Below are 55,552 nucleotides of genomic sequence, written 5' to 3'. Positions count from 1 at the left end.
CTCGTGCCGACGATGCTGACGCGGCTGCTCGACGCCGGCTGGACGCCGCCCGAGTCGCTGCGGTTCGTCCTGCTCGGCGGCGCGCCCGCGTCGCGAGAGCTGATCGATCGCTGCTGCGATCGAGGGGTGCCGGTCCACCCGACGTACGGCATGACCGAGACGGCGTCCCAGATCGCGACGGCGCGACCCGAAGACGCGTTCTCGAATCCGGGGACGGTGGGCCGGCCGCTGGTCTGCACCGACGTCTCGATCGTCGACGAGTCGGGCGAACTCGTCGACCCGGGCGAGAGAGGAGTGGTCGTCGTCTCGGGACCGACCGTGACGCCGGGTTACCTCGATCCCGATCGGACCGCGGCGGCGTTCGGCGAGCGCGGCCTCCGCACCGGGGACGTCGGCTACCGCGACGAAACCGGCCGGCTCTGGATCACGGGTCGCGTCGACGATCGCATCGTGACCGGCGGCGAGAACGTCGATCCCGACGAGGTGGTAGCTGTCCTCCGAGAGCACCAAGGGGTCGCCGAGGCGGCCGTCGTCGGCCTCCCCGACGAGGAGTGGGGCCAGCGGGTCGCCGCGCTCGTCGCGCCCGACGCCGACGGACCATCGACGCCGGACGGACGATCGGCGTCGGCGACGGAGGCGCGATCGACCGACTCGATCGACGTCGAGGCGGTGCTGGCCCACTGCGACGATCGACTCGCCGGCTTCAAACGCCCGAAGACGATCGGCGTCGTCGGTGCCCTTCCCCGGACGCCCTCGGGAACCGTCGATCGGGACGCCGTTCGTGAGCGGCTACTCGCGGAGGGGGTCGACGTGACCGAGTCCGACTGAGCGCGGTCGTCGATGGCGCCGACGGGTCGTCGTCGCCCCACCCGGAACCGAAGTTAAGGCGCTCGCGCCCCTACAGCGAGTCGTGTGTACGCTGACTCTCGCCTGGCGGGCGTTCGACGAGGCGCCGATCGCCGTGGCCGCGAACCGTGACGAGCGACTCGATCGGGAGTCGATACCCCCCGGCGTCTACCGCGAGGACCCGTTCGTGATCGCGCCGCAGGACGCCGAAGCCGGCGGAACCTGGATCGGCTACAACGAGTTCGGGGTTTTCGCGGGCGTCACGAACCGCTGGACCGACGCCGATCTCGCCGGAGATCGGTCGCGAGGGTTGCTCGTCGCCGACGTTCTCGAAGCCGAATCCGCGGCCGAGGCGGCGACGATCGTCGAGGAGACCACCGACGAATACGAGTACGAGGGGTTCTACCTCGTCGTCGCCGACGCGTCGGACGCGTTCTGCTTCCGGTGGGAGGGCGACCTGCGTCGAACGACGTTCGAGCCCGGCGTCCACGTCGTCGTCAACGTCGCGGTCGACGACGACGCCGAAATCCCGTCGATCCGGCGGGACGCCGCCCGCCAGCAGGCTGCGAATGCCCGTGCGGTGCGGGCGGAACTCGCAGCCCGACCGAACGAAACCGCGACGGAGTGGCTCGATCGCGCGGGCGAGGTGCTGGGCGACCACGAGTACGGCGTTTGTATCCACGGCGACGGGTTCGGCACCCGATCGTCGTCGCTGCTCGCGATCGGCGCGGAGCCGCGGTATCGCTACGCACCGGGACCGCCGTGCGTGACCGACTACGAGCGAGTCGACCTCGGGGACGGCGCGAGCGAGGTCGGCTGAGACGGATCCCTCGCCGACGAAAGGCACATTTAAGCGGATCGATCCACCTCGTATAGACATGGACGGATTCCTGCCTGCCGCGACGTACATGGAGAGGTGGTCGCCGTGAGCGTCTCTGCGATCGAAGCGGAACTCTCCGAGGACGAGCGCGCCGGACTCGAGCTCGTCCGCGAGACCGGCGGCATTCACCAGAGCGACTTCTGGAAGGACCTCGACGTTTCGTCGCGCAAGGGAAGTCGAATCGTCGAGTCGCTCGTCGAGAAGGGCCTCGTCGATCGCGAGGAAACGATCTACGACGGGCACAACACCTACTACATCACGCCGACCGCCCGCGACCTCGATTTCAGATTGCTGATGGCGGGCGACATGCTCTCGCCGTTCATCGGCGAAGAGGAAGTCGATCCGAACAGCGACGCCTTCTCGCAGTGGATCATGAACCTCGCGTATCAGGAGTGAGTTCGCGGTCGGATCGATTTTTCGGACGCCGCCGGCTCGTCGATCGACGTCGTCAGTCGTACGGATAGAATCGCTCGATGAGGACGAACGGGTCGCGCTCTCGATTGTAGTAGGGAACGTCGCCGTCGATCACCTCGATCAGTCGCCGGTGAACCTCGCGGGCGGCGCGACCCTCGTCCGGATCGAGGTGGTGTAGCCCCCGCATGTCGGTCCAGAACCCGCCGTCGAGCCAGAGGAGCGTCTCGTCGCTCGACTGGTAGACGACCGCTCCCTGCTCGGCGAGGCCGTCGATCGCCAGTTGGCGACCGGTAAGCTGGGCCCGCGCGAGCACGGCGATGAGCTGCCGTCGCGAGACCGGCGCGTGCAACGCGACGTCGTCGATCGTCTCGCCGAAGTAGCCTTCGACGAGATCGCAGGCCCGCGAGAACTCGTCGAACTCGACCTCGTGACCTCGCGTGATTTTCATGACGTACGCTCGACTGGTTCGGTGTGCTGAACGTTCGCACGATCACTATAAAAAGATACCTCCGAATCCGCCGGTACGACGGGCGGACGAGCCGCGTCGCGATCAGGCGAGCGCGCTCGCGGCGCGAATTAGACGCGCTTCGCCGAACGCGGGGCCGACGAGCTGCAGGCCGACCGGGAGGCCGTCGGTCTCGCCGGCCGGAACCGAGATCGCGGGGAGATCCGCGAGGTTGACCGGGACCGTATTCGCGTCGGCGAGGTACATCTGGAGCGGGTCGTCGAGACTCTCGCCGAGCTCGAACGGCGGCACCGGCATGGTCGGCGACGCGAGGACGTCCGCCTCGGAGAGCGCCTCGTCGAAATCCTGCTTGACCCATGCGCGGGCGTCCTGGGCTTTCTTGTAGTACTTGTCGTGATACCCCGCCGAGAGGGCGTACGTCCCGAGCAGGATGCGGCGTTTGACCTCGTCGCCGAACCCCTCCTTGCGGGTCCGTGCAAAGGTCTCGTTCCAGTTGCCGTCGGCGTCGGCCGAGTGGCCGTACCGGACGCCGTCGAACCGGGCAAGGTTCGATGAGGCTTCCGACATCGCGATCACGTAGTAGGCCTCGACGGCATGTTCGACCGACGGAAGCGTGACCTCGTGGTACTCCGCGCCCCGATCCTCGAGATCGGCGATCGCATCCCAGAACGTTTCCACGACGCCTTCGTGGGCGCCGTCGAGCAGTTCCGTGGGAACGCCGATCGAGAGCCCCTCGACGTCGCCGGTGGCGGCGTCGGCGTAGTTCGCGTCGTCACCCGCCTCGCGGGTGGTTCCATCTCGGTCGTCGCTGCCGGCGATGACGTCGAGGAGCGCCGCCGCGTCCTCGACGGTGTTCGCGAACGGGCCGATCTGCTCCAAGCTGTTTCCGTAGGCGACGAGCCCATATCGCGAGACCAGCCCGTAGGTGGGCTTGATCCCGACGATGCCACAGAAGGCGGCCGGACAGCGGATCGATCCGCCGGTGTCGGAACCGAGCGCGAGATCGGCTTCGCCGGCCGCGATGGCCGCCGCGGAGCCGCCGGAGGAGCCCCCTGGGACCCGTCCGGGCGCGGCCGGGTTCTCTACGGGTCCGAAGTACGACGTCTCATTCGTCGTCCCCATTCCGAACTCGTCCATGTTCGCCTTACCGACGATCGTCGCGCCGGCGTCCTTCAGCCGCGAGACGACCGTCGCGTCGTACGGCGGGACGTACTCCTCGAGCATCCTGGAGCCGCAGGTGGTACGGACACCCGCCGTCGAGATGTTGTCCTTGACCGCGACGGTCGTCCCGGCCAGCGGGCCGTCGCCGTCGCCCTCGATCCGTTCCTCGGTGATGAAGATGTTCGCTGACATGATCAGGAAACGTTCGGTCCTTTGAAATATTCGTCCTCGGTCTCGGACGCGTTTCGGAGCGCTTCCTCGCTGTCGAGCGAGTCGCGCTCCTCGTCCGGACGCATCACGTTCGAAAGCGTCGCCTCGCGATCGACCTCCGGCACCTCGTCCAGCGTCTCGAAGTACTCGAGGATGTCCGCGAACTGGCCCGTGAACTGCTCGACCTCGTCGTCGTCGAGGTCGACGCGAGCGAGCTCCGCGACGTGGCGAACCTCCTCGGGACTGACGGCGTCGTCGCTCATATGCAACCCCACCGGTCTCCGGAGAGTAAGGGTTTCGATACCGCCGGCGCAACCGTCGGCGTTCGATCTCGACGCGGTCCGGAGGGCAGTCGCCCGTTCATCGGTCCGTACTATCGAAGAATTTAAGTGATAGAACTCCGTTAGCGTTGCGAACGCTAGAACGGTTCTCCACCGATCGTTCCTACTGGTTCCCAATACAATGACAGACTCCACCATCCGAACCCGGACGGGTGAGCGACGCCAGCGCGAGTCCGAGGGTCCGGCTGAGGCCGACGAACAGGAGCGAGAGCAGTGTCCGGAGTGCGACGGTCGCCTAGTCTCCGACGACGAGCACGCCGAGACCGTCTGCGAGGACTGCGGACTGGTCGTCGAGGAAGGCGAGATCGATCGCGGGCCGGAGTGGCGCGCGTTCGACGCCGCCGAGAAAGACGAGAAGAGCCGCGTGGGCGCCCCGACGACGAACATGATGCACGACCAGGGGCTCTCGACCAACATCGGTTGGCAGGACAAGGACGCCTACGGGAAGGCCCTCTCGAACCGTCAACGCCAGAAGATGCAGCGCCTGCGCACCTGGAACGAGCGCTTTCGCACCCGCGACTCCAAGGAGCGCAACCTCAAGCAGGCGCTCGGCGAAATCGATCGGATGGCAAGCGCGCTCGGCCTCCCCGAGAACGTCCGCGAGACCGCCTCGGTCATCTACCGCCGCGCGCTCGAAGAGGACCTCCTCCCCGGCCGATCGATCGAGGGTGTCGCCACGGCCTCGCTGTACGCCGCCGCCCGACAGGCGGGGACGCCGCGCAGCCTCGACGAGATCACGGCCGTCAGCCGCGTCGAGAAAGACGAAGTCGCCCGCACGTACCGCTACGTGGTCCGGGAACTCGGCCTCGAAGTCCAGCCCGCTGACCCTGAGAGTTACGTCCCCCGCTTCGCGAGCGACCTCGAGCTCTCCGACGAGACCGAACGGCGCGCGCGCAACCTCCTGAAGACGGCCAAGGAGAAGGGCGTCCACAGCGGCAAGTCACCGGTCGGCCTCGCGGCCGCGTCGGTCTACGCCGCGGCGCTGCTGACCAACGAGAAGGTCACCCAGAACGACGTCAGCGAGGTCGCCAGCATCTCCGAAGTGACCATTCGAAATCGGTATCACGAATTGCTCGAGGCCGAAGACGGTACCCGCGTCTGATCTCCGTCCGAGAGCGCGGCACGGCCCAGTTCCCCCCGTCGGGTCAAGATCGGCTTGACGCCAGTTATCCCCGCGCTAACTGATCGACCGTCGTGATAATTACCTCATAATGAATATCGGAGGATTCGTCGTCGACGGTATGCAGTGCGATAACTGTGACTCCGAAGACGAGATCGCGTACACCCTTACGACGTACGTCGACGGCGGCTCCGAGGAGGCCGTCGATCTGCATTTCTGTTCGACGGACTGTCTCCGCGTCTGGACTTGAACCCGGCGCCTGGTTCGGGGCGGCTCGCGGTCGGCGCGGAGATCGATCGACTCGACCGCGCCCCGTGTCAGCTCCCCAACCGCTATCCCGATCGCCGCACAACCTCGGGAACGCATGCACGAAGGTTCGGGCGCTCCGGGGACCGACGCGTCGCTGCTGTCGACCGTCGAGGTCGATTCGAACCACCGGGTGGTCAACGGCGTTCGGCTCCACACCGTCACTGCGGGGGCCGAGGACGGTCCGCTCGTCGTGTTGCTCCACGGCTTCCCCGAGTTCTGGTACGGCTGGCGCCACCAGATCGAACCGCTCGTGGACGCCGGCTATCGCGTCCTCGTCCCCGACCAGCGGGGGTACAACCTGAGCGAGAAACCGAGAACCGTTCGGGCGTACCGCCGGCGCGACCTCGCGCGCGACGTCGTCGATCTCGTCGCCGCCGAAGATCGCGAGTCAGCGCACGTCGTCGGCCACGACTGGGGCGGCGGCGTCTGCTGGGACCTCGCGCTCCGGTACCCGGACGTCGTCGATCGCGTCGGGGTCGTCAACATGCCCCACCCGACGGCCTATCGCCACCAGCTTCGATCGAATCCCGAACAGCTTCTTCGAAGCTGGTACGCGGTCTCGTTTCAGATCCCCCGCGTGCCCGAACTCGTCCTCCAGGCGAGCGATTTCGCCCTGCTCGAACGCGGACTGCGCGAGACGTCCGCACAGGGAACGTTCTCCGACGAGGCGCTGGCTCGCTACCGGCGCGCCTGGAACCGGGAGGGGGCGCTCACCGGCATGCTCAACTGGTATCGGGCCAGCGCCCGGTACCCGCCGGAGTACGGCCGCGATCGCGTCACGGCGCCGACGATCGTCGTCTGGGGCGAAGACGACGAGGCGCTCGTCCCCGCGCTCGCGACCGCGAGCCGCCGGTACTGCGACGACGGCCGCCTCGAACTCCTCCCCGAGACGAGCCACTGGGTCCCGAGCGAACGGCCGGACGAACTGACGGACCTCCTGCTCGATCACCTGGCCGACGCGGACTAGCCCTCCGGTTGACGGCGACCGACGGGCGACGATCGTCGCCCACCTGGGCATTCCCGCGGCGTAGGAATCGGCCGAATGTATTCGTAGCCACCGAGGCGTAGGTTCGATCGGAATACGCTCGCATGGCTCAAGCGACACTCACGATTACGATGCCCGAGGAGGTCTGGGTACACCAGATCTCGACGGCCTACCCGGACGCGACGTTCAGAGTCCTCGCGGCCGTTCCGGGCTCGGAGTCCGGCTTCGCGCTCGTTCGGATCGCCGGCCCCGAGGTGGCCGACGTGCTCAACGACATGAGCGAGCACCCGCAGCTCACCGAACTGACGCTCGTCCAGCGGAGCGAGAACGAGGCGACGGTCCACTTCGAGACGACGGAACCGCTCCTGCAGTTCTCCCCGCGGGAGCCGGGGATGCCGATCGAACTCCCGGTCGAGATTCGGGACGGGGAGGCGACGATCGACGTGACCGGGTCGCGCGAGCGGATCGCCGAACTGGCCGACCAGTTGGAACGGTTCGGCCTGCGGTACCGGATCGAGCACGTCAAGGAACGGCTCCACGAGAGTCAGTTACTCTCGGAGCGCCAACTCGAAATTGTGGCCGCCGCCGTCGAGCAGGGGTACTACGATACGCCGCGTCGGTGTTCGCTGACGGAGCTGGCGGAACACCTCGAGATCGCGAAGTCGACCTGCAGCGAGACGCTCCACCGGGCCGAAGAGGCGATCATCAAGCGGTTCGTCGAGGATCTGCCGGGACTCGAGGACGAATCGCTCGAGGGGCGATTCGCCGCGAACTGATCAATCGACCCAGGTCGCTGACTCAGAGGCCAGCTTGTTTCTAGCTATCCGTATGCTGGACTCTCGGTGATGAATTGCGACCTATATGTATAACCGAACATGTTCGCGCCGATTCTCGCGAAGTGGAAACCGGGTCCATATTTCAACTAGATCTGGTCGTGAGTCTCGGGTTAGAGGAATAGATGGACATATTAAAGTACACCCCGGCAAGTTACTGCTCTACGAAACCGCCGTGTACAGAGGTGTTCTGACCTGATGAGTACGGACGACGAATCATTCCACCCGCTCGGAAGCGAGTGGGAAGACGAACTCGAGTCGATGCTCGACGATACCGAGTACGATACCGAACTCGGTATGCAAATGGCCCAGGACGCGATGCGCGTCACCAAGGGCGAGCTATCCGAAGCCGAATTCCACGAGATGTATCACGAGGACGTGATGGAGGAATTCGGCGAGGACAGCCGCCCGACCGCCGAAGCCTTCGAGACCGCCCAGAAGGAGGCCAAGGGCACGGTCTCCCGGATGCTCGAGAAGTTCGGGGGTGACGGCGAAGAGAGCCGCCGCGAGGCGATGAAGAAGATGGGAGCCGGCGCGGCGGCCGTCGGGCTCGGCGCCTGGGGCACGGCCGAAAACAGTCGCGAAGCCAACGTCGCAGCCGCGGAGGCGCCCGAAGAAGGGGGGCACGACGGCCTCCAGTGGGGGATGACGATCGACCTCGAACGCTGTGACGGCTGTCTCTCCTGCGTCAACGCCTGTTCCGAGGAAAACCAGCTGGATCAGGGGGTGAACTGGATGTACGTCATGGCCTTCGAAGACGGGACCGCCAATAGCCCGTCCACCCCGCCGGACGTGAGAGGCGGGGTGCCCCAGAACATGCTCGTACGGCCGTGTCAGCACTGCACCGACGCGCCGTGTGAGAAGGTGTGTCCGACGACGGCTCGACACACCCGCGATAAAGACGGCCTCGTACTGACCGACTACGACGTCTGTATCGGTTGCCGCTACTGCCAGGTCGCCTGCCCGTACGGCGTCAACTACTTCCAGTGGGACGAACCCGACGTCGCGTACGAGGACATTCCGGAAGAGTCGGAACGCATTCCGGACGACTCGGACCCACGCAACGCTACGATCGCCGAGTACGAACACGGCGAGCGCTGGGTCGACGCTCGCGCTCCCCGCGGCGTCATGAGCAAGTGTACGATGTGCCCGTCCCACCAGGACGGGGATCGCGGCGACGAGATGGTCGGCACGACCGCCTGCGAGCAGGCCTGCCCGCCGAACGCGATCCAGTTCGGCGACGTCCATAACAAGCGGAGCGATCCCTCCCAGCACCGCGAGCACCCGAGCAAGAGCCGGGCCATCATCGACATCCACAACGCCGTGCCGTCGCCAGACACAGTCGATGAGACCCTCAGCGAGGACGACGACCTCCAGTCCGCGATCGAGGCGCTCGAGATCGATCGCGAGTTGGTCAGCGTCATGAAGGCGATCGACATCGTCAGCGAACGGCTCGGCCCCGGCGACGCGGAGAACAACACCATCCTCGAGAAGGAACAGACGATCCTCGAGTCCCTCGACGCGCTCGAGGAGTACGTCGACCTCGAGAGCGAGGATACGCTCTCCGAACTGCGACTCGGCGGGGGCAGCGCGAACGACGCCAACGGTCGGCTGCGGGAGTACGCCGGCAACCCGAGCTCGAAGTTCAAGCTGCTCGAGGATATGGGGACCAATCCGAACATCACGTACATCGGTGACGAACCCGGCGCGCACGCCCACCAGGTCGACGGTCCGGTCGCCTACGATGACCTCGACCTGACGGACAATCGCAAGGAAGTCCTCGACAAGGGGACCGTCGGCGACGCGGGGGTGCGGATTAAATGAGCACCAAGACCCCGTCCGAAGCGGACATCCTCCGGCCGATCAACAACATCAGCAAGCAGTACATCGCCCTGTTCGCCGCCTGTGCGCTGGCGCTCGGCGCGTTCCTCGTCGCCTGGGCCTACCAGCTCCAGAAGGGACTCATCGTTACCGGTCTCGGCGACTGGGGCTCCGGCGGCGGCGTCACGTGGGGGCTGTACATCGGGGCGTTCATCTGGTGGGTCGGCATCGCCCACGGCGGGATTATCCTGTCAGCGTCCGTCAGACTGCTGGGGATGGACCGGTACATGCCGGTCGCCCGCCTCGCCGAACTGCTGACGATCGCCGGCCTCTCCGCGGCGGGCTTTTACATTCTCGTCCACATGGGCCGTCCGGATCGGATGGTCACGAGCGTCCTCGGCCACTACCACATCACGGTCAACAACTCGCCGCTGGTGTGGGACGTCACCGTCATCACGGCCTACTTCGTGCTGACGGCGACCTACCTCGCTCTCACGCTCCGATACGACATCACGCGACTGCGCGACCAGCTTCCGGACCGCTTCGAGCCGATCTACAAGCTCATGACCCTCGGCTACTCCGAGAAGGAAGATCCGATCATCGAGCGGATGGTCTGGTGGCTCGCGCTCGCGGTCATCATCATGGCCCCGCTGTTGCTCCACGGCGGCGTGATTCCGTGGCTGTTCTCCCTGCTCCCGGCGATGCCCGCCTGGGAGGGCGGCATCCAGGGGCCGACGTTCCTCTCGATCGCGCTCATGTCCGCGATCAGCGGCGTCACCCTCGTCGCGTACGGCTTCCGGCGCGCTTACGGTTGGGAACACATCATCACCGACGACATCTTCCGCGGCCTGCTCCTCTGGCTCGGATTCTTCTGCATGCTGTTCCTCTGGTTCCAGCTGCAGTTCGGCGTGAACGGGCTGTTCAAGGCGCCGCTCGCCCGCGCCCACGCGAGCGAAGCGAAGGTCGCCAACCCCATCTACCGGATCGCGATCGGCACGATCGGCCTCTCGCTCGCGTACATCTTCGCGACGATCATCCGGCCGGCACTGTTCAGCAAGAAGCGCGCGCTCGTCGTCAGCGTGGGCGTGCTCGCCGCGACCTTCACGGAGAAGCTCCTGTTCGTCATCGAGGGCTTCCTGCACCCCGCCTTCATGATTTACGAGGCGACTCCCGGCGAGTACTTCCCGAGCGCGATCGAGTGGCTGTCGCTGGCCGGTACGATCGGCCTGGTCATCCTCGTCTTCCTGACCGTCTCCAAGGTCGTTCCCGTGGTGGAGCTCCACGCGATCGAACACTTGAACGGCGAACACGACCACGAACACGAATCGGTGCACGAAACCGCCGCTGAGCAGGAGGTGAAAGTATGACGCTGACGCCCGAGCTTCTGAATGGCCTCTCGTGGGTCCTCTACCACGGCTACGAGGGGACCGAAGGACTCACCGGCTTCCCGAACATCGGGACGTACCTCATCTTCGCCGTCATCCTGGTTCCGGTCTACGCCATGGTCACCGCGTGGTTCCTCGGCGAACCGCGCGACACGAAGACCGGGCTGATGGGCGTCTCGTACCTCGTCGGGATCACGACCCAGATGTGGGTCGGAATGTTCATCTTGACGATGATCATCGGCGCCCTCTTCTACGGCGGTCTCCCCGAACCGTTCAGTGCGGTCGGTCCGCCGTAGATTCGATTCGATCGCCTTCGGACTACGCTTCGGTTCACCGTTTTTCGTCTCTTCGACGCTCACCGCCGACCCGATCAGCCCCGGTGCAGTCGATCGCGCCTTAACAACCCCCCTGAGCACGCAGGGCGGACCATCAACCGCGACGGCAACCATACCTTCGGTATGCATTCCGCGCTCGCTGCCGTGCTCTATCACGGCTACGAGGGGACTGAAGGACTCACCGGTTATCCGAACACGGGGACCTGGCTCATCTTCGGCGTCATCCTCGTGCCGATCTACATCATGGTCGCGGCGTGGTTTCTCGGCTCTCCCCGCGATACGAAAACCGGCCTGCTCGGGGTCACCTACCTCGTCGGCATCGCGACCCAGATGTGGGTCGGCATGCTGATCTTCACGCTATTGCTCGGTATCATCTTCTACGGCGGTCTGCCGCGGGTCTTTTCCTTCCTTCCGATCGTCCCCTGACTCGATCGACGTCCCGAACCCGATCGGCGATCCCTCGTTGACCGACGGTCCTCGCTCGACGGACACCCTCTTTACCGGCCGTCGAGCCGCGAAGGCCCTCCCGTCGATCGCTCGTTCGATCGCCGAACCATCACACGTATCCCGGTTCGGTCCCTTACGACCAGTAACACACACGACGCACTATGAGTATTACAGAACACGAACTCAAGATCAAACTCGAGGACGTCAAAGACCCGGACATCGGGGAGGACATAATCTCGCTCGGGCTGGTCAACGACGTCGCCATCGACGACGAGACGGCGCGAATCTCGCTCGCGCTGAACGCGCCGTATGCCCCCTCCGAGATGGAACTCGGCAACCGGATCCGAGAGGTCTGCGACGAAGTCGGCCTCGAAGCCGACCTGCGCGCCCACGTCGGCCAGGAACACGGGTTCGACGAGGAGGTCCTGCCCCGCGTCCGCAACGTGATCGCTGTCGCATCCGGGAAAGGCGGCGTCGGCAAGACGACGGTCGCGGCCAACCTCGCCGCCGGCCTCGAGAAGCGCGGCGCCATGGTTGGCATCCTCGACGCCGACATTCACGGTCCGAACGTGCCCCGGATTCTGCCGGTCGAGAGCGATCCCGGCGTGACCCCGAGCGAGGACATCGTCCCGCCCCGATCGGACGGCGTTCGCGTCATCAGCATGGGCTTCATGATGGAAGAAGAGGACGACCCGGCCATCCTTCGGGGCCCGATGGTCAACAAGTTCATGCTGAAGTTCCTGGAAGGCGTCGAGTGGGGCCGCCTCGACTACCTCATCGTCGATCTGCCGCCGGGGACCGGCGACGCCACGTTGAACCTTCTGCAGTCGATGCCGGTGACGGGCGCCGTCGTCGTAACGACGCCCCAGGAGATGGCGCTGGACGACACCCGCAAGGGCATTCAGATGTTCAACAAGCACGACACGCCCGTCCTCGGCGTTGTCGAGAACATGAGTTCGTTCATCTGTCCGTCCTGTGGCGACCAACACGGCCTGTTCGGCACCGGCGGCGCGGACACCATCGTCGACAAGTACGAAGTCCCGCTGCTCGGCCGGGTCCCGATCCACCCCGACTTCGGGGCCGACGGCACCAACGGTGCACTCGTCAAGGACGAGGACAGTCAGGTCCAGGAGACGCTCGCGGACCTCGTCGCCGAAATCAGCGATCGCGTCGGCGAGACCAACCGCCGAACGGTCGCCGAGCACATGGGCGGCGACCCGGACAACAAGCTGCCCACCGAGACCGAGGACTGACGCCGCGGCGTCCGAGAGATCAGTTTTCGAGCAGCGATTCGACGTACCTCGTGACGTGGTCGTCCATCCGGCGCTTGTAGCCGGCCTGGCGCGCCAGCCGATCGAGTTCGCGGGCCACGAGGCTGCCGTACTGGACCGCTTTTTTGTCACGGTACGCGACCGACTCGGGCAGGTAGTCGCTCGCGACCAGCCGGAGGCCGCGCTTTCGCGTCTCCTCGTGCGCGAGGAGGTCGTCGGGGAGGCGAAGCGCCGCCTCGACCACGGCGTCGTGGAGCAGCGGCGTCACCGGGTCGAGGTTCGCGGCTTCGACCGCGAGGACGTCCCGCGGCAGCTGCGAGGGGAGGCTGGCGATCTGCTCCCGAACCGCGCCCCGGACCGTGTCGGCCGTTACGCGGTGGTCGAGCCGCACGACCTTCTCGTACCCGCCGAACAGTTCGTCGGCGCCCTGGCCGAGCGCGACCGCGTCGAACCCGTCCGCGGCGACCCGCTCGCCGACCAGATAGAGGGGGAGCGCGATCTGGACGTCCATCGCGTTGGTGCGATCGATCGCCCGCGCCACTTCCGGGACCGCGCGCTCGAGGTCGGCCGGTTCGAGCTCGACCACGGTCAGATCGCGCCCCATCGCGGCCGCCGCGGTGCGGGCCGCGTCGACGTCGTGGCTGTCCGGAAAGCCGACGACGTACAGCGGCGCGTCGAGGAGTTCGGCGACCAGCGCCGAGTCGACGCCGCCGGAGAACGCGACGGCGATCGCGGCGTCGCTCGCTCGCGCGTCGGCCGCCGCGGCCTCGATCGCGTCGGCGAGCCGATCCAGCGCCGCCCCCCGATCGGAGTCCGGTTCGGGGTCGGGGAGCGCCCACGCGGCGGTCGGTTCGGCCGCTCCGGGTTCCAGAACCGCGCCGGCGGGGAACGGCGTCGGATCGTCGAGCGAGGCGGGGTCGAACGACCACGCCGGACTCCTCGTCGAGTCGGTCGTCTCGTCGTCCGGATCGGCAGTCCCGTCGATCGGCCCGCTCCGCCCGCGATCGACGAACAGCGGAACCCGTCCGAGTACGTCGCGAACGAGGCGGCCGTCGACGCTCCCGGCGAAACCGCTCGTGCCCGGCAGCGGGTCGCCGGTCTCGATCGCCTCGCGGACGGCCTCCCGATCGGCGCCGCGGAGCGTCATCCGAACAACCCCAGGACGGCGCTCCTGATTCGGCGCGTGACGCCACCGCCGAACTGTCGGAAGCTGATGTGCCACGGCGTGCGCTTGCCCTCGACCGAGGTCTTGCCCTCGCGAATCGCGTCGAGGATCGCGTCCGCCGATCGCTCCTCGGCGTCGACGCGGGTGACGGCCTGGCCGACCATCTCGCTGATGTGAGCGTCGCTGCCGGCGGTCATCGGCAGACCGCGGCTCCTGGCGAACCGCTCGGCTTGCCGGTTCGCTCGGCCGGTGAACAGCCGCGAATTGTAGATCTCGATCGCGTCGCCCATCGCGAGTTCCTCGCGCGTGATCCGGGCCATGACGCCGTGGCGCGCCTCTTGGAAGGGGTGCGGGATGACCGCGAGGCCACCCTGCTCGTGGATGGCGTCGATCGTCGATCGGTAGGAGAGTCCGGGCGGGACGGCTTCTTCGACGCCGAGTCCGAGGATGTGGCCGGCCTTGCTCGAAATTTCGATCCCCGGAATGGCGACCAGTCCGTAGTCGGGCGCGCGCTCGACGGCTTCGAGGCTCGCGTCGATCTCGTCGTGGTCCGTCACGGCGATCGCGTCCAGGCCGATCGCTTCGGCCTGCTCCAGGATGAGTTCGACCGGATCGCGGCCGTCGTAGGAGAGCGACGAGTGCGTGTGGAGTTCGACCGACAGCACAGGTGATCGTTTTGTGCGGCTGATCAAAAGCGCCCCGATCGTGGGCGGGTGCCAGCGGCTTCACGTCGTATCGGCAGCCGAGCCGCGATCGACGATCGCGGGACCGTATTGTGGAGGCAGTAACGATGAGCGATCGCCTCCACAAACGGACGTTTCCAGCGCGAAGCGGGACTCGATTAACGCAGTCGACTAATACACGAACGTGCACATAGAAACCCCTTTACCGCCCGGCTTTCACCACTTAGGTGAATGAGTCTTGCCGATTCGGACCGCGAACTCGTCGTCGAGGAGTTGGGGCGAGAGCCCACTCCGGCGGAGGCGACGCTGTTCGAGAACCTCTGGAGCGAACACTGCGCGTACCGCTCCTCGCGACCCCTGCTGTCGGCGTTCGAGAGCGAGGGCGACCAGGTCGTCGTCGGGCCGGGCGACGACGCCGCGGTCGTCGCGCTGCCGGGCGAGGACAACGAAGAGAGCGCGACGTACATCACGATGGGTATCGAGAGCCACAACCATCCCTCCTACGTCGATCCGTTCGACGGCGCCGCGACGGGCGTCGGCGGCATCGTTCGGGACACGCTCTCGATGGGAGCCTACCCGATCGCGCTCGCCGACTCGCTGTACTTCGGCGAGTTCGACCGCGAGCACTCGAAGTACCTCTTCGAGGGCGTCGTCGAGGGGATCAGCCACTACGGCAACTGCATCGGCGTCCCGACGGTGGCGGGCAGCGTCGACTTCCACCCCGACTACGAGGGCAACCCGCTGGTCAACGTCGCCTGCGTCGGGCTGACGAACGAGGAGCGACTCGTCACCGCCGAAGCCCAGGAGCCCGGCAACAAGCTCGTGCTCGTCGGCAACGCCACCGGCCGCGACGGGCTCGGCGGCGCCAGTTTCGCCAGCGAGGACCTCGCGGAGGACGCCGAGACCGAAGACCGGCCCGCGGTTCAGGTCGGCGACCCCTACGCAGAAAAACTTCTCATCGAGGCCAACGAGGTGCTCGTCGACGAGGGACTGATCCAGTCGGCCCGCGACCTCGGGGCCGCCGGTCTCGGCGGCGCGTCCAGCGAACTGGTCGCAAAGGGCGGTCTCGGCGCGCGCATCGAGCTCGATCGGGTCCACCAGCGCGAACCCAACATGTCGCCGCTGGAAATCCTGCTCGCCGAATCCCAGGAACGGATGTGCTACGAGGTCGAACCCGACGACGTCGATCGCGTCCGCGAGATCGCCGAGCGGTTCGACCTCGGCTGTTCGGTCATCGGCGAGGTCACGGACGGGAATTACGTTTGCACTTTCGAAGGCGAACCCGTGGTCGACGTCGACGCGCACTTCCTCGGCGAAGGCGCGCCGATGAACGACCTCGAGAGGGTGGGACCCGAACAGCCAGCGACTGACCTCCCGGAGGTCGATCTCGAGGAGGCGTTCGAAGCGATCGTCTCGAGCCCCAACACGGCCTCGAAGCGGTGGGTGTACCGCCAGTACGACCACGAGGTCGGCGTGCGAACGAGCGTCGGGCCGGGGGACGATGCGGCGATAATCGCCATCAGGGAAGCCGAGCAGGGACTCACCATCTCCTCGGGCGCCGCGCCCAACTGGACCTCGACCGCGCCATACGAGGGCGCGCGGGCGATCGCGCTGGAGAACGCGACGAACATCGCGGCCAAGGGCGCGACGCCGCTGGCCGCGGTCGACTGTCTGAACGGCGGCAACCCCGAAAAGCCCGACGTCTACGGCGGGTTCACGGGGATCGTCGACGGCCTCGCGGACATGTGCGAGACGCTGTCGACGCCGGTCGTCGGCGGGAACGTCTCGCTGTACAACGACTCCGTCGCGGGCCCCATCCCGCCGACGCCGACGCTGGCGATGGTCGGGACGAAAGACGGCTACGACGCTCCGCCGCTGGAGGCGGCCGGGGAGGGAACGCTCCTGCTCGTCGGCGACGTCGGTCTCGAGACCGGCGACCGCCGACTGGGCGGGTCGGAGTACCTCGCGCGCTTCGACGGCAGCGATCGGTTCCCCGCGCTCCCCTCCGAACCCGCGGCCCTCGTCGAGACGCTGGCCGCGGTCGCGAACGACGACGCGACGCTCGCGGTCCACGACGTCAGCCACGGCGGCCTCGCGGTCGCGCTCGCAGAGATGGTCACCGAGGACGCCGGCCTGGACGTAACCGTTCCGGGCGACGACCCGGCGGCGGCGCTGTTCCACGAACAGCCGGGTCGCGCGCTCGTCCAGACGGAATCGCCCGGAGCGGTCCGCGAGGCGTTCGACGGCGTCGCGCCGGTCCGCGAACTCGGCTCGGCGACGGCCGACGGCGCGCTCGCGATCGACCTCGGCGACGGCCGGATGATCGAGATCGACGCGGCTACGATCCGCGACCTCCGCGCGACGATCGAACGCGAACTGGAGTGACGGCTCTCGGGCGACGTCGGCGGTCCACCGGTACCGCGCCCGTCGGGTCGCGCTCGTTCGCCCCGTTCGTCCCTCGAATCGACGATATCGATCGGGACTCGCCCGGTATTTTGATATACTCTCGGTTCCTCGAAGCCAACGAACTGTACGTTCGGAGGACACATTCGATGGTTGCCGCCCACTCGTCCGTTTTGATCGTCGAAGACGAGCCGGGTCTCGCGACCCTGTACGCGGCGTGGCTCGACGAGGAGTACGACGTGGAGACGGCGTACGACGGTACCGAGGCGCTCGCAGCCATCGACGGGGAGATCGATGTCGTCCTGCTCGATCGACGGATGCCGGGGCTCTCCGGCGATACCGTCCTCGACGCCATCCGCGACCGGGCCCTCGACTGTCGCGTCGCGATGGTGACGGCGGTCGAACCCGACTTCGACATCGTCGGGATGGGGTTCGACGATTATCTCGTCAAACCGGTCTCGAAGGACGAGCTCTACGCGATTATCGAACAACTGTTGCTCCGATCGGCGTACGACGAACAGTTGCTGGAGTTCTTCGCGCTCGCGTCGAAGAAGGCGCTGCTCGACGGCGAGAAGACCGACGCCGAACGCAAGTCGAGCCAGGAGTACGCACGGCTCGAGGATCGACTGGCGGTGCTCAGGGCGCAAGTGACGGACACGATGGAAGAGCTCCTCGAACGGGACGGGTACCGACGGCTCTGTCAGGACATCACGCGCGAAACGCTTCTCGACGGATAACGGAGCCGGCGCGGCGAACACTGCAGGCGGTTCGACGCCCGCGCCGGTGAGTTGCCGGGTCGCGCGGACGGTTCGACGCGTCGATCGGACCGCGCCGGCGTCGGCTACGCGGACGGCGTTGATTCCGCCAGTTCGAGGGTCGTTACGTCTCTGATCTCGATCCGCGTGCCGCCGTGTTGGCCGTTATCGATCGAGATCCGCCAGTCGTGCGCTTCGGCGATGGCCCGCACGAGCGCCAGTCCGAGTCCGTCGATGGCGGTGTCGTCGTCGGTTGCGGGATCGAGAACCCGCTCGTGGGCGGTGGGCGGAATCTCTGTGGCGTCGTCCAGCAGAAAGAAGCCCCGTGACCCGTCGGTTTCGAAACCGACGACGCCGATCTGGACCGTCACGTCGTCGTCGGCGCGCGCCGCGATGTTGTCGAATGCGGTCTCGAGGAGGCGGTGGAACCGCTCGGCGTCGGCTCTGAGCGTCGCCCGCCGCTCGAGGACGACGCAATCGTCGTCGAGCCGGGACGCGCCGATCGCCGACTCGATCGCCGATTCGAGGTCGAGCCGGCTCCGGGTCCTGACGTCGGACGCGTTTCGGGCGAACTCGCGGACGTCGTCGACGAGCTGTTCGGCCCTGTCGAGGGTCGCGTCGACGGTATCTTCCGCCAGTGGAAACTCCCACTCGGAATCTGCGCCGTCCGCGTCGAGGGCCTCGGAAACGGCCTCGAGTTGCCGCTTCAGGTCGCTCGAGAGGATCTCAGCGATCGATTCCAGCCGTTCGGTCTGGCGCTCGAGGTCCGCCGATCGGCGGCGGAGCACCCGCTCGCGATCGGCGCGGTCGAGCGCGGCCCGGGTGTTTTCGACGAGCGTCGAGAGCAGGTCGCCGTCGGTCTCGTCGAACTGATCGGGTTCGAACGCGCCGGTCATCAGGACGCCGTGGGTTCCGATCGGCGCGATGATCTCGGAGCGGATCGGCGTCTCCGGATTGTAGAGATCGTCGACGGCCCGGAGGTCGTCGAACCGCTCGACCTCGCCGGACTCGAAGACGTCCCAAATGAGGCCTTCGCCCGCGTAGAATCGAGGGAGCCCGCCGAACTTCTCGTGGGCGCCGGCGGTGCCGGCAACCGGCTCGAGGTAGCCGCGCTCGTCGTCGAGCAACCAGACGCCGCTGATCGGAAAGTCGAGCAGGTCGCTGCCCGCGTGGACGGCGATCGCGCAGATCTCTTCGGGATCGTCCGAGTCGAGGAGCCACCGCGTGACCTCGTGGAGCGAGGTGACGACGCGCTCGTACTCGTGCTGGTCGGTGACGTCGCGGATCACGACCGCGACGGTCGCCGTGTCGTCGTGGATCGGAACGACCCGGAGCTCGCCCATTCGATCGGTTCCGTCCGCGTCGGTGAACGCGACGTCGAGGTGTCGCCGACCGGCGTTGCCGAGGTCGACGTCGGTGATCGCCCGGCCGAGTTCGAGCGTCTCCGCGTCGTCGATCGCGGCCAGCTCGGGCACGATCTCGACGTGCTCGCCGATCAGCTCCCGTCGATCGACGCCGAGTAGCGACTCGAGGGCGGCGTTGACGGTCACGATCCGGCGGTTGCGGTCGAGGGTGACGACGCCGTCGCGGGTCGCTTCGACGACGGCGGCGTGCTGGGCCAGCGTCGTCTCCTGGCGTTTTCGCTCGGTGACGTCGCGCATGTACACCGAGAGCCCGCCTTCTGAGGGGTACGCCCGCGTTTCGAACCAAGTCTCTAAGTGCGCGTGGTAGATGTCGAACGAGACTGATACCTGCTCGTCCATCGCTCGGTGGAACCCGTCGGGAAACTGGGTCTCGACGGTGTCCGGGAATTCGTCCCACATGACCCGCCCGATCAGGTCGTCGCGCGATCGCTCGAGAAGCGTCTCGGCTCGGTCGTTGAGGTAGGTGAACCGAAAGTCCGTGTCGAGCGCGAAGAAGGCGTCGGTGACGCGGTCGACGATCGGAACCGACCGGCCGCTCACGACGGTCCACCTCCGCTCCCCGTTCGTCGGCTCGGCCCGCCGCGTCGATCGCGACAGTGCGGCCCCGCTCCCGTGCAGATCATTGCTGGTAACAGGTGTACAAGTTGTTCTCGAACCCGGTATTTCAGTCTCGTGGCCGACGGCCGGCGCGATGGCCGGTCGCCAGCCGCGCGTCGCCCCTCGCACCGATCGGACACGGACCCCCACACGCGCACGTTACGCGACCGTCGAGTCCGGTCCACTTCAGTGTGCGTCAGACGCTATGCCTGCGAACGGCGAGTGTGCCGTCGTCTGGCGGCTCGGTCGGCGCGGTCGCGGGGGAGGATGTATAGGGTCCGCCGTGGTATCGAGTCGTATGTCCACCGTTATCGTCGGTGGTGGTATCGTCGGGACGGCGATCGCCGCTCGCCTCGCCGCGACCGACCGCGACGTGACGCTCTTAGAGCGGGACGCGATCGGCGGCGAGACGACGGCCGCCTCCGCGGGGATCGTGATGCGAACCGCGGTCGACCCGGACGCGTTCGGGTGCCGCTTTCGGACCCGCGCGCGATCGGTGTACCGGCGGCTGTTCGAGCGAGAATCGATCGAGACGACCCGCGTCGGAACCCTCTACGTCGCGGAGACGGCGTCGTTCGCCGATCGACTCGAAGCGTCGGCGGCGACGCTCCGCGAACACGGCGTCGAGGCGTCGTTCGTCCCGCCGGAAGTCCTTCCCGACCTCGGCCTCGATTCCGACGGATCCGTCGGCGCCCTCCACACCCCCGAGGACGAACTCTGCGAGCCGACCGCGATCGCCGAGTGGTTCGCCGACTGCGCGGCTCGCGGCGGCGTCGACGTGCGAACGGGCGAGGCGGTCGTCGACGTGCGCACGGACGACGGCTCCGTAACGGGGATCGTCACCGACGGCGGGACCGTCGAGGCGGACGTCGTCGTCAACGCGACCGGGCCGTGGGCGCCGCGGTTGAACGACCTGGCCGGCGTCTCGCTCCCGCTTCGTCACACGCTCGGGCCGATGGCGGAACTCGAGGCCCCGGCTCCGATCGAGATCCCGGTGACGATCCTCGAATCCGAGCGCTACGTCCGCCCCGCCGGCGATCGGCGGGCCTGGATCGGCGAGTATCGAACCGCGTACGAGGCCGGCGGACTGTACGACCCCGCCGAGATCTCGATCCCGGAGGGCTTTCGCGAGTCCGCGATCGAGATGGACGCCGTCGTGCCGGCACTGGCCGACGCGTCGATCGTCGACGAGTGGGTCGGCCTCCGAACCGTCACGCCCGACGGCCAGCCGATCGTCGGCGAGACGAGCGTCGAGGGCTTCGTCGTCGCCTGCGGGATGACCGGCCAGGGCATCACGATCGCCCCGGCCGTCGCGGACGTCGTCCGGAAGACGATCGATGGAAGCGTCGATTCCGAGGTTCGCGATCGGCTTTCGCCCGATCGGTTCCGATCGACCGAGTAGACGAGATTCGCGATCGGTATCGAAGGAATCATTCCCACCACGAAAGCCCCTGACCCGATCAGTCCGCCCGCAGGCATCCCGAAGCCGGCACAGGTGGGTGAAAGGGGGCCTTCGTGGCGTTCTCGATCGGTTCGGTACCGAGACCGCGCGAGCCGATCGGCGAACGCGAAACGGGAGGTACGCTTATCCCGCGTTGTGTGAAAACGTTTCACATGAACGTCGTCGTCGTCGGCGGTGGCATCGTCGGCCTCTCGAGCGCGTACGCGCTGGCCGGTCGCGGCGCGGACGTGATCGTCTGCGAGAAGGGGTCGATCGGCGGCGGAAGCACCGATCGCGCGGTCGGCGGCATCCGTGCGCAGTTCTCGACGCCGGTGAATGTCGAGCTGTCCCGCGAGAGCATGCGCGTCTGGGACGCGTTCGAGGACCGGTTCGGGATCGACATCGACTACCGGCGCAACGGCTATCTCTTTCTGGCGCGAACCGCGGAGACCGCCGCGGCGTTCGAGGAGACGGTTGCGATGCAGAACGATCGCGGGGTGCCGAGCGAGGTGCTCGATCCGGAGATGGCGCGGGAGCGCTGTCCGGGGATCGACCCCGAGAAGTTCGTCGCGGCGACGTACTCTCCGACGGACGGCTTCGCCGATCCACACCTCGCGTTGCAGGCCTACGCGCGGGCGGCGGCCGACGCGGGCGTCGACGTGCGGACGAAGACGCCGGTCACGGACGTGCTCCGCGAGGACGGCGCCGGTTCCGGCTCGGACGCCGGGTCCGACCACGATCGGCCGGTGACCGGCGTCGAAACGCCCGACGGACGGATCGATGCCGAGCTCGTCGTCAACGCCGCCGGCCCGTGGGCCCGGGAGGTCGCCGCGATGGCCGATATATCCTTGCCGATCGCACCCAAGCGCCGCCAGATCGCCGTCGTCGACCCCGAGACGCCGGTTCCGGAGACGGATCCGCTGACGATCGACCTCGGGACGGGCACCTACTTCCGACCGGACCAGGACGCCGCGGCGCTGGTCGGCGGCCACCTCGGGGACGCTGATCCGGACCGCGACCCCGACGCCTACGAGAAATCGATGGCGTTCGACTGGGCCGCCGAGGTCGTCGGAACCGCCGCGGAGTGGGCGACCTACTTCGGCCCCGAGTCGCGGATCAAACGCGGCTGGGCGGGGCTGTACGCCGTGACGCCGGACGACAACGCGATCGTCGAGGAGACGGTTCCCGGATTCATCACAGCGGCCGGCTTCTCCGGACACGGCTTCCAGCACGCGCCGGCGACCGGCCGGATCGTCGCCGAACTCGTCGTCGACGGTTCGGCCTCGCTGGTCGACATCGACCCGCTCTCGAGCGATCGGTTCGAGTCGGGCGTCGCCCGCACTGAGCGGAACGTCGTGTGACGTCGGGCGGCCGAAGGCTGCGTCCGCGCTCGGCGCCCGCGTGGCTCGTCCGCCCGTTCAGAAGAATTCCCCGAGGTAGACGTCCGTCTCCGGGAAGCACGCGTCGATCGCCGCGACGGCGTCGTCTCCCGACACGTCGAGTTGCCCCGTCCGATGGAGATCGGGTGCCGAGCGGGTGCCGACCGCGAGTTGGGAGAGCGCGCCGACGTCGAGGGCCGCGTCGGGCTCGTCGGCGGCATCCGCGTCGATCGTTTCGGGGACGCGCTCGCAGGTCGCCGTCCCGCCGCTCACCGCCAGCCTGTACGTCCCCTCGTTCCAGCCGACCAGCGGATCCTCGACGCCGATCGTGACGGTCTCGTCGACGTCCGGATAGGAGAGCGCCGCGAGGGTCGATTCGACGTCGACGAGCCGGACCATCGGCCCCGTTTCGACGGTCGTCTCGATCTCGTCGGGGTCCGACGCGACGGCCCGGAGCGGGACCGATGCCGGCAGTTGGAGCCGGACGCGATCGACCTGCGAGTCGTGGTCGGCACAGAACGACAGCAGTGCGAGAAACGCGTCGTGATCGACGAACGCCAGCTCGGTTACGTCCATGATCGGCCCGTCGTCGCCGTCGTCGATCGCGTACCGGACGTACCCGCGGGGCTCCCCGTCGCGCTCGTACGCGTAGACGAACGGATCGACGTCGTGGCCGCCGAAAACCCGGTGGCGCCACCAGTCGGCGTCGCGCTCGAGCGCGAGCGCGTACCGATCGGCGTGAGCTTCGTAGACGGGTTCGATCGCCTCGTACGCGTCGCCCGTGACGGGGCGGAACCGCCCTCGATCGCGCGGCGATCCGAGGCGGTCGGCGGCGAACGACAGGACGTCGGGGTCGCACTCGTGGGTGACGATCCAGTTCGCGGTGTCCCAGCCGTACCGGCGGTAGAACCGGTACCTGAACGGCCAGAGAACCGAAACCCGGATCCCGTGGTCGCGGTACTCCGCGAACGAGTGGGCGAGCAACTGGCGCACGTATCCGCGGCGCCGGTATTCGGGCGGCGTCGCGACGGACGCCAACCCGGCCGCGGCGTGTGGCTCCCCGCGAACGGACGCTTCGAGCCAGTAGTGGCGACAGACGCAGCGCGGCCGATCGTCCCCGGCCCGTTCGTACAGGCCGCGACGGGCGCCGAGCGTCGATCGCGGCGTGTCGTGTTCCTCGGGATCGTACGCCGGGACTCCCGTCTCCGGCGCGAACGCGTAGTACCGGTACTCGTGAAAGACGTCCCGCTCGTCCGGGATGGGACGGTAGTCGACCATACGGACGACAGCGTGAGCGGACACGAAGAACGTTCGGATGGACGGACGCCGACTCCGCGATCGGCCGGGTCACGCGGGTCGAGTCGGGATCAGAACCCGTCCCGGAGGTAGACCGGCGTCTCCGGGAAGAGCCGATCGAGCGCCGCCGTCGTCTCCGCGTCGGCGTCGAGCCGCCCGGCCCACTCGAGGGCCGGCGCCGATCGGTAGCCGACCGCGAGCTGGGCGAGGGCGGCGACGTCGATCCGCGCGTCGGGGTCTGCGTCCGCGCGCCGGCAGGTCGCCGCGCCGTCGGCCGCGTCCAGGGCGAACACCCCGTCGTTCCAGTCGACGAACTCGTCCTCGACGGCGATCGTGACGCGTGCGTCGATCTCGGGGTACGAGAGCGACGCCAGGGCGTCGGCGACGTCGACGATCCGAACCATCGGGCCGGTTTCGACCTCGCGATCGATCTCGTCCGGATCGGGAGCGAGATCGAGCAGGGACGAGTCGGCCGGCGCGCCGAGTTTCACCGTCGAGACCTGCGAGTCGTGGTTGTAGCAAAACGCCAGCAGCGCCAGGTACGCCTCCCGGTCGACGAAGGCCAGTTCGCGGACCCGCATCGTTCGATCGCTCCAGTCGCCGTCGATGTCGTAGAGCAGGTAGCCGCGCACCTCGTCGTCGCGCTCCCAGGCGTAACCGAACGGGTCCTTCTCCCAGCCGAAGAAGATGCGGTGTCGCCACCAGTCCGCGTCGCGATCGATCGAGAGCGCGTAGTCGGCGGCGTGGGACTCGTACACCGGAACGAGCCGTTCGTAGTCGTCCGTTTCGATCTTCCGGTACGCGCCGGCGTCGCCGATGGCGTTCGCGGCGAAGGACAACGCCTCCGGGTCGCACTCGTAGGTCGCACGCTGGTTGCAGGTGTCCCAGCCGTACCGGCGGTAGAATCGGTATCGGAACGGCCACAGGACCGAGAACCGGGCGCCGCGCTCCCGGTACTCCTCCAGGGAAGCGGCGAGCATGCGCCGAACGTGTCCGTCGCGGCGGTGCTCCGGCGGCGACGCGACCATCGAGAGCCCGGGTGTCGGGTGGACGGCCCCTCGGACCTGGGTGTCGAACCAGTAGTGTCGGCAGACGCACAACGGATCGGCGTCAGGCGGCGCATCGTCGCCGTACAGCCCCCGCGCGCCGCCGAGTTTCATCACGTCCGGCACGTCGTCCGGGTCGTACTCTGGCGGACCGTCCTCCGGGTTGAATGCGTAGCCCACGTACTCGTGGAAGATCGCTTGCGTTGCGTCGGGAACAGGACGGTACTCGACCATACGGTGGAGGGGAACGGGAGCGAAAAGTACGTTGCGGGGGTCTGATACCTCGTGTCACGACTCCGTCCGTCGCCGTCCGGGCCGCCGCGACGCAGGTCCCGTCTCAGACGTGTTCGTCGACGAACGCCTCGATTCGGTTCAGCGCCTCGCGGAGGTCGTCGAGCCCCGTCGCGTAGGAGATCCGAAGGTGTCCCTCGCCGCCCGCGCCGAAGACGTCGCCCGGGACGACCGCGACGCCCTGTTCGCGGAGGACCTCCTCGGCGAACTCCTCCGCGGTGAAGTTCCCGGGCACCTCGGGGAAGCAGTAGAACGCACCCCGGGCCTCGAACACGTCCATGCCGATCTCGCGGAACCGCGAGAGGACGAACCGGCGGCGACGATCGTACTGGTCGACCATCTCCCGGACGTCGTCGTCGCAGGAGTCGAGCGCCTCCAGGGCGGCGTGCTGGGCGGTCGTCGGCGCCGACAGCATCGTGTACTGGTGGATCTTGTTCATCGCCCCGATCGCGCCGGCGGGCCCGAGCGCGTAGCCGAGTCGGAGGCCGGTCATCGCGTGGGCCTTCGAGAAGCCGTTGAACACGATCGTCCGCTCGCGCATCCCGTCGAACGTCGCGATCGACGCGTGGTCGCCAACGGAAGACTTCGTCTTCCGAGCAGACGAGTGTGACTCGTCGACGTCGTAGGTCAACTCGGCGTAGATCTCGTCCGACAGCACCGTGAGGTCGTGCTCGCGGACGAAGTCGGCGATCGGTTTGAGATCTTCCTTGCGCATGATCGCGCCCGTCGGATTGTTCGGGTAACAACAGACGAGTGCGTCGGCGTCCGCGGCGCCGGCCGCGTCGAGCGCCTCGGCGGTGAGCCGGAAGTCGTCCTCCTTCCGGGTCGGAACGGGCAGGACCTCGCCGCCGGCGAAGATCACGCCGGGTTCGTAGGAGATGTACGACGGCTGGGCGATCGCCACCGTGTCGCCCGGATCGACGAACGCGCGAAAGGCGAGGTCGACCGCCTCGCTCGCGCCGGCGGTGACGATGATCTCCTCGTCGGGGTCGTAGCCGAGGTTGAACCGGTCGGCGACGTAGTCGGCGATCGACTCGCGGAGTTCGCGTGTGCCGCGGTTTGCGGTGTAGGAGGTCTTGCCCTGCTCCAGGGACGCGATCGCGGCGTCGCGGGCGGCCCACGGCGTCGAGAAGTCGGGTTCGCCGACGCCGAGCGAGATGACCTCGTCGCGCTCCTCGGCGATTTCGAAGAACCGCCGGATGCCCGACGGCGGAACCGTCTTGACGCGGTCTGACAGCTCGATCGTCATGGCGAGACCGAGAGGCGATCGTCGTCCTCCCCGTCGCCGAGTTCGATCCCGTTTTCCTTGTAGGAGGTCATCACGTAGTGAGTGACCGTCTGGGTGATCTCGGGGACGGGCGCGACCTTCTCGCTGATGAACTGGGAGACCTCGCGAATGGAGTCGCCCTCGACTTCCATGTCGAAGTCGTAGTCGCCGCTGACCAGGCGCAGGGCTTTGACCTGCGGAAACCGTGCGAGGCGCTCCGCGATGTCGCCGTAGCCCGTCTCGCGATCGAGACGAACGTTGAGCTCCACCTCGGCGCGGACGCGTTCGTCTTCCAGTTTGTCCCAGTCGACGACCGCCTGGTAGCCGCGAACCACGCCTGCTGCTTCGAGTTCCTCGATGACTGCCTCGACCTCGGTCCCGTCGAGATCGGTCATTCGCGCGATATCCGCCGTAGAGTAGCGCGCGTTCTCACGAAGCAACTCGAGCACCTCGCGTTCGCTCATACCAACGCGAAACGCGAGCGCGAGTAAAAACGTTGTCTTTGTGCCGCGCAGAGTGACAATTCTTGCGATCCACCCCGACGTCGCGACGAGCGTCGCGGGTTCCGACGGACGGGCCGCCGCTCACGTGACGGCGCGGGCGCCGAGCGCCGCGATCGATCCGCCGCCGACGAGGATCGGCATCCAGAACACCGCGCCCCTGAAAATGAGCACGGCGGCGGTGACGGCGGGCGCGGCGATCCCGGTCGCCGGCACGAGCATCGCGACGAGCGCGGCCTCGATCCCGCCGAGTCCGCCGGGTAACGGGGTGGATCCCGCGACGTACCCGAGCGGAACCACGAACAGGGCGACGGCGATCGAAACGCCGTGGCCGAGCGCGGCGAACGCCGCGAGCAGCGCGATCGCCTGAAAGAGCCACCCGACGAGCGAGAGGCCGATCACGACGGCGAGCCGTCGCCTGTCCGTTCGGACTCGGTCGACGTCCTCGAACATCCGGTGCAGTCGCTTCTCGAGTTCCGCCTCGAGGGACTCGCCATCGAGGCGGCCGCCGCCGAGAAACCCGCCGACCGAGGCGACGATCGCCGGTGCCCGCTCGACGATCGTCGCCCGGTATCGCCACGCGAACCCGATGACGAGTCCGGTCCCGCCGACCAGGACGATCGCAAGGCCAACGGCATCCTGAATGCGCTCGCCGACGGTCGCGGTCGCCGCGTAGGCGCCGACGCCGACCAGGACCAGCGAGACTGAGGGGACGACGTTACAGATATCGACGCTCGCGATTCCGACGAGGCTGGTTTCGTACTCGGCGTCGGACGCCTTCGAGATGAGCGCCGCCGCGATGGGTTCGCCGCCGGCCTGCCCGAACGGCGTGACGTTGTTCGCGAAGACGGCGCCCGCGTAGACGAGAAACGACGTTTGGACGGAGAGGCCGATCTCCAGCGACCGCATCACGGTACGGAGCATGAGACTCCAGGCGATTAGCCAACAGAGCGCGAGACCGAACGTTGCGGCCACGAGCGAGGGCTCCGCCGTCAGCAATGAGCGGACGACGCGGCGCGCTCCGACGAGGGTGAACAGCACCGCGAAGACGACGATCGTTCCCAGGGTGCCGACGAGAAACGCACGTCGGCGGCGACCGTTCATGCCCGAGGTAAGTCCGTCCCTGGACTTGAACCGTCTGGTTGTCGTCGGTCACGGAGACGGTTTTGGGTTACAACTCGCTGTTTATCGACCGTTGTGAACCGATCCGCAACCCGTCAGGAGCGCCCGTATCTCGACGCCGGCTCGCTATCGAACCGCCTCGTCGGCGGTCGACGTTGAAATGACGGGTTTACCCCCGTTCCGAAACGCCGTGCGCATCGATCGGGCTCCCGTGACGACCCTCTCGGCCGATCGGCAGGGTCGTTCCCACTGATTGGAACCCCTGTAAGGAGGCAATAAAAATACGCGCATCGCCCCGATAGTTAGGAGACCGATGCAGAACCAGCGCCTTCTCGAGTCCAGCTGGGACTATTGCGTGGTGCTGGACGCGTGCCGGTACGACGTGTTCGACGGCGTATACGACGATTACCTCGACGGGAAGTTAGAAAAGCGATGGAGCACCGGGTCGTCGACGCCCGAGTGGGCGTCACGAACATTTACCGGGACCCATGACATTACGTACTTCTCGGGGAATCCGTTCATCAACGACCTCGGTATTCCGCTGAACGAACTCAAGTGGGGGGCCAGTTGCGATTACGAATGGACTGCGAACGAACACCTTACAGACGTTATCGACGTATGGAATCGTGGATGGTGCGACGAACTCGGTACCGTTCCGCCCGGCAGCCTCGCGCGGTCCGTCAGGGTCCACCGCGACCTCGTCGCCCGGACCGATCGGACGGTCATTCACTACATGCAACCGCACGCGCCGTACCTCGCGCGCGGGTCGGGCCGGAAACTCAGGCAGATCCAGAAAGGAATTCTGAGTCAGAGCGAAGCCGACGCCGCCGGGGGCCCCATATCGTCGCTCGCCGAAACGATCAGGCCGGCGCTCGAGAGCACCCTCGAAGGGATCGAACTCGCGCAGAAGATGGGGCTCTGGCTCGAACTCGATCCCCTCGACATCCTCCAGAACGGCACCCGAGAGGTCGTCATGGACCGCTACGAGGACAACCTTCGCATCGTCCTCGACGCCGTCGCCGACTTGCTCCCGGAACTCGACGGCACGATCGTCGTCACCGCCGATCACGGCGAAGCGTTCGGGGAGAACGGCGTCTGGGAACACCACGTCGAGACCCCTATTCCGCCGCTCATGGAAGTTCCGTGGCTGGAAGTCGAGTAGTCCGCGTCCGAACGCCCACGCGGCCGATCGCCGGGTTCCCGCCGAGAGCGCGAACAGATTGCGATCGAGCCGTCGAGTGCGCTTCGGACCCGACCGATCGCGATGACGCGCCGACCGAAGAGGGATCCTGATGCGGATCGGATTCTTCACGGACAGTTACTTCCCCGAGATCGACGGCGTCACGTACACGATCGACCTCTGGCGGGAGGAGCTGGAACGGGCGGGCCACGAGGTGTTCGTCGTGTACCCGGACGGGGACTACGAGCCCGGAGACCGCGAAATCCCCGTCCCGTCGCTCCCGAACCCGTGTTATCCCGGCTACCGAATCCCGCTGGGGACGCGTCTCTCGAAACTTCCCGACCTCGACGTCGTCCACTGCCACGGTCCGGCGCCAGTCGGCATCCTCGGCCGGTACTACGCGCGCAAGCGCGATATTCCGGCGATCTACACCCACCACACGCCCCTCGAGGAGTACGTTCAACAAAGCGTCAAACTCGAGTCGATCGCGGCACTTCTCGAACGACTGTACCTCCCGTGGGAGAACGCGTTCCTGCGGAGTTTCGACGTCGTCACCGCCTCGACGAGCCGAATCGATCGCGACGTCCGCCACGTTCCGCTCCCGGTCGGGATCGATATGGAGTTCTTCCGGCCGACCGAGGCGGACTGGTATCCCGACCCCGATCGGACGGTGATCGGGTACAGCGGCCGCATCAGCATGGAGAAAAACGTCGACGAGATCCTGCGCGTCGCGGCCGTTCGTCCGGAGTACGACTTCGTCGTCGTCGGCGAGGGACCGCGCCGCGACCGCCTCGAACGGAACGCACCCGACAACGTTCGGTTTCGGGACTTCCGTCCGCGATCGCAGTTACCGATCTTCTACTCCTCGATCGACGTCTTCGTCACCGCGTCGACGGCGGATACCCTTGGGCTGTCGACGCTCGAGGCGAACGCCTGCGGGACGCCCGTCGTCGCCGCGGACGTCCCGCCGTTCGATCGGACGATCGGTCCCGGAAACGGCGAGCGGTTCGCGTACGGCGACGTCGACGCGATGGCCGCCGCGATCGACGCGTGTCTCGACGTCGATCGGGACACCAGGGCGGCCGTCGAACGGTACTCGGTCGATCGAACCCTGGCGTACCTGGAGCGATTGTACTACGACCTGTGGCTCTTGGATCGCGAGCCGTCGACGACCATCGAAAGCCGGTGGCCGCAGTCCCGAAACGAGTAGGGATACCGGCCGAGGGCCTCGCACACCGATCGATCACCGGTAGTTTTTGAACAGCAGCGCCCGGACGTCGTCTTTCGTCTGGACCTCCTCGACCGATCCGTCGGGCAGCGTGACGCTGTAGCGATAGTCGGCGGAGGACGATTCCTCCCACTTGTCGTCGTGGGTGTCGAGCAGGCTCATCATCTCGTTCAGCATGTCGTCGTCGTCCGCCGCGCCGTCGTCGCCGTCCGCGTCGTCTTCGCTCCCATCGTCTTCGTCCGCCCCCGCAGCACCCGCGTCGGCTTCGCTCTCGTCGCTGTCGGCCGGATCATCGCCGTCCGAACCGCCGTCGTCGCTCGGGTCGACGGACTCGTCGATCTCGTCGGCCGGATCATCGTCGTCCGCCTCGTCCGATTCCACGTACGAGACCGCTTCGAGTTCGGTCGCCTCGTCGCCGTCGATCGCCGCCCCGACGGATGCGGCGACGTCGTCCGTCGCCGAGGAGTCGACGTCTCCGTCGATCTCGACGTCCCCTGCGAGGTTGTCGATCAGGAACTGGACCGCGTCCCGTTCGCGGACGAAGCCGTACTTGCCGACCACTTCCTCGGAGATCTCTTCGCGGAGGCGCTGGATGAACGCGTACTGTTCGTCTGTGACCTCGAGCGTCTTCATACCACACCGATATTACTAGGAGTACAAATAGGTGGGCCGTCGGTACCGGGTTCGCGATCGGGTGCGGGTCGATCGGGGAAGGTAGGCAGATCGAACCCGGCAAGCCCGGGCGCAGAACGGAGTCCTTACGGGAACGGACGCGGAACGCGTCAGATATGGTCCTGCAAGAATCCGAGACCGAACTCGACGCCGGCGACGCGGCGCCCGAGTTCGAGCTCGAGGGCACCGACGGCGAGACGTACGCGCTCGAGCACTTCGCCGACAACGAGGCGCTGTTGCTGGTTTTCACCTGTAACCACTGCCCGTACGCGAAGGCGAAGTTCGACCTGCTAAACGACCTCGCGGCGGAGTACGACGACGTGGCGGTCGTCGGGATCAACGCCAACGACGCCGAGGAGTACCCCGACGACTCGTTCGAGAAGATGCGGGAGTACGTCGAGGACGGCACGATCCAGTACGACGCATACCTGCGCGACGAGAGCCAGGACGTCGCCAGGGAATACGGCGCGGTGTGCACGCCCGACCCCTTCCTGTTCGAGAACAGCGCGGCGCCACGCGCCGCGGATAGTCGACCGGCGGAGCCGCGAGACGACGACGGGGAGTTTCGGCTCGCCTACCAGGGCCGTCTCGACGACGCTCTGAACCCCGAAGACGAACCGACCCGGTTCCATATCCGAGAGGCGATCGAGTCCGTGCTCGCCGGCGAGTCAGTCGATCTCGAGTGGAAGCCCTCGCAGGGCTGTTCGATCAAGTGGCGCGACGAGTAGGCGCATAGCGAAACTACTGGCGATCGATCGCGATCAGCGAACGGCACGGCGGTACTGGATCGGCCACTCGCCGTCGCCGTCGAGGGTGTCGTTCGCGCGCAACCCGAAGTATGGATCGCGGAGGAACTCCCGTCCGACGAGAACGAGGTCCGCCCGGCCGTTGCGAATCAACGCGTCGGCCTGCTCGGGTTCGGTGATCCCGCCGACGGCGCCGACCGCGACATCCGTCCGATCGCGGATCTCTTCGGCGAGCGGCACCTGGTAGTTCGGGCCGACGGGCGGCGCCTGGTCGGGGTGGACGCCGCCCGAACTGACGTCGATCAGGTCCGCGCCCAGCGCCGCGAGATCGCCCGCGAGCCGGGCCGAATCCTCGATATCCCACGACTCCCGATCGTCGAGCCAGTCGGTGCCGGAGATGCGGACGAAGACGGGCCAGTCGTCGGGCCAGACGTCACGAACCGCCGCGGTCACCTCACGGACCAGCCGCGATCGGTCCTCGAAGCTGCCGCCGTGGTCGTCCTCGCGGCGGTTCGTCACCGGCGAGAGGAACTCGTGGAGAAGGTAACCGTGGGCCGCGTGGACCTCGGCGATCCGAAAGCCCGCGTCGAGTGATCGCTCGGCCGCCGCCCGGTAGCGGTCGATCACGCCCTGGATATCGTCCGCGTCGGCTTTTTTCATCGCGGGTCGATCGCCGTCGAATGGCGGGTAGGCGTCGGGCGACGGCGAGAGGACTTCCCAGCCCCGCTCGTCGTCGGGAGGAAGGGGGACGTTCCCCTCCCACGGCCGGGTCTTGCTCGCCTTGTGACCTGCGTGGGCGAGTTGAATCGCCGGCACCGCTCCCTGGTCGCGAACGAACTCAGCGATCGGTTCGAGCGCGGCCGCGTGCTCGTCGCTCCAGATACCGAGGTCGTGAGCGGAGATCCGACCGCGAGGGCTCACCGCGGTGGCCTCCGTCATCACGATTCCGGCGCCCCCGACGGCGCGGCTGCCGAGGTGGACGCGGTGCCACTCCGTCGCGAGGCCGTCGCGATCGCAGGAGTACTGGCACATCGGCGAGACGGCGATGCGGTTCGGCACCTCGAGATCGCGAAGCGGTAGCGGAGAGAGCAGCTCTGGCATCGCTCTGGGGTTGTGACGGCGACGGGTAAACGTTCGTGAACGAGGAGGGGATTGCCGGCTCGGCGCCTCGGCTGGGTCGAATACGACGTTCCGACGGCCGGATCGAACCCGGCGATCGGAACCGGACACGCCTATGTCGATCGCGTTCCCAGCGAGCGTATGGTCACGATCCCTCGACTCGAGTCGCTGTTCGACGCCGATCGCCCGGTCGTCGGCATGGTACACCTGCCGCCGTTGCCGGGCGCGCCGGCGTGGGACGGCGATCGAGACGCCGTCCGCACCCGGATGCTCGAAGACGCCCGCCGGCTGGTGGACGGCGGTGTCGACGGCCTCATCGTCGAGAACTTCGGCGACGCGCCGTTCTACCCCGACAACGTTCCGACGCACGTCGTGACGGAGCTGACGGCGCTCGCGACCGACCTGACCGACGCTGTCGACGTCCCCGTCGGGGTCAACGTCCTCAGAAACGACGCGGCGGCGGCGCTCTCGATCGCCGCCGCGGCCGACGCCGAGTTCGTGCGGGCGAACGTCCACGTCGGCGCGGCCGCGACTGACCAGGGCCTCATCGAGGGCCGAGCGCACGAAACCGTTCGCCTCCGCGATCGGATCGACGCGCCGGTCGCGATCCTCGCCGACGTCCACGTCAAGCACGCTGCCCCGATCGGCGCGGACGATATCGAACGGGCGGCGATCGAGACCGTCGAACGCGGCCGGGCCGACGGCGTGATCGTCTCCGGATCGGGCACGGGCGACGAAACCGTGCTCGAGGACGTCGAACGGGTCGCCGACGCGCTCTCGAACGTCGACCGATCGGCCCCCGTGTTCGTCGGCAGCGGCGTGACCGCCGAAACGATCGGCGAGTGCTTCGCGGCCGGCGCGGACGGCGCGATCGTCGGCACGGCGCTCAAAGCGGCCGGCGAGACGACGAATCCGGTTTCGGAGGACCGCGTGCGCCGAGTCGTCGCCGCTTCCCGGAACGGCGACTGAACCGATCGATCGCGTCGCGACGGTCACTCCCAGTTGTACAGGGCGTCCCGGAAGATGTCCACGACGTCTTCTTTCGTCACCGGACGCGGATTGCAGCGGAGCAGTCGCTGCTGGGTCTCGACGGTCTGGGTCGCGAGCCAGTCGACGTCCTCCTCGGTAATGCCGGCGAGGTCGTACAGCCCGCTCGGGATCACGTTCAAGTCCTGCTGGAGGCGGATGTACTCCCGCTTTACTTCGTCTGCGGCGTCTCTGGAGCTCTTCCCGCCGACGTCCGCGCCGAGCATCCGGCCGACCTCGACGAATCGTTCGGGATCGCTCGCGGCGTTGTACCCGAGCGTGCTCGCCGGCGTCAGCACCGCGATCGTCTCCCCGTGGTACGTGTGATAGCGGTTCCCGACCGGGTAGGCCATCGCGTGACAGAGGCTTGCGCCGGCCGTCAAACCCGCGATCGCGCCGAAGAGCGCGCCCTTGAGCATCGCCGATCGAGCGTCGAGATCGTCACCGTTGTGGGTGGCCGTCCGGACGTTGTTCGAGAGCAGGCGAATAGCCCTCTCGGAGAACATCTCGGTGAGCCCCGTGCGGCCGGCGTAGACCGGTCGTTCGCTCGGGTCGGTCGGCCTGAGGAGGTCATCGTACCGGTGGGTCGTGTAGCCTTCGATGGCGTGTCCGAGGGCGTCCATGGCCGTCTTGGCCGTCATCTCGGGCGGGAGCGTCGTGGTGAACGCCGGGTCGAGGACCGCCGCGTCGGCCCGAATGTGGTTGCTCGAGATCCCTTCCTTAATGTCCTTCTCCTCCACCGAGAGGATCGCGACGGGCGAGATCTCGGCGCCCGTGCCGGCCGTGGTCGGCATGAGGACGAGCGGCGGGCCGGACTCGGTCAGCGGCTCCCCGCCGCCGGTCGGCTCCGCGACGTAATCGAGCACCTCGCCGCCGTTCGCGATCACCGCGCGCGTCGTCTTGGCCACGTCGATACAGCTGCCGCCGCCGAAGCCGACGTAGAAGTCGTACCCCTCCCCGTCCCCGGTTTCGCGGACGAACTCGATACAGGAGTCGACGTTCTCGATCGACGGCTCGCGTTCGGCGTCGTCCCAGACGGTCACGTCGTAGCCGGCGTCCTCCAGGTTATCGGTCACCCGATCGACGTGGCCGATGTCGGCGAGCGTCTCGTCCGTGACGAGCAGGCCGCGGGCGCCGTCTTCGACCCCGAGATCCGCGAGCTGGTATCCCAGCTCTTCGACCGAGTCGCGACCCACTCGGAGCTGGGGCAACTGGAGGTGCCAGACGGTCTCCGGTTCGAGTTCGTGTTCGGATGCGGAAACCGACCGCTCGTAGCTCATCGTCCCCACCCGTCCCGGATCTCCTCGAACTGGCCCGCGTCGTGACCGTACACCACCGTCGCGTCGTGACGGCGTTCGATCGACTTGATCCGGCGCAGGCTCTCGCGCCACTCCGTCTTACCCCAGAGGAGGTTCGCCCCGAGCGGCGCCTCGTCCTCGTAGTTGGGGGCTTTGTACACCTGATCGCCCGTGAAGACGATCGTACCCTCGTCGTCGAGGTGGATCACCGTCCCCGTCAGCCCCGGGGTGTGGCCGGGAAATCGGACGAACTCGAGATCCTCGAAGTGCTGCTCGCAGTCGCGGTGTAGTACTCGCCAGTTCAGGCCGTGATCGAAGTCGTCGAGGATGTACGCGCCGCTTCCCTTCTCCGTCTTGGCGCTGTAGTAGGCGTACTTGATCTCCTTCTCGTGGACGAAGACGGGGACGTCGGTCCCGTCGAAGAACTCCAGGCCGCCGGCGTGATCGAGGTGCAAGTGCGTCTGGAACACGTAGTCGATGTCGTCGAGGTCGTAGCCCGCCCGCTCTAAGTCGTCGTCGAGTCGGTGCTCGTGGGCGTCGTGCGGATAGAACGCCTGCGCCAGCGCCTCCGGCCAGTGGCCGTCGAGGGCGTCGTGGTGCGAGCCGGTGTCCCAGAGGATCGTCCCCTCCGGATGATCGATGACGAGGTTCCAGACCGGGATCTCCTCGTAGTCGAGATCGGGGTTCGGCTCCGCTTTCGTCCCGAGCGTCTGACCCTCCACCATGTAGTTCTGATCGCACTCCAGTCCGCCGCGGTCGATAACGTCGATAGTCGCGTTAACCATTTGAAACGATCGCCTTCCTCTACACCGAATCCGCTCAAAAGAGTTCGCGTGATATTCGCACGCGCAGTCGGGGCGAAGCGCTCTTTTGTATCGGGTTAGCGACCGAACAGCAGCGGCCCGATCAACACCCCCATCAGGTGGACGCGGCGAGCACGCAATCGAACCGGAACCATCCCGATCGCCGCCGCCGCGCCGAAGACGAGCACGCCGAGCGGGCCAGTGAACAGGTACGAGAGCACGACGAGCAGCCCCAGCACGGTACCCGAAATCTTCCGGTACGACAGCCGCCCGACGAGTTCCAGATACGCGTCCCCGAGCGTGCACACGAGCACGAACCCGATCAGCCCCGCGAGCGCGACGGCCGCGAGCAACACGGGGAGTTTAAGCGGCGCGTTCACGCTCTCGAAGGCGACCATCACGCCCGTCCGGGGCTGGCCGATCGCGACCAGCGCGAACAGGGCGAAGATCGTGTTAGCCGTATCGACGCCGCTCGTCGCGACGATATATCCCCGATCGCCGGCGTCCGCGGGGACGACGACGAGGACCGCGACCGCGGCGATCGCGGCGGAAATTCCCGGGATGTAGCCGACGATCGCTCCCGCGAACGCGCCGGCGACGGCCGTGACGACGACCGCACGGCGGGGAAGCGCGATCGCCGCTCCGTCCTGGACCGGGATGCCGCCGCCACGGATCGCGTCGAGCAAGACGGGCGCGCCGAACAATCCGGCGAACAGCGGCGCGAGCATCCCGCCGGCGTCGAGCGGCGCGTCGGGCGAGAGATCGAGCGTGAGCGCACCGAGTCCGGCGGCGAGGGCGAAGGAGAGCAGTCCGCCCACGCGGGCGCGCCACGATCGCTCCGCGGCGACGAGCGCGACGACGACCATCGTCAGCAGGAGCGGTAAGGACGATCGGATCGTCGGATACGCCGCGGTCATGGCCCACGTTACGGGGATCGCCAGCGGTATCGCCGCGAGGACGGCCAGCAGGCTCCCCACCGCCGACAGGCGAACGGCTTCGTAGCCGCGGCCCTCGATCACCAGCCGGTGGCCGGGGAGCGCGGTGACAGCCATCTCCGCGTCGGGCACGCCGAGCGCCATCGCGGGGACGGCGTTGAGGAACGTGTGGACGACGCCAGCGGCGAGCATCGCGCAACCGACGAACAGCGGCGGGCCGGGAACCGACGGCGCCGCGCCCGCGAGCAGGAGGGCGAAGTTGTTCGCGTGCAGGCCGGGAACGAGCCCGCTGCAACCCCCCAGGACCGTTCCCGCGAGGATCCACGCCAGGAGTTGGAGCGCCAGCCGCGGCTCGGCAACGACCTCGATCGACGCGGATGCGGCGGCCATCGCTGCCTCTGGCCGCGGCCTGTGGTTTAAACTCGAGGGTGCAGGTCGTGCGGGTCGCGAGGCGGATCTCTACTTCGGGTTCGACGGCGCGAACGGCTCCTGGATCGCCTCGGGGAGCGCGCTCGGATCGAGCAGGTCGTCGACGCTCGACGCGACCGCGTCAGCGGCGCCGGTCTCGACGGGGTCTTCACCCCGATCGTCGGCCACGTACACCGTCCGAAAGCCGGCCGATCGCGCGCCGACGATATCCTCCTCGTACGTGTCGCCGACGTAGACGTGGTCGTCGGCCGGAAGTCGCTCGCGCGCGAGGTCGAAGATCCGCCGATCGGGCTTTCGCGCACCGGCGTCGTTCGAGACGATCACCTCGTCCACCAGGTCGTCGAGGCCGTGTCGATCGATTTTCGCCCGCTGTTGGGCGCCGTCGCCGTTCGTCAGGATCCCCGTCGGGTTCGTCTCCGCCACGCGTTCGAACACGAGTTTCGCGTCCGCCGGCACGGCCGTCGCGTCGAGTTCCGTCTCGCAGTGATCGCGCGCGAGCGTCGCCGGCGTCGCATCCAGATCGATCGTCTCCGCGACGGCCTCGAACGCCCGGCGGTACGGATCGGACTCGCAGTTACCGAGCGCCTCGAACAGCCGATCGACGTACACCTCGTAGGCGTCGTCCGTCGGCGTCCCGTACGGTTCGACGGTCGCCGCGAACTGCTCGTCGAACGGCCGGGTGTACGAACAGAGCGTCCCGTCGAGATCGAAGTAGACGGCGATCGTCATGACCGTGCGATCGAACGGGGGAGAGAAGTAACTGCTGGTGAACTGCCGTCGAAAGAAATCGGTGTCGAATCGGTCCAGTTCGTCGCGAACCGACTTAGCCGAAGAGCTCGCCGAGGCCCTCGCCGCCGGCGTCGTCGTCTTCGTCGTCGTCTTCGTCCTCGTCCGTCGTGTCCGGGACGTCGCTGGTCTCTTCGGCCTCTTCCTCGTCTTCGCCGCCGGCCGCGGCACCACCTGCGGCGGCACCGCCGGCGGGGACGGCGGCGGCCTCGGAGACGGCCTCGTCGATGTCGACGTCCTCGAGCGCGGCGACGAGCGCCTTGACGCGGGACTCTTCGACGTCGACGCCGGCAGCGTCGAGCACGTCGGTCAGGTTGTCTTCGTTGATCTCTTCGCCCGTTTCGTTCAGGATGAGTGCAGCGTAAACGTATTCCATTGTAATCTCCTCCGGTGGTGGTTATCCGAACATCGCGCCGAGCCCTTCGGCGCCGTCACCGTCGTCTTCGTCGTCATCGTCGGTGTCGGCGTCGTCGGCCTCGGCGTCGTCCTGTTCATCGTCCGATTCGTCTTCGTCCTCGGCGGCCGCCGGTTCGGCGGCGGGCGCCTCGACGTCCTGCAGTTCCTCAGGCAGGGCCTCCTCGTCGTCGATCCGGGCCGCGAGCGCGCGCAGCTGCGCGTCGGCCTTGCTGACGAGGTCCGGCATCAGGTCTTCGTCCTCGATCGCGGCGTGCAGGCCGAGGCTCTTGGCCTCGCCCGTGGCCTTCGCGATGAGCGTGGGCGCGGTCGCTTCGGTCGGGTAGCTCGCGTTGACGGAGAGGTTCCGGGCGCGAGCGGCGGCCGTCGCGACGTCGCTCTCGTAGGCCTCGATGTCGATGTCGAGGTCCTCGGGGTCGAAGAGCACGCCGTCGGCGACGACGGCGCGCAGGTCGAGCCCGACTTCCTTGGGCTCGATTCCGAGCTCGTTGAGGACGTTCGCCAGGTCCGCAGAGACTTCCTCGCCGGCTTCCAGCACCGTCGAGTCCTCCATAACCTGAATCGAACCGTCCTCGATGCGCGCGTTCGCTCCGATCTGCTGGAGCTCGCCGACGAACGGGCCGGGATCGACCCCGGTGTCACCCTCGGGGATGACGATCTCGTTCGGGGCGACCTCGCCCTCGTTGATCGGTGCGGGCGTCTTCGACGCCTCGAGTTCCTTGTAGAGCGTGAAGGGGTTATCGTCCGTCGCGACCAGACCGACCTGCCCGTCGACGTGGTCGACGAGCTCTCCGAGGTCGGCCGCCTCCAGCGCGCGGACCTGCAGCGTGTTACGGCTGACGCGCAACTCGGCCGTGCCGTGGAGGCCGCGGCGCATGTCCTGGAGCTGCTTCGACGGAATTCCGGCGATCCCGACGACCCCGATGCTCTCGTAGTCGTCGATCAGGTCGGCGAGCTCACCGACCTCCTCTTTCTTCCACTGAGGAAGGTTCTCGGTCTTGCGTTCGGCCTCTGCGCTCATGTTAGGCCACCTCCACGGACGGGCCCATCGTCGTCTTCACGTAGACGGAGTCGATGTTCTGGGGGCCCTTCTCGAGATCGGCGTGCAGGCGCCGGAGGATGACGTCGATGTTGTCGGCGATCTCCTCGGCGCCCATGTCCTCCGCGCCGACGCGCGTGTGGAACGTGCGGCGGTCGCGAGAGCGGATCTGCACGGTGTTCTTGAGCCGGTTGACGGTCTCGATGACGTCCTCGTCTGGCGAGAGCGGGTCCGGCATCTTCCCCCGGGGACCGAGGATGGTACCCAGGTGCCGGGCGATGTCTTGCATTATCGCCTCTTCGGCGATGAAGAAGTCCGTCTCGTCTGCGAGGTCTTTGGCCTCGTCGTCGTCCAGATCGGCCACGTCGTCCTCCGAGAGCACCTGGTCCGCAACCTCTTCGGCGCGGACGGCGGTTTCTCCCTCGGCGATGACGACGATCTGTGTCTCCTGGCCGGTTCCGGACGGCAGGACGACGGACTCGTCAACACGGTTCGACGGTTCGTTCAGGTCAAGGTCGCGCAGATTGATCGCGAGGTCTACCGTCTCGGTGAAGTTCCGATCGGGCGCATCCTCGAGTGCGCGAGTTACTGCGGTTTCGATATCCGAATCTGCCATCGTTCACCTCCGTAGTACGCAGGACTGCTCCTACGGGTCAGTGAAACAGGCTACGCCTGTCTCTGTTGAACGAAGTGGCATGCCGGACTTAAACCCGTCGAACTGGAATCACGACGCAGGCGGAGGCGATCCACGACCCGTCGGGACGGGGAAAAACTCGTCGCGTGTCGATCGCGGTTCGATCGAGGGCGACGGCGATGCGAGGCGATTGGCACCGGTCGGACGAACCGCGCCGACGGGACGAACGATACTGACCGAAAACTCTTTCGGCCGTGAAACTATAACATTCGCATATGTGGCCGACAGAATTATATACGGCGGATGGTGGTTCGTCGATCGCGCGCGTCGGAGGGGTCGACCCGATCGAGACGATCGGGTCGCTCGGTCCGCTCGGACGGTTCGGACTCGGCGTCGCCGCCGTGGTGCTCGTCGCGGTCGTCGTCCTCGGACTCCTCCACGGATACGGCAATCGGACGGTGCGGAAGTGTCGCCGGAGCCCCGTCATTTCGTTCTGCTTCGGCGCGCCGAGCGCGCTCGTCCTCGGACTGCTCACGGCCGCCGGGGTACTTATGCTCGGCACGGAGGTCGGTGTATTCTTCGGCGTTCCGCTCGTCGTTCTCAGCGCAACGGTGTTCCCGACGGTGACGGCGATCGGACTCACCGCGATCGGTCAGTCGATCGCGGCGCGAGCCGGCCAGGATCGACTCCCGGTCGGTATCCTCGTCGGCGGTCTCCTGGGGGGAGTCGCCGCGCTCTCGGTTCCGACGGCGATCGTGATCGGCGGTATCGGTGCCGCGCTCGGAACCGGTGCGAGCGTCCGCATTCTGCTCGGAGCGGGCGGCGCGGCCGATCCGGACGAACGAACCATCCCGCCGGCGAACCAGATATAGAGCGGCGGATCGGCGGCCGCCGGAACGTTTTCGCCCGAGCGATTCGGATCAGCCGGCCGACGTCGGTTCGACGGCGTCCGATCCGCACACGGAGCAGATCTGCGACGGGGACTCGTTCAGCTGACCGCCGCAGCTGTTGCAGACGTCGCGGATCGACGCTCCGCGTTCCGTCCCGCACAGACCACAGGGTCTGTGCGTCGCCCTGAAGTGAGCTCCGCAGTCGGTACACCTGTAGATGCGTCCCACGTGTATTCTCGGTCGTCGATGCGTAAAATCCCGTCACCCCGTCCACCGATCTGTCACCCGTCCATCGATCCCGAATCAGAACCGCGATCGGATCCCAGCGGAGACGCACCGCGTTCCGGGTTTCGCGCTCCGGCGACCGTGACGCAGGGCACTTCGCAGTGGACACCAGGTCCGCCGCGCACCGCTGTACGTCGCCGGCGGATCGAAACTCCGAACCGCGGACGGATACGCCGAATACCCACGGCTACTGGCGTCGTACCGACGAAAACCGGCCCGCCGGCCACCCGATCGATCGGGCGGTAGTTCGACTCTCCGTGAGGGCCCGAGCCCTCGGGACTACGCTTCCGCTTCGCTCACAAGAACGTCGTCGTACTCGCCGGCGTCGACCTTCTCCTTGAACTCGCGGGCGTCCTCGCCTTCGATGGTGACGCCCATCGAGGCGCAGGTTCCAACGACCTCCTTCGCGGCGTTTTTCGTGTCGTAGGCGAGCAGGTCGGGCGACTTCTGCTCGGCGATCGTCTTGACCTGTTCGATCGAGAGGTCGGCGACGAAGTCCTCCTGGGGTTCGCCGCTGCCGGTGTCGAACCCGGCTTCGTCCTTGACCAGCGCGGCCGTCGGGGGGACGCCGACTTCGATTTCGAACGAGCCGTCGTCCTCGTACTCGACGGTGACGGGGACTTCGGTGCCGTCGAACGCTGCCGTCTGGTCGTTGATATCCTGGACGACCGCCTGTACGTCGACGGGCGTCGGTCCGAGCTCGGGACCGAGCGGCGGGCCTGGGTTGGCCTGGCCACCCGGAACGAGCACTTCGATGGTTCCAGCCATACCCGACAGAACCCGCGCGCGAGTTTTAAGGGTTGCTTTTTCGGGCAGTCACGGACCGTGCGCCCCGTCCCCACGATCGATCGAACCGGCGATCAAGTCCGCCGTCGTCCCGTCAGTCGACGGTTTCCGATCGCCAGGTGGCGAACGAGTCGAGGACGTGCGTCTCGTCGAATCGCTCGATACACGGCACGTCGTAGGGGTGGATCTCCGCGAGTCGATCGACCAAGTCGTCGTAGGCGTCGTCGGTCGTCTTCGCGAGCAACACCGCCTCCTCGTCGCGGTGAATCTCGCCCTCCCAGCGGTAGGTCGAGGTGGTCGGTACCTGGTTGACGCAGGCCGCGAGCCGCTCTTCGACCAGTCGCTCGGCGATCGCGTCAGCCTCGTCCGGCGGCGCCGTGATGTATACGGTCGGCATGTGAGACGGCTACGGTCGAACGGATAAAAAGTCCGCCCACGAGGCGGGAATCGGGCGCAGTCTCCGCCTGCGGGAGTCCCTCACTTGCCGTTGATGGCCCCGGTGACGGGATTGAACGCGCCGTTGATGTCCCACTCGTGGATGCAGTGGGGATTGCCGACTTGCTTCTCACCGTCGTCGCGGGCGATCTGCCAGGCCTCTACGTCCTCGTCCCATTTCTCCGCTCGACTGCACCGCTCACAGGAGCGTGCGGTTGGCTTCCGTAACTGTGCGCTCATTATCGGGTGTGAGAACTGGACGCATATAACGGTATCAGTGTGCGGCAATTGCTGCGCGAGTCCGATCGGCGCCTGACGGCAGCACGTGCGTCTAACCGAAGGCGTGCCGTCGACCGTCGCGCAAAAACGGCTACGGAGGTCCAGCCGTTAGCAGTTGCTGGTTGTGTCGGCCGCCTCCTGGGCGGATTCGGCCCCGTTGCCGTTCACCGTCGCGTTGTCGGTAGCTCCGCCACCTTCGTTGACCGTCGCATTGTCGGTAGCTGCGACGCCCTCGCCGACCGTCGCGTTGTCGGTAGCCCCGACGCTTTCGTTGACCGTCACGTTGTCGTCATCTCCGACTTCGGTCTCGTCATTACTACCGACCTCGGCCTCCTCATCTACCGTCGCGTTGCCGTTATCCTCGACGCCCTCGTCGGCGGTCGGGTCGTCGGCCGCGTCGCCGACGTCGTTGACTAGGATGACGATCGTCGCCCGTTCGATCGTCACCTGCAAGCTGTCTCCGTCGCCCTGGGCGCCGGTATCTTCGAGGCCGTCGTCCGTGACGCCGGACTCGTTGTCTTCGAGTCCGGTAGCCGCGTCGTCGGACTCGTTGGTTCCGAGGCCGTCGCTCCCGACGCCAGTTTCGTTGTCTTCGATACCGCCGGCAGCGCCGGATTCCGCGCCGCTCGTGTCGCCGATCTCCTCGACGACGACGAAGACCGACGCGGATTCGAGCGAGAGTTCGCTATCCGTGGCTCCGTTGATACCGACGCCGGTCTCGTTGTCTCCGACACTGACGCCGGTCTCGTTATCTTCGACACCGACGCCAGTCACGTTGTCTTCCGCACCGACGTCAGTTTCGTTGTTTTCGACCGCGGTATCGTTCTCGGTCAGGTCCCCGTCGGCCGTCTCGTTGCCGAGCGCGCCGTCGTCACTCATCTCGTCGTCGAGGACGATGACGATCGTCGCTTCCTCGATCGTGAGCTCTTGGTTGCCGGCGTCGGGGGCCTCCGTTTCGTTCTCGTCGGCTTCGCCTTCGGTATCGCCACCGATGGCCGTACCTTCGGTCTCGCCGTCGGTTTCGTTCTCCGCTTCGGCGTCCGCACCGTCCTCAGCGTCAACTCCGTTCTGTCCGTTTTGGTGGAGCATCGACGCCTGCTCGACCGTCACCTCGACGGACGTCTCGTGGACGAGAGCGCGGTGTTGGTCGCCGGTACCGGCTGCAGTGTCGTTTTCGCCGACCGTCTCGTTGTCGCCGGAGAGCGCGCCGTCGTCCACGACGCCGGTATTTCCTTCCATTTCGTCGGCCAGCTGGTGATCAGCGCCGACGACTACGATCGTCGCGTTCTCGACGGTGACCTGCAGGTTTCCGCCGCCGTCCTGTTCGTCTGCCTCTGTAGCGTTCTCATCGTCGTCCTCGTCGGGTTGGTTGATGCTCGCGCCCGTGTTGGCGATCGCGAAGACGCCAACACTCGCGCAGACCATCAGCGCAACCGCTACGACGAGTACATTTCGTACTGTGCGTGCGTTCATGCCTCCACTCCGATGGGAAGTGTCCGGATTTGTAAACCGGTAGTACCATTTCAGTGATAAATATTCAGTTCCGCCGGGAAATACGTCGTTCAGGCGACCACTCTCGATCGAAAACTGTAGGTTACGAAACGGATCCCGGGAGAAGGGGTGGGAACGGACCGAAAGCCACCGGTACGGTTGTCGGAGAAACCAATCGATACGATAATTTGACACGTGGGCGACTGTGCGGCCAGCCGATGATGACTCGGGCGCCGTCCGTTCCCGTTACACTCCCCAGAATGGCTGAACGCGATCGTTTCGTTTTCGAACTCGTTTCGGTTCGCGTTCGTTCGCGGCTCAGTAGACCGCGGTTGTGATCTCCTCGCGGAGTTCGTCGAACCGGTCGAGATACTCGCGGCGTTCGGTCCGGAGTTCCGCCGCGGCGTCGTCGTAGTTTTCGACGTGATCGGGGACGTAGTACGCTCCGACGTCGACTCCCGGCACCGACTCGGGAATCGTCAGCCCCGTTCGCTCGTCGGCGGTCCACTCGATCGTTCCCCGGGCGACTTCCGTGAGGATCGTGACGGACTCCGTGACGCCGACGTCGTTCGACTCGTCGCCCACGTAGCCCGTGTTGATGACGTAACACTCGACGTTGAGCTCGCGGATCAGGTCATGGAAGCGGTTCCCCTCCTCGCCTTCGGAACCGACGATGAAGGGGTTCGTTCCGACGACGCGGATCGATTCGCCGGCCCGAGAGGGATCGCCCGCGCTGGTCTCGATCGACTCGCCGAGCATGAAGGCGACGGCGGCCTGCTCGTCGGTCAGTTTGGCGACCGGCGGCATCAGGGGGTTCCGGGTGATGAAGAAGACCTGATCCATCCGATCGAGGTCGATCTCGTCGTCGGCGCTCGCGACGTGCTCGCGCCGGACGATCGCCCGGGAGTTCGCCGTGTAGCGGTCCTCGTCGAAGCGGACCGTACCGTCGTCGTCGACGGCGACGTTATCGAGGATCGCGGACTCGTCCGTCGCGGCCGCGTACAGTTCCGGTTGTTCGTCGTCGAGGCCGATCGTCTTGATGAACAACCCTTTGCCCTCGCTGCCGGCGACCGATCCGTCGGGAAGGAGGCCGCAGACGTCGTCCTGTAACATCGCGGCGTCTTCGGGATCATCGAGCCAGCAGCCGTGCGAGGTCAGCGTGGACTTGCCGGTTGCGGACAGGCCCATGAACACCTGCCCGACGATTCGCACGGTTCCGTCGCCGTCGCGCACGCGAACGCGCTTGCTGCCGGCGTGGAGCCCGAGCCCGCCGAGCTGTTTGATCCGGTACATGAACAGCCGGAGGAACGACTTCTTGGCTTCGCCGATGTAGTCGCTGCCTAACACCGCCGTGATCCCCTCGTCGGGAAAGACGCGGATCGCCGTCTCGTCGTAGTCGGGCAGTTGAACCGTGTACAGGTCGGGATCGCGACCGTCCGCCGGCTCGAAGAGGTTCGCCCACGCGAGCGCGATGCGCGCGTACGTAACCGGAACGTACAGCCGGCAACAGAACGTGGCGTCGGGGTGACGCCCCATCAGCCGATCGACGCAGATCAGTTCGGCGTCGCACGCGGCGTCGATCGCGTCCGCGACGAGGTCGTGGTCGCGGTCGGCGAACTCGTGGTCGACGGCGTTTTTCGTCCGATCGGCGCTCCGGGATCGGTACTCGCTGACGTACGACGGCGATCCGAACTCGGTCGTCGTCTCGTCCGGCCGGGCGAACTCGCGGAGTTCGGCGAGCGACGGATTGTAGCGGACGTTCGAGGCATCGGTTGGGTCGGGAAGCTGTCGGACCAGCGGACGGGGCTCCGCCCCGGTTTCGGACATATACGTAACACGCCACCCTTCTGAGGTATAAACATGAGGTGTTTTGATCCGAGTGTGTCACTTCTTACCCATGCCAGACGTTTTGTACGGATATTATGGGCAATTCAGGCCCTATCTACCCGATCTATAATCTCCCGAAAAACACTCGGTATTCAGAAAAGAATAGAAAAGTACTCACATCAGAATAAATTCTGATCGCCGATAGACGCGCTGTATCGGGGCTGATCTCCGGCGGGTGCGAGCCGATCGACCGACGATCGAACGCGCCCGGATTCCGCAGGCGTCCGAATGCCTGCAGCGTCGAGGGTTCGCGGGCGGCGAATCGGTCGACTCGCGCCGCGACGCAGAATGGACAGGCCTAAGCCGGGGGCTGTGGACACCTGTTTCCATGGCTACTCTCGATCGGATCCGCGTCCACCCCGTCAAGGCGCTCGACGCGACGACGGTCGAGTCGACGACGATCGTCGAAACCGGCGCTCTCGAGTGGGATCGACGGTACGCGATCGTCGAGAGCACGGAGCGCCCGCGTCTCGGCGAGGCCCCGCACGGCGCGTACGTTAACGGCAAGCGCGAGGAGCGCGTCCACGACCTCGCCGCCGTGTACGACCTCGATCGAGAGACGATCACCGTCAGCGAGCGCGGCGTCGACGAGGGGCACGCGTTCCACCTCGAACTCGATCGGGACTGTCTCTCCTCGTGGCTCTCGGACTTCTTCGGCTATCCCGTCGAACTCGTCCGAAACGACGAGGGCGGCTTTCCCGACGACGCGGACGCGTCCGGGCCGACGATCATCGGCGACGGGACGATCGAAGCGGTCGCGTCGTGGTACGACGGCATCGATCCGTCGGAGATGCGTCGACGATTGCGTCCGAACCTCGTCGTCGGCGACGTCCCGGCGTTCTGGGAGGATCGGCTGTACGACGAGCCGGGTCGCGTCGTCCCGTTCGAGATCGGGCCGGCGAGGCTCCACGGCGTGAACCCGTGTCAACGCTGCGTCGTCCCGACCCGCGATCCCGACACGGGCGAGGAAACCGAGGGCTTCCAGGAGACCTTCGTCTCTCGCCGGGAGGAGACGCTTCCCGAGTGGGCGACCGACGACCGGTTCGACCACTACTTCCGACTTATGGTCAACACGCGCGCTCCCGACTCGTCGTGGGGGACGCCCCTCTCCGTCGGCGACGCGGTGACGATCGGCGAGCCGGTTTCCGAACCGTCGGCCGGAGCGCCGTGATCCGTTGGGGGCGATGCGAGTGGAGGGATCGCCCGCATTCGGCGCAGGCGATCGGGGCTGGTTTTCAGTTCTGGTACTCAGAGCCAAAGGTCCAAGAGGATCGTCTCGGTTGCGGTGGCCATGGGATACGGTCTCGACATCGGACCCGGGGCGATCCGGTCGGCTACCGGCGGGCGCGACGAGCCGTCGATCGAGTCGGCGCCGGCGATCGTCCTCCCCGCCGACGAGGGGACGCTCGGCGAGGCAGGGGTCTCGGACGCGGAGGGGACTGCCCGTACCGTCGACCACGACGGTACGACGTACGCCGTCGGAACGGCCGCGCGAACCGTCGCGGACGGCGCGGACGGCGGCGAGCCCACGTCGCTGTTCTCGGACGGCGTTCTCGTCGTCGACGGGCACGCCGAACCGGCGCTCGCCGCGATCGTCGACGACGTTCTCGACGGCTCGATCGACGGCCGGCTCTGTTACACGACGCCCGGGACGGTGCTCGACGCCGAAGCGCCGACGGCGGCCCACCGGACGGCCGTTGAATCGGTGCTCGAGGACCGGGCGGACGACGCGACGCCGATCAGCCGCGGGTTCGCCGTCGTCTACGATCAACTCGCGGGCGACAACTACACGGGGCTGGGCATCTGTCTCGGGGAGCAAACGACCAGCGTCGCCCTCTCCTACTACGGCGTGCCGGTGCTCGCGTTCTCGATCGCGACGGGCAGCGAGCGGATCGTTCGGCAGGCGGCCGCGGAAACGGGGGAGGCGTCGGCGCGGGTCGCGGCGGTCCTCGAGGAGTTCGTCCTCGATCCGAACGCGGCGACGGGCGACATCGAGAGTGCGCTCGCACAAGCGTACGACGCCCTGATCGGCGAATTGATCGACGCGATCGGAACCGAGGCGGACGCCGGCGACGTCCAGCAGGGACTCGCGGTCCCGATCGCGGTCGCCGGCGACGGCGCGGTCGAGGGCGTCGAGTACCTGATCGGCGGCCGATTCGACGCGGCCGACCTGCCGTTTTCGATCCGCGGCGTTCGACTCGCCGACGACCCGGCGGCGAGCGCCGCGCGGGGCGCGCTGGCGGCCGCGGCCGACGACGTCGACGCCTTCGAAGAGGTCACGTGGTCCGAGTCGACGGCGGATCCGGACGATCGCGCCGGGGCCGTAGACGCCGCGGAGATGGGCGGGAACGCCGGCGCCCCTTCCGGATCCGACGCCAACCGGACGGCGCTCTCGTTCGACGAGCCGTTCGACGCCGATCGCGACGACGCGCGGGCGAACGACGCGATCGACCAGTTGTTCGATCGGCTCGCGAACCGCGATGAGGAGATCCGGTCGGTCAGCGAGGCGGTCGACGAACTGGTTGCCGACCTCGAGTACGTGAGAGAGCGGGCGGCCCCCGCCGAAGAACTCGACGCCGTCGACGAGCAACTCGACGGCCTCGCGGCCGATCTGGCCGACCTCGAAGCCGAGAGCGACACTCACGCGACCGACGAGGACGTCGCGTCTCTCGAAACGGAATTCGGCGCGCTCGACGACGCGCTCTCGGACCTCGAACGGAACCTCGACGCGATCGACGACGACCTCGAGACGCTCGAATCGGCGACGGACGACGCGGCGAACGAACGCGGCGCCCTCGACGATCGACTCGACGCCCTCGGCGACGAGTTGACGGGGATCGACGATCGAACGGAGGCGCTCGGGAACCGAATCGAGACGCTCCGGGACGAGCTGACCGACCTGGAATCCGAGACGGCGTCCACGGCCGACCTGGACGCCGTCGACGAAACCGTCTCGGGGCTCGACGAGGTCGTTTCTCGGCTCGACGAAGAGCTCGCGGCGGTCGACGGGGAGACCGATCGGATCGCCACCCGCGTCCAGGGGCTCGCCGGGCGACTCGAGGAGGAGTCGACCCGGGTTGACGGGGTCGACGAGCGATTCGACGACCTCTCGGAGCGAACCGACGATCGACTCGACGCCCTCTCGGAGCGTGCGGACGACCTGTCGGCGGACGCCGACGAGCGATTCGCCGCCGTCGAGGCGACGATCGACGACGAGCTCGCCGCGGTTGACGAGGAACTCGCCGACGCCGCGTCCCGACTCGACCGGGGCGACGAGCGGATCTCGGAACTCGAGACGGCCGTCGAAGACGCGCGCGTTCGGCTGGAGTCCGTGGAGGGAGATTTCGCAGGCGTCGGCGATCGGCTGGATTCGGCGGTCGATCGAGTGGACGGCGTGGACGATCGGCTCTCCGCGACGGATGGCCGTATCGACGCGATCGACGACGATCTCGGCGGCGTCCGAGACGAGCTGTCCGACGTCCAAGCTGCTCTCGATCGGCGCATCGCGGCGGTTCGCGACTCGATCGCCGACCTCGAAGCGGAGACGGTCGATCCCGACCGGGTCGACGACGTCGACGCGGAACTCGCGGCGGTCGCCGACGACGTGTCGACCCTGGCGGCGGATCTCGCCGCCGTCGAAGAATCCGTCGAAGCGGTCGAAACCGAGACCGCGACGGCAGCCGACGTCGCGGCGGTCGAGCGATCGGTAGCCGACCAGGGCGAGACGATCGAGTCGATCGTCGAGGACCTCGACGGGATTGCGACCGACGTCGCGGCGGTCGAGGATCGACTCGCGGAGTTCGAAACGAGTCTGGCGGCCCGCCTCGAGACGCTCGACGATCGCGTGACGGACGTTCGATCGGAATTGGACGACCGGACGGACGAGATCCGGTCGGGCGCGGACGACGTCCGGTCCGAGCTGGACGATCGGCTCGGAGCGGTCCGGTCGGAGCTCGACGATCGACTCGACGAGGTGCGATCGGAGCTCGAGGATCGCGAGGACGACGTCAGAACCGAAACCGAAGCTCACGTCGCCGACGTGCGAGCGGCCCTCGAGACCGACGTCGGAACGCTCTCCGGACGGGTCGAGGCGATCGAGTCGCGCACCGACGACCTCGCTTCGCGCCTCGAAAACGACGACGGCGACGAGGCGGTGAGCGCCGTCGCGGCGGACGTCGCCGATCTCGCCGCGGCCGTCGAATCGCTCGGCGAGGACTACGAGTCCCTCTCCCGAACGCTCGCCGAGCTCGACGACGAACTCGAGACGGTCGTCGACGCCGATCCGACGGCGCGACTGGCGGACCTCGCCGATCGGATCGATCGGGTGGCGAACGACCTCGACGCCCTCGAGACGCGAACCGACGCGACCGCGGGCGGATCGGCCGCCGACTCGATCGCGGCCGACGTTGATTCGCTGGACGCTCGACTCGAGTCGATGCGAGACAGACTCGAGACGATCGATTCGCGGACCGACGGCGCGGAAGACCGAGCCGCGGGCGGGCTCGCGACGGCCGCGCTCGCCGGTTCCGGCGGCGCCGGCGTGGTGGCCGGTGGGACCGTCGCCCTCGCCGAAGTCGAGGCGACGATCGGCGGCGCGGCCGTCGTCCTCGGCCTCGCGCTGCTCGGCGTTGCCGTCGCGCTCGATCGCTGATCGAACCCGGTTGCTCGCGTTATTCTTCGTGGATCGCGTCGTCCTTGACGTTCGGCGCGCCGACGACGAGCACGCGACTCTCCTCGATCGCCTCGAGTTGGCGCCACGACTCCGGGGGTACCACGAGTACGTCGCCGGTCGTCAACTCCACGACCTCGCGGTCGTCCCGCTCGATCGTCGCCTCGAGCGCTCCGTCGAGGACGACGTATAACTCCTCTTGCTCCCCCTGGCGGTGGTACTCGTTTTTCTCGCCCGCGTCGTAGTGCCAGACGCTCGGGCGCATTCGCTCGGGTTTGAGTTCCAGCCCGATCGGGAGCAACGCGGGTTCGATGCCCTCGATGTCGCGGGGTTCGACGTCGTCGATGGCGATTCGATCGTACATGACTCGGCCTTCCACGGAGGGGCGGAAAAACCCGGCGCGCCTCGCGGCGACTAGAGGCGGGAGCGCCACTCGCCGTACCGATCGCTCTCGATGATCCACAGGAGCAGTCCGAGGAGCGTCGCCGTGACGATCGACGCGGCGAGCAACCGGAACGCCGTCCGGAACCCGGCGGTCTCCGAGAGCGCGCCGACGATCGCCGGTGCGATCGCGCCGGCGCCCATCAGGAACGTTCGGACGATTCCGAGGCCGCCGCCGGCGACGTCGTCGGGGATGGCTTCCATCAGGTACGCGCTCCGGACTGGTCGGTAGCCGTGTGCGCCGATCCCCACGGCGACGAGCAACCCCCCGAGCAGGACCGGATCGCCGGTTCCGGTCAGACCGACGAACAGCACCAGCGCGGTCGTGGCGAGCGCGAGCGTTCCGAGGATGAGCGTCAGCGGGCCGATCCGGTCGCTGAGTTCGCCGGTCGCGAGTTGGATCAAGCTCGCGAGGAAGAGGCCGCTGTATAGCAGGTTCGCCGTCGCCGACGTGAGTCCGGCCGCGTCGGTCAGGTAGAGCGGCGCGAACGCGACCAGGCCGTTGTAGGTGAACGAGAACAGAACGGTCACCAGCGCGAAGACGGCGAACCGCCAGTCCCGAAAGAGGGTGACGTACCTGCCCACTTCGCCCGCCGAGAGATCGGTCACCTCGCCGCGGTCGGCCTCCGACGGCACCCGCCGCGGAACCCGGAGGCGAAACGAGATCGCGAGCGCGAACCCGACGGTCCCGGCCGCGAGGAAGATCGCGCGCCAGCGATCGCCGAACGCGAACGGCAGGGCCGCTGCGGCGACGACCGCCGCCGGCGCGGCCACGCCGCCGAAGGCGCCGAACGTGTCGAGGATCCCGAGCGCCCGGCCAGTCCGCGCGGGGTAGGCCCGCGAGAGTAGACGGACGGCGACGGTCTTGTGCGCTCCCGTTCCGGCGCCCACCACGAGCATCGCCGCGACGAGGACGACGAACGGCGACTCGACGACGATCGCGAGAGACGCGCTTGCCGCCACCAGCGCTCCGGCCGTGATGAGCGTGACGGAGCCGAGGCGGTCGGCGAGCACGCCCGACGGGAACTGCATCGCGGCATAGACGAGCATGAAACCGGTGAACGCGGCCCCGAGGGCGGCGTTCGAGACGCCGTAGCTCTCCTGGAAGGCGCCGAACAGGGGCGGAAATACGTACCGGACGAACTTCGCCAGAAACCAGATCGCCGCGGTCACGACGAGCACGTCGAGGTGTGCGTACCGACGGATCGACTCGGGAACCATCACTCTTCGCCCCGATGGTGGCGCGTACACGGACGAGAATGCAACGATCGTGCTCGACCGCCACGGTCCGCGCTCGCAGGTTCGCGAGCACTCGCCGGCTCGCGATCGGCGATCCCGCGATCGATACTCGCCTCGGGCAACGCGGAAGTACGATCGGACCGAAATCGAGGTAATGGGCTTTCACACCTATCCGATCGAACGGGCCGACGCGCTCGAGGACCCGTCCCGGTACCGGTACTGTTCGCGGGAGGAACTGCTCGCCGCGCTCGACCCGACGCCGACGGACGTCGTCGCGGACCTCGGCTCCGGAACCGGCTTTTACACCGACGACGTCGCGCCGTTCGTCGAGACGATCTACGCCGTCGACGTCCAGTCGGCGATGCACGATCGCTACCGCGAGAAGGGCGCGCCCGAGAACGTCGAGTTCGTCACGAGCGAGGTGTCGTCGTTACCGTTCGCGGACGACCACCTCGACGCCGCGTTCTCGACGATGACGCACCACGAGTACGCGGGTAGCGTCGAGCGTGGCTCGACGGACGAGGCGAGTAGCGCGGAACGAAGTTCCACGAACAGTCGAGCGGCGAAGCCGCGAGACAACGGTGAAACCGCGAGCCCCGACGAAGCGTTGGCCGAATTCGCTCGCGTCGTCCGTCCGGGCGGGCGACTCGTGACGGTGGACTGGTCGGCCGACGGCGACGAAGCGGCGGGGCCGCCGGTGTCCGAGCGGTTCTCGATCGACGACGCCGTCGCCCACTTCGAAGTCGCCGGGTTCGACGTCGAAACGGCCAGCGCGCGACCCGAGACGTTCGCGATCGTCGCGCGTCTCGGGGAACAATAATTGGACATCCGAACAAAATAAGGGGGATTCTGCCAAGTCCTGGTCAGATACTATCCGTACTATGCGTATTAGGGCAACGTTTATGCCCGATATATGGTAACATATGACTATGGGATACACCGATCCGTACAAGCCCGGCCGACCGTCTTTCGAGTGTCCGACGTGTAGCTATCGAACGAGGACGGCCACGCCGGGGATCTGTCCACGCTGTAAGCAACAACTGCAAAACATCGCCGTCGCACGCGAGTGACGTGATTCGAGGGATCGCTCCGTCGGCACCCGCGATCGAATCGCGACGATCGTTCGCCGGCGATCATCGCGATCGCGTAGTCCGCCGGATTAATCGAAGTCCGGCAAATCCTCCGGCGGTTCGTACTCGGCCTCCCAGTCGATGTACTCTTCTTTCAGGATCACGGAGACGATCTGGCCGAACTCCGTGAGTTCGGCGTTGATCGACGAGACGGTCCCCCAGGTGTCGAGGTCGGGGTGGTACGTCCGCTCCTGCCAGTCCTCGGGGATCCCCGGAGCGTGGTAGCCGACGCGATCGGCGAAGTCGTCCCAGAAGAAGTCGAACTGCGAGAAGAGATCGAGGTCGCGGGCGATCTCGTACTCCCGGGATTCGAGGTCGGTGTCCCGGCGCCACTCTTCGAAGGCCTCCTCCCACGCGCCCTCCTCGAGAAAGCCCTGGAGTTCCTCCCGGCGGTAGTCGATCTCGGTCGGGTCGTCGGCGCTGATCGTCGCGTCGTCGTACTCGTTCGGATCGACGAACTCCAGTTCCGGCGGATCGGGGGCTTCGACCTCGAGCGTCATGTTTCGGGGTAGGACGGGTCGGCGGATAAGAATTCCCACCTCGCGCTGCGGCGGCCGTCGATCGCGACTGTCAATACCGCAGAATTATCCCGATCGCCGCCGTACCGACGCGTATGGGCAGCGAGTCAACCGGGGGCCGGGACTATAGCCTTACGGAAATCTTCGCGATCAAGTTCGTCCTCGCGGACGTGCTGATCATCGCGGCGTTGCTGTTCGCCGGTCCCATGTACGCCCTCGCGTTCACCGCACTGATGGTCGTTAGCGTCGTGCTCGTCTGGTATCTCAGCACGCGCGATCGTGACGACGAGCGCGACGCGACTCGAACGGAGTCGGAGACCGACGCCGACCACGCCGAACGAACCGCCCGCGACCCCGTGACGCGACTGCAGGAGCGGTACGCCGACGGTGAACTCGACGACGAGGAGTTCGAAGCCAGACTCGATCGGCTGCTCGCCGCCGACGAGCGGGCCGCGGAGGCGGGGGTCGAAACGGAGCAGCTGTCCCTCGAACGAACCGAGTGATCGACTTCCACCGGGGCTGGGATCCAAACACTCAATCCTCGATCGCCCGTACCGGCGGACGATGACTGCCTACGAGGCGGCGATTCTCGACGTCGATGGGACGATCGTCCGGGGCGACGAACTCATTCCCGGCGTGACGGACGGATTGCACGCGCTCGACGAGGCCGGCGTCTCCCGCCTGCTGTTCTCGAACAATCCAACCCGCGGCAGCGACCACTACGGCGAGACACTCGAACCGCACGGCATCGCGGTCGATCCCGAGACGGTGCTCACGTCGGCGACCGTGTCGGCGGAGTACCTCGCGGCCACTCACCCCGGCGAACGGGTGTTCCTCGTCGGGAGCGATCGCCTGCGGACGATCCTCGAGGACGCGACGGTGGAACTCGCCGACGATCCCGACGAGGCCGAGGTCGTCCTCGGCTCGTTCGACGCGGACTTTTCCTTCGGCACCCTCTGGGAGTCCCTCCGGGCGCTCGACGGCGATGTCCCGTTCTACG

Annotated in this window: 55 protein-coding genes (2 of these 55 cut by a window edge); 27 read left to right on the top strand and 28 right to left on the bottom strand. The window is 67.0% G+C overall.

What is annotated here, in order from left to right:
* From MUH00_RS16560 to MUH00_RS16550, 3 genes are all read left to right on the top strand, one after another.
* Positions 1 to 828, top strand: partial view of a class I adenylate-forming enzyme family protein gene (locus MUH00_RS16560; protein WP_247000475.1) — the 3' portion only. It extends 753 nt beyond the left edge of the window; the window shows 828 of its 1,581 coding nt (coding positions 754-1,581); its start codon lies off the left edge, out of view; the stop codon is at positions 826 to 828.
* Positions 829 to 910: 82 nt separating this feature from the next.
* Positions 911 to 1,666, top strand: coding sequence for an NRDE family protein (locus MUH00_RS16555; RefSeq protein ID WP_247000473.1), 756 nt, complete (start codon positions 911 to 913; stop codon positions 1,664 to 1,666).
* Between the two features lie 105 nt (positions 1,667 to 1,771).
* Entirely contained in the window at positions 1,772 to 2,122 is a 351-nt protein-coding gene (locus MUH00_RS16550) for a helix-turn-helix transcriptional regulator (protein WP_247000471.1), read from the top strand.
* Positions 2,123 to 2,174: 52 nt separating this feature from the next.
* On the opposite strand, the gene MUH00_RS16545 is transcribed toward MUH00_RS16550, so the two are convergent.
* The 3 genes from MUH00_RS16545 to gatC form a co-directional block, all read right to left on the bottom strand.
* Positions 2,175 to 2,588 (bottom strand): DUF8048 family protein, encoded by a 414-nt coding sequence (locus tag MUH00_RS16545; protein WP_247000469.1) that lies wholly within the window; start codon positions 2,586 to 2,588, stop codon positions 2,175 to 2,177.
* Between the two features lie 102 nt (positions 2,589 to 2,690).
* Complete coding sequence (gatA, locus tag MUH00_RS16540; RefSeq protein WP_247000467.1) at positions 2,691 to 3,959, bottom strand: Asp-tRNA(Asn)/Glu-tRNA(Gln) amidotransferase subunit GatA; 1,269 nt, start codon at positions 3,957 to 3,959, stop codon at positions 2,691 to 2,693.
* A gap of 2 nt (positions 3,960 to 3,961) precedes the next feature.
* Positions 3,962 to 4,240, bottom strand: a complete 279-nt coding sequence (gatC, locus tag MUH00_RS16535; RefSeq protein ID WP_247000465.1) for an Asp-tRNA(Asn)/Glu-tRNA(Gln) amidotransferase subunit GatC — start codon at positions 4,238 to 4,240, stop codon at positions 3,962 to 3,964.
* Between the two features lie 199 nt (positions 4,241 to 4,439).
* On the opposite strand from gatC, the gene MUH00_RS16530 reads away from it, so the two are divergent.
* From MUH00_RS16530 to MUH00_RS16495, 9 genes are all read left to right on the top strand, one after another.
* Positions 4,440 to 5,420, top strand: a complete 981-nt coding sequence (locus MUH00_RS16530; protein ID WP_247000463.1) for a transcription initiation factor IIB — start codon at positions 4,440 to 4,442, stop codon at positions 5,418 to 5,420.
* A gap of 139 nt (positions 5,421 to 5,559) precedes the next feature.
* The gene (locus MUH00_RS22885) at positions 5,560 to 5,688 is read left to right on the top strand and encodes a hypothetical protein (RefSeq protein ID WP_256464794.1); all 129 of its coding nucleotides are present in this window, start codon (positions 5,560 to 5,562) and stop codon (positions 5,686 to 5,688) included.
* Between the two features lie 114 nt (positions 5,689 to 5,802).
* The gene (locus MUH00_RS16525; RefSeq protein WP_247000461.1) at positions 5,803 to 6,714 is read left to right on the top strand and encodes an alpha/beta fold hydrolase; all 912 of its coding nucleotides are present in this window, start codon (positions 5,803 to 5,805) and stop codon (positions 6,712 to 6,714) included.
* 122 nt (positions 6,715 to 6,836) lie between these two features.
* Positions 6,837 to 7,508, top strand: a complete 672-nt coding sequence (locus tag MUH00_RS16520; protein WP_247000458.1) for a helix-turn-helix domain-containing protein — start codon at positions 6,837 to 6,839, stop codon at positions 7,506 to 7,508.
* Between the two features lie 255 nt (positions 7,509 to 7,763).
* Positions 7,764 to 9,389 (top strand): 4Fe-4S ferredoxin N-terminal domain-containing protein, encoded by a 1,626-nt coding sequence (locus tag MUH00_RS16515; protein ID WP_247000456.1) that lies wholly within the window; start codon positions 7,764 to 7,766, stop codon positions 9,387 to 9,389.
* Positions 9,386 to 10,753 carry an NrfD/PsrC family molybdoenzyme membrane anchor subunit gene (nrfD, locus tag MUH00_RS16510; RefSeq protein ID WP_247000454.1) on the top strand — a complete coding sequence of 456 codons (1,368 nt, stop codon included), beginning with the start codon at positions 9,386 to 9,388 and terminating at the stop codon, positions 10,751 to 10,753. The genes MUH00_RS16515 and nrfD overlap by 4 nt, the downstream gene beginning before the upstream one ends.
* Entirely contained in the window at positions 10,750 to 11,067 is a 318-nt protein-coding gene (locus tag MUH00_RS16505; RefSeq protein ID WP_247000452.1) for a hypothetical protein, read from the top strand. Before nrfD ends, MUH00_RS16505 begins: the two co-directional genes overlap by 4 nt.
* 162 nt (positions 11,068 to 11,229) lie before the next feature.
* A complete protein-coding gene (locus MUH00_RS16500; protein ID WP_247000450.1) occupies positions 11,230 to 11,532 on the top strand; it encodes a hypothetical protein in 303 nt (100 codons plus the stop codon).
* Positions 11,533 to 11,714: 182 nt separating this feature from the next.
* Positions 11,715 to 12,806, top strand: coding sequence for an Mrp/NBP35 family ATP-binding protein (locus tag MUH00_RS16495; protein WP_247000448.1), 1,092 nt, complete (start codon positions 11,715 to 11,717; stop codon positions 12,804 to 12,806).
* 19 nt (positions 12,807 to 12,825) lie between these two features.
* On the opposite strand, the gene MUH00_RS16490 is transcribed toward MUH00_RS16495, so the two are convergent.
* Together MUH00_RS16490 and MUH00_RS16485 are read right to left on the bottom strand one after the other, a co-directional pair.
* A complete protein-coding gene (locus MUH00_RS16490; RefSeq protein ID WP_247000446.1) occupies positions 12,826 to 13,971 on the bottom strand; it encodes an asparagine synthase C-terminal domain-containing protein in 1,146 nt (381 codons plus the stop codon).
* Positions 13,968 to 14,654 carry a PHP domain-containing protein gene (locus MUH00_RS16485; RefSeq protein WP_247000444.1) on the bottom strand — a complete coding sequence of 229 codons (687 nt, stop codon included), beginning with the start codon at positions 14,652 to 14,654 and terminating at the stop codon, positions 13,968 to 13,970. The genes MUH00_RS16490 and MUH00_RS16485 overlap by 4 nt, the downstream gene beginning before the upstream one ends.
* A 249-nt stretch (positions 14,655 to 14,903) precedes the next feature.
* On the opposite strand from MUH00_RS16485, the gene purL reads away from it, so the two are divergent.
* Positions 14,904 to 17,057: a phosphoribosylformylglycinamidine synthase subunit PurL gene (gene purL / locus MUH00_RS16480; RefSeq protein ID WP_247000442.1), complete on the top strand. Its 2,154-nt coding sequence runs from the start codon at positions 14,904 to 14,906 to the stop codon at positions 17,055 to 17,057.
* A gap of 167 nt (positions 17,058 to 17,224) precedes the next feature.
* Positions 17,225 to 17,812 (top strand): response regulator transcription factor, encoded by a 588-nt coding sequence (locus MUH00_RS16475; RefSeq protein ID WP_247000439.1) that lies wholly within the window; start codon positions 17,225 to 17,227, stop codon positions 17,810 to 17,812.
* A 104-nt stretch (positions 17,813 to 17,916) separates the two neighbouring features.
* Here MUH00_RS16475 and MUH00_RS16470 read toward each other — a convergent pair whose 3' ends face one another.
* Positions 17,917 to 19,794 (bottom strand): PAS domain-containing protein, encoded by a 1,878-nt coding sequence (locus MUH00_RS16470; protein ID WP_247000437.1) that lies wholly within the window; start codon positions 19,792 to 19,794, stop codon positions 17,917 to 17,919.
* A gap of 355 nt (positions 19,795 to 20,149) precedes the next feature.
* On the opposite strand from MUH00_RS16470, the gene MUH00_RS16465 reads away from it, so the two are divergent.
* The gene (locus tag MUH00_RS16465) at positions 20,150 to 21,253 is read left to right on the top strand and encodes an NAD(P)/FAD-dependent oxidoreductase (RefSeq protein WP_247000435.1); all 1,104 of its coding nucleotides are present in this window, start codon (positions 20,150 to 20,152) and stop codon (positions 21,251 to 21,253) included.
* A gap of 212 nt (positions 21,254 to 21,465) precedes the next feature.
* Positions 21,466 to 22,653 carry an NAD(P)/FAD-dependent oxidoreductase gene (locus MUH00_RS16460; protein ID WP_247000433.1) on the top strand — a complete coding sequence of 396 codons (1,188 nt, stop codon included), beginning with the start codon at positions 21,466 to 21,468 and terminating at the stop codon, positions 22,651 to 22,653.
* A gap of 57 nt (positions 22,654 to 22,710) precedes the next feature.
* On the opposite strand, the gene MUH00_RS16455 is transcribed toward MUH00_RS16460, so the two are convergent.
* The 5 genes from MUH00_RS16455 to MUH00_RS16435 all read right to left on the bottom strand — a co-directional run bounded on the left by MUH00_RS16455 (position 22,711) and on the right by MUH00_RS16435 (position 28,175).
* Positions 22,711 to 23,949: a GNAT family N-acetyltransferase gene (locus MUH00_RS16455; protein ID WP_247000431.1), complete on the bottom strand. Its 1,239-nt coding sequence runs from the start codon at positions 23,947 to 23,949 to the stop codon at positions 22,711 to 22,713.
* 89 nt (positions 23,950 to 24,038) lie between these two features.
* Positions 24,039 to 25,247, bottom strand: a complete 1,209-nt coding sequence (locus tag MUH00_RS16450) for a GNAT family N-acetyltransferase (RefSeq protein ID WP_247000429.1) — start codon at positions 25,245 to 25,247, stop codon at positions 24,039 to 24,041.
* A 103-nt stretch (positions 25,248 to 25,350) separates the two neighbouring features.
* Positions 25,351 to 26,553: a pyridoxal phosphate-dependent aminotransferase gene (locus MUH00_RS16445; protein ID WP_247000427.1), complete on the bottom strand. Its 1,203-nt coding sequence runs from the start codon at positions 26,551 to 26,553 to the stop codon at positions 25,351 to 25,353.
* Entirely contained in the window at positions 26,550 to 27,035 is a 486-nt protein-coding gene (locus tag MUH00_RS16440; RefSeq protein WP_247000426.1) for an Lrp/AsnC family transcriptional regulator, read from the bottom strand. Before MUH00_RS16440 ends, MUH00_RS16445 begins: the two co-directional genes overlap by 4 nt.
* Positions 27,036 to 27,155: 120 nt before the next feature.
* Positions 27,156 to 28,175 carry a lysylphosphatidylglycerol synthase transmembrane domain-containing protein gene (locus MUH00_RS16435; RefSeq protein ID WP_247000424.1) on the bottom strand — a complete coding sequence of 340 codons (1,020 nt, stop codon included), beginning with the start codon at positions 28,173 to 28,175 and terminating at the stop codon, positions 27,156 to 27,158.
* Between the two features lie 331 nt (positions 28,176 to 28,506).
* Here MUH00_RS16435 and MUH00_RS16430 point away from each other — a divergent pair, with 331 nt between their 5' ends.
* Together MUH00_RS16430 and MUH00_RS16425 are read left to right on the top strand one after the other, a co-directional pair.
* Positions 28,507 to 29,355, top strand: coding sequence for a hypothetical protein (locus MUH00_RS16430; RefSeq protein WP_247000422.1), 849 nt, complete (start codon positions 28,507 to 28,509; stop codon positions 29,353 to 29,355).
* Positions 29,356 to 29,485: 130 nt separating this feature from the next.
* Positions 29,486 to 30,583 carry a glycosyltransferase gene (locus MUH00_RS16425; RefSeq protein WP_247000420.1) on the top strand — a complete coding sequence of 366 codons (1,098 nt, stop codon included), beginning with the start codon at positions 29,486 to 29,488 and terminating at the stop codon, positions 30,581 to 30,583.
* A gap of 33 nt (positions 30,584 to 30,616) precedes the next feature.
* Here MUH00_RS16425 and MUH00_RS16420 read toward each other — a convergent pair whose 3' ends face one another.
* Positions 30,617 to 31,234, bottom strand: a complete 618-nt coding sequence (locus MUH00_RS16420; RefSeq protein WP_247000417.1) for a hypothetical protein — start codon at positions 31,232 to 31,234, stop codon at positions 30,617 to 30,619.
* A gap of 155 nt (positions 31,235 to 31,389) precedes the next feature.
* Here MUH00_RS16420 and MUH00_RS16415 point away from each other — a divergent pair, with 155 nt between their 5' ends.
* Positions 31,390 to 32,001, top strand: a complete 612-nt coding sequence (locus MUH00_RS16415; protein ID WP_247000415.1) for a thioredoxin family protein — start codon at positions 31,390 to 31,392, stop codon at positions 31,999 to 32,001.
* 33 nt (positions 32,002 to 32,034) lie between these two features.
* On the opposite strand, the gene MUH00_RS16410 is transcribed toward MUH00_RS16415, so the two are convergent.
* The gene (locus MUH00_RS16410; protein ID WP_247000414.1) at positions 32,035 to 33,120 is read right to left on the bottom strand and encodes an NADH:flavin oxidoreductase/NADH oxidase; all 1,086 of its coding nucleotides are present in this window, start codon (positions 33,118 to 33,120) and stop codon (positions 32,035 to 32,037) included.
* 159 nt (positions 33,121 to 33,279) lie between these two features.
* On the opposite strand from MUH00_RS16410, the gene MUH00_RS16405 reads away from it, so the two are divergent.
* Positions 33,280 to 34,107, top strand: a complete 828-nt coding sequence (locus tag MUH00_RS16405; protein ID WP_247000412.1) for a BtpA/SgcQ family protein — start codon at positions 33,280 to 33,282, stop codon at positions 34,105 to 34,107.
* Between the two features lie 23 nt (positions 34,108 to 34,130).
* Here the strand turns inward: MUH00_RS16405 and MUH00_RS16400 are convergent, their stop codons facing one another.
* From MUH00_RS16400 to MUH00_RS16370, 7 genes are all read right to left on the bottom strand, one after another.
* Entirely contained in the window at positions 34,131 to 35,444 is a 1,314-nt protein-coding gene (locus tag MUH00_RS16400) for a hydroxyacid-oxoacid transhydrogenase (RefSeq protein ID WP_247000410.1), read from the bottom strand.
* Positions 35,441 to 36,247 carry an N-acyl homoserine lactonase family protein gene (locus MUH00_RS16395; protein WP_247000408.1) on the bottom strand — a complete coding sequence of 269 codons (807 nt, stop codon included), beginning with the start codon at positions 36,245 to 36,247 and terminating at the stop codon, positions 35,441 to 35,443. The genes MUH00_RS16400 and MUH00_RS16395 overlap by 4 nt, the downstream gene beginning before the upstream one ends.
* Before the next feature lie 95 nt (positions 36,248 to 36,342).
* Positions 36,343 to 37,590, bottom strand: a complete 1,248-nt coding sequence (locus MUH00_RS16390) for a tripartite tricarboxylate transporter permease (protein ID WP_247000406.1) — start codon at positions 37,588 to 37,590, stop codon at positions 36,343 to 36,345.
* A 69-nt stretch (positions 37,591 to 37,659) separates the two neighbouring features.
* The gene (locus tag MUH00_RS16385) at positions 37,660 to 38,358 is read right to left on the bottom strand and encodes an HAD family hydrolase (protein WP_247000404.1); all 699 of its coding nucleotides are present in this window, start codon (positions 38,356 to 38,358) and stop codon (positions 37,660 to 37,662) included.
* 94 nt (positions 38,359 to 38,452) lie between these two features.
* The gene (gene rpl12p / locus MUH00_RS16380; protein WP_247000403.1) at positions 38,453 to 38,791 is read right to left on the bottom strand and encodes a 50S ribosomal protein P1; all 339 of its coding nucleotides are present in this window, start codon (positions 38,789 to 38,791) and stop codon (positions 38,453 to 38,455) included.
* A 21-nt stretch (positions 38,792 to 38,812) separates the two neighbouring features.
* Complete coding sequence (locus MUH00_RS16375; RefSeq protein ID WP_247000401.1) at positions 38,813 to 39,850, bottom strand: 50S ribosomal protein L10; 1,038 nt, start codon at positions 39,848 to 39,850, stop codon at positions 38,813 to 38,815.
* Position 39,851: 1 nt separating this feature from the next.
* The gene (locus tag MUH00_RS16370; protein WP_247000399.1) at positions 39,852 to 40,484 is read right to left on the bottom strand and encodes a 50S ribosomal protein L1; all 633 of its coding nucleotides are present in this window, start codon (positions 40,482 to 40,484) and stop codon (positions 39,852 to 39,854) included.
* 293 nt (positions 40,485 to 40,777) lie between these two features.
* Here MUH00_RS16370 and MUH00_RS16365 point away from each other — a divergent pair, with 293 nt between their 5' ends.
* The gene (locus MUH00_RS16365) at positions 40,778 to 41,374 is read left to right on the top strand and encodes a hypothetical protein (RefSeq protein WP_247000398.1); all 597 of its coding nucleotides are present in this window, start codon (positions 40,778 to 40,780) and stop codon (positions 41,372 to 41,374) included.
* A 582-nt stretch (positions 41,375 to 41,956) separates the two neighbouring features.
* Here MUH00_RS16365 and MUH00_RS16360 read toward each other — a convergent pair.
* The 5 genes from MUH00_RS16360 to MUH00_RS16340 form a co-directional block, all read right to left on the bottom strand.
* Entirely contained in the window at positions 41,957 to 42,445 is a 489-nt protein-coding gene (locus tag MUH00_RS16360; protein WP_247000397.1) for a 50S ribosomal protein L11, read from the bottom strand.
* Between the two features lie 112 nt (positions 42,446 to 42,557).
* On the bottom strand, positions 42,558 to 42,860 hold the full coding sequence (cutA, locus tag MUH00_RS16355) for a divalent-cation tolerance protein CutA (protein ID WP_247000396.1): 303 nt from the start codon (positions 42,858 to 42,860) through the stop codon (positions 42,558 to 42,560).
* 80 nt (positions 42,861 to 42,940) lie between these two features.
* Positions 42,941 to 43,138, bottom strand: a complete 198-nt coding sequence (locus MUH00_RS16350) for an HEWD family protein (RefSeq protein WP_247000395.1) — start codon at positions 43,136 to 43,138, stop codon at positions 42,941 to 42,943.
* A gap of 147 nt (positions 43,139 to 43,285) precedes the next feature.
* Complete coding sequence (locus MUH00_RS16345; RefSeq protein ID WP_247000394.1) at positions 43,286 to 44,602, bottom strand: putative sodium/potassium/calcium exchanger; 1,317 nt, start codon at positions 44,600 to 44,602, stop codon at positions 43,286 to 43,288.
* 384 nt (positions 44,603 to 44,986) lie between these two features.
* Positions 44,987 to 46,495 (bottom strand): phosphoenolpyruvate carboxykinase (ATP), encoded by a 1,509-nt coding sequence (locus MUH00_RS16340; protein ID WP_247000393.1) that lies wholly within the window; start codon positions 46,493 to 46,495, stop codon positions 44,987 to 44,989.
* Positions 46,496 to 46,883: 388 nt separating this feature from the next.
* Between MUH00_RS16340 and MUH00_RS16335 the strand changes: the two genes are divergently transcribed.
* Positions 46,884 to 47,726 (top strand): MOSC domain-containing protein, encoded by an 843-nt coding sequence (locus tag MUH00_RS16335; protein WP_247000392.1) that lies wholly within the window; start codon positions 46,884 to 46,886, stop codon positions 47,724 to 47,726.
* A 120-nt stretch (positions 47,727 to 47,846) separates the two neighbouring features.
* The gene (locus MUH00_RS16330; protein WP_247000390.1) at positions 47,847 to 51,206 is read left to right on the top strand and encodes a disk-shape morphogenesis protein volactin; all 3,360 of its coding nucleotides are present in this window, start codon (positions 47,847 to 47,849) and stop codon (positions 51,204 to 51,206) included.
* A 19-nt stretch (positions 51,207 to 51,225) separates the two neighbouring features.
* Here the strand turns inward: MUH00_RS16330 and MUH00_RS16325 are convergent, their stop codons facing one another.
* Positions 51,226 to 51,588, bottom strand: a complete 363-nt coding sequence (locus tag MUH00_RS16325) for a cupin domain-containing protein (protein ID WP_247000388.1) — start codon at positions 51,586 to 51,588, stop codon at positions 51,226 to 51,228.
* A 50-nt stretch (positions 51,589 to 51,638) separates the two neighbouring features.
* The gene (locus tag MUH00_RS16320) at positions 51,639 to 52,886 is read right to left on the bottom strand and encodes an MFS transporter (RefSeq protein ID WP_247000386.1); all 1,248 of its coding nucleotides are present in this window, start codon (positions 52,884 to 52,886) and stop codon (positions 51,639 to 51,641) included.
* A 172-nt stretch (positions 52,887 to 53,058) separates the two neighbouring features.
* On the opposite strand from MUH00_RS16320, the gene MUH00_RS16315 reads away from it, so the two are divergent.
* Together MUH00_RS16315 and MUH00_RS16310 are read left to right on the top strand one after the other, a co-directional pair.
* A complete protein-coding gene (locus MUH00_RS16315) occupies positions 53,059 to 53,724 on the top strand; it encodes a class I SAM-dependent methyltransferase (protein WP_247000383.1) in 666 nt (221 codons plus the stop codon).
* A gap of 109 nt (positions 53,725 to 53,833) precedes the next feature.
* A complete protein-coding gene (locus MUH00_RS16310) occupies positions 53,834 to 53,974 on the top strand; it encodes a rubrerythrin-like domain-containing protein (RefSeq protein WP_247000381.1) in 141 nt (46 codons plus the stop codon).
* A gap of 89 nt (positions 53,975 to 54,063) precedes the next feature.
* On the opposite strand, the gene MUH00_RS16305 is transcribed toward MUH00_RS16310, so the two are convergent.
* Positions 54,064 to 54,534 (bottom strand): DUF7992 family protein, encoded by a 471-nt coding sequence (locus MUH00_RS16305; RefSeq protein ID WP_247000379.1) that lies wholly within the window; start codon positions 54,532 to 54,534, stop codon positions 54,064 to 54,066.
* 113 nt (positions 54,535 to 54,647) lie between these two features.
* On the opposite strand from MUH00_RS16305, the gene MUH00_RS16300 reads away from it, so the two are divergent.
* Positions 54,648 to 55,055, top strand: a complete 408-nt coding sequence (locus MUH00_RS16300; protein WP_247000377.1) for an SHOCT domain-containing protein — start codon at positions 54,648 to 54,650, stop codon at positions 55,053 to 55,055.
* Positions 55,056 to 55,116: 61 nt separating this feature from the next.
* Positions 55,117 to 55,552: the 5' portion of an HAD-IIA family hydrolase gene (locus tag MUH00_RS16295; RefSeq protein WP_247000374.1), read on the top strand. The gene runs 344 nt beyond the window's last position; 436 of the gene's 780 nt are visible here — the first part of the coding sequence; it begins with the start codon at positions 55,117 to 55,119; the stop codon falls past the right edge of the window.

This window comes from Halosolutus gelatinilyticus, assembly GCF_023028105.1.
In the GTDB taxonomy this organism is placed as follows: Archaea; Halobacteriota; Halobacteria; order Halobacteriales; family Natrialbaceae; genus Halosolutus; species Halosolutus gelatinilyticus.
Note: the sequence above shows the minus strand (reverse complement) of the source record. Positions and strands in the feature narration are given on the sequence as shown.

Excerpts from the sequence above, each read along its gene's own strand:
- MUH00_RS16370 (WP_247000399.1), bottom strand. The coding sequence starts at position 40,484 with ATGGCAGATTCGGATATCGAAACCGCAGTAACTCGCGCACTCGAGGAT.
- MUH00_RS16300 (WP_247000377.1), top strand. The coding sequence starts at position 54,648 with ATGGGCAGCGAGTCAACCGGGGGCCGGGACTATAGCCTTACGGAAATC.
- purL (WP_247000442.1), top strand. The coding sequence starts at position 14,904 with ATGAGTCTTGCCGATTCGGACCGCGAACTCGTCGTCGAGGAGTTGGGG.
- MUH00_RS16350 (WP_247000395.1), bottom strand. The coding sequence starts at position 43,138 with ATGAGCGCACAGTTACGGAAGCCAACCGCACGCTCCTGTGAGCGGTGC.
- MUH00_RS16315 (WP_247000383.1), top strand. The coding sequence starts at position 53,059 with ATGGGCTTTCACACCTATCCGATCGAACGGGCCGACGCGCTCGAGGAC.
- MUH00_RS16440 (WP_247000426.1), bottom strand. The coding sequence starts at position 27,035 with ATGAGCGAACGCGAGGTGCTCGAGTTGCTTCGTGAGAACGCGCGCTAC.
- MUH00_RS16375 (WP_247000401.1), bottom strand. The coding sequence starts at position 39,850 with ATGAGCGCAGAGGCCGAACGCAAGACCGAGAACCTTCCTCAGTGGAAG.
- gatC (WP_247000465.1), bottom strand. The coding sequence starts at position 4,240 with ATGAGCGACGACGCCGTCAGTCCCGAGGAGGTTCGCCACGTCGCGGAG.
- gatA (WP_247000467.1), bottom strand. The coding sequence starts at position 3,959 with ATGTCAGCGAACATCTTCATCACCGAGGAACGGATCGAGGGCGACGGC.
- MUH00_RS16445 (WP_247000427.1), bottom strand. The coding sequence starts at position 26,553 with ATGACGATCGAGCTGTCAGACCGCGTCAAGACGGTTCCGCCGTCGGGC.
- rpl12p (WP_247000403.1), bottom strand. The coding sequence starts at position 38,791 with ATGGAATACGTTTACGCTGCACTCATCCTGAACGAAACGGGCGAAGAG.
- MUH00_RS16505 (WP_247000452.1), top strand. The coding sequence starts at position 10,750 with ATGACGCTGACGCCCGAGCTTCTGAATGGCCTCTCGTGGGTCCTCTAC.
- MUH00_RS16340 (WP_247000393.1), bottom strand. The coding sequence starts at position 46,495 with ATGTCCGAAACCGGGGCGGAGCCCCGTCCGCTGGTCCGACAGCTTCCC.
- nrfD (WP_247000454.1), top strand. The coding sequence starts at position 9,386 with ATGAGCACCAAGACCCCGTCCGAAGCGGACATCCTCCGGCCGATCAAC.
- MUH00_RS16515 (WP_247000456.1), top strand. The coding sequence starts at position 7,764 with ATGAGTACGGACGACGAATCATTCCACCCGCTCGGAAGCGAGTGGGAA.
- MUH00_RS16365 (WP_247000398.1), top strand. The coding sequence starts at position 40,778 with ATGTGGCCGACAGAATTATATACGGCGGATGGTGGTTCGTCGATCGCG.
- MUH00_RS16460 (WP_247000433.1), top strand. The coding sequence starts at position 21,466 with ATGAACGTCGTCGTCGTCGGCGGTGGCATCGTCGGCCTCTCGAGCGCG.
- MUH00_RS16385 (WP_247000404.1), bottom strand. The coding sequence starts at position 38,358 with ATGACGATCGCCGTCTACTTCGATCTCGACGGGACGCTCTGTTCGTAC.
- MUH00_RS16405 (WP_247000412.1), top strand. The coding sequence starts at position 33,280 with ATGGTCACGATCCCTCGACTCGAGTCGCTGTTCGACGCCGATCGCCCG.
- MUH00_RS16475 (WP_247000439.1), top strand. The coding sequence starts at position 17,225 with ATGGTTGCCGCCCACTCGTCCGTTTTGATCGTCGAAGACGAGCCGGGT.
- MUH00_RS16325 (WP_247000388.1), bottom strand. The coding sequence starts at position 51,588 with ATGTACGATCGAATCGCCATCGACGACGTCGAACCCCGCGACATCGAG.
- MUH00_RS22885 (WP_256464794.1), top strand. The coding sequence starts at position 5,560 with ATGCAGTGCGATAACTGTGACTCCGAAGACGAGATCGCGTACACCCTT.
- MUH00_RS16335 (WP_247000392.1), top strand. The coding sequence starts at position 46,884 with ATGGCTACTCTCGATCGGATCCGCGTCCACCCCGTCAAGGCGCTCGAC.
- MUH00_RS16310 (WP_247000381.1), top strand. The coding sequence starts at position 53,834 with ATGGGATACACCGATCCGTACAAGCCCGGCCGACCGTCTTTCGAGTGT.
- cutA (WP_247000396.1), bottom strand. The coding sequence starts at position 42,860 with ATGCCGACCGTATACATCACGGCGCCGCCGGACGAGGCTGACGCGATC.
- MUH00_RS16330 (WP_247000390.1), top strand. The coding sequence starts at position 47,847 with ATGGGATACGGTCTCGACATCGGACCCGGGGCGATCCGGTCGGCTACC.
- MUH00_RS16430 (WP_247000422.1), top strand. The coding sequence starts at position 28,507 with ATGCAGAACCAGCGCCTTCTCGAGTCCAGCTGGGACTATTGCGTGGTG.
- MUH00_RS16395 (WP_247000408.1), bottom strand. The coding sequence starts at position 36,247 with ATGGTTAACGCGACTATCGACGTTATCGACCGCGGCGGACTGGAGTGC.
- MUH00_RS16410 (WP_247000414.1), bottom strand. The coding sequence starts at position 33,120 with ATGCCAGAGCTGCTCTCTCCGCTACCGCTTCGCGATCTCGAGGTGCCG.
- MUH00_RS16545 (WP_247000469.1), bottom strand. The coding sequence starts at position 2,588 with ATGAAAATCACGCGAGGTCACGAGGTCGAGTTCGACGAGTTCTCGCGG.
- MUH00_RS16500 (WP_247000450.1), top strand. The coding sequence starts at position 11,230 with ATGCATTCCGCGCTCGCTGCCGTGCTCTATCACGGCTACGAGGGGACT.
- MUH00_RS16425 (WP_247000420.1), top strand. The coding sequence starts at position 29,486 with ATGCGGATCGGATTCTTCACGGACAGTTACTTCCCCGAGATCGACGGC.
- MUH00_RS16450 (WP_247000429.1), bottom strand. The coding sequence starts at position 25,247 with ATGGTCGAGTACCGTCCTGTTCCCGACGCAACGCAAGCGATCTTCCAC.
- MUH00_RS16360 (WP_247000397.1), bottom strand. The coding sequence starts at position 42,445 with ATGGCTGGAACCATCGAAGTGCTCGTTCCGGGTGGCCAGGCCAACCCA.
- MUH00_RS16390 (WP_247000406.1), bottom strand. The coding sequence starts at position 37,590 with ATGGCCGCCGCATCCGCGTCGATCGAGGTCGTTGCCGAGCCGCGGCTG.
- MUH00_RS16420 (WP_247000417.1), bottom strand. The coding sequence starts at position 31,234 with ATGAAGACGCTCGAGGTCACAGACGAACAGTACGCGTTCATCCAGCGC.
- MUH00_RS16465 (WP_247000435.1), top strand. The coding sequence starts at position 20,150 with ATGTCCACCGTTATCGTCGGTGGTGGTATCGTCGGGACGGCGATCGCC.
- MUH00_RS16455 (WP_247000431.1), bottom strand. The coding sequence starts at position 23,949 with ATGGTCGACTACCGTCCCATCCCGGACGAGCGGGACGTCTTTCACGAG.
- MUH00_RS16525 (WP_247000461.1), top strand. The coding sequence starts at position 5,803 with ATGCACGAAGGTTCGGGCGCTCCGGGGACCGACGCGTCGCTGCTGTCG.
- MUH00_RS16530 (WP_247000463.1), top strand. The coding sequence starts at position 4,440 with ATGACAGACTCCACCATCCGAACCCGGACGGGTGAGCGACGCCAGCGC.
- MUH00_RS16415 (WP_247000415.1), top strand. The coding sequence starts at position 31,390 with ATGGTCCTGCAAGAATCCGAGACCGAACTCGACGCCGGCGACGCGGCG.
- MUH00_RS16320 (WP_247000386.1), bottom strand. The coding sequence starts at position 52,886 with ATGGTTCCCGAGTCGATCCGTCGGTACGCACACCTCGACGTGCTCGTC.
- MUH00_RS16400 (WP_247000410.1), bottom strand. The coding sequence starts at position 35,444 with ATGAGCTACGAGCGGTCGGTTTCCGCATCCGAACACGAACTCGAACCG.
- MUH00_RS16490 (WP_247000446.1), bottom strand. The coding sequence starts at position 13,971 with ATGACGCTCCGCGGCGCCGATCGGGAGGCCGTCCGCGAGGCGATCGAG.
- MUH00_RS16305 (WP_247000379.1), bottom strand. The coding sequence starts at position 54,534 with ATGACGCTCGAGGTCGAAGCCCCCGATCCGCCGGAACTGGAGTTCGTC.
- MUH00_RS16435 (WP_247000424.1), bottom strand. The coding sequence starts at position 28,175 with ATGAACGGTCGCCGCCGACGTGCGTTTCTCGTCGGCACCCTGGGAACG.
- MUH00_RS16345 (WP_247000394.1), bottom strand. The coding sequence starts at position 44,602 with ATGGTCTGCGCGAGTGTTGGCGTCTTCGCGATCGCCAACACGGGCGCG.
- MUH00_RS16495 (WP_247000448.1), top strand. The coding sequence starts at position 11,715 with ATGAGTATTACAGAACACGAACTCAAGATCAAACTCGAGGACGTCAAA.
- MUH00_RS16520 (WP_247000458.1), top strand. The coding sequence starts at position 6,837 with ATGGCTCAAGCGACACTCACGATTACGATGCCCGAGGAGGTCTGGGTA.